This window comes from Pseudomonas cichorii (assembly GCF_015471405.1).
Classification (GTDB): Bacteria; Pseudomonadota; Gammaproteobacteria; order Pseudomonadales; family Pseudomonadaceae; genus Aquipseudomonas; species Aquipseudomonas serbiensis.
Genome location: NZ_BLVZ01000009.1, coordinates 170325 through 227995, shown reverse-complemented (window position 1 = coordinate 227995; position 57671 = coordinate 170325). Strand labels below are relative to the sequence as shown.

The following is a 57671-nucleotide window of genomic DNA, read 5'->3' as shown; positions in this document are numbered from 1 at the left end:
TCGGCCAGGCGCGCAGCAGCTTCGGGCAGATCCGCGAATCGGTGGACGTGATCCGCGACATGAACACCCAGATCGCCACGGCGGCCGAAGAACAGCACCAGGTGGCGGAAGATATCAACCGCCACATCAGCCAGATCCATGGCGACGCGCAACTGATTGCCGAACTATCCGACTCGGCCCGCAGCGACTCGCATAGCCTGGCTTCGCTCTCCAGCGAGCTGGATGCGCTGGTTCGCAAGTTCAAGACCTGACAGGCAGGAGCGGATTTATCCGCGAAGAGTACAAGTTGTCCTGACGCTGAAAATACAAGGGAGCCTCCTGAAACGAGGAGGCTCCCTGTACTCAAAGCGCTGTGCCACCTATGGCCAGAAGCACTCGTGAATGGCTATGCTGCGCCGATGAACACCTTGCCCCCGATCCGCAACCCCTGTCCGCCCGGTGCTTGTATCTGCGAGCGCGAACGGCTGGACGCTCCCGATGCCGATCGGCGCATTCTGCTTCTTACCCGCGAAGAGGAGAAACGCCTGCTTGAGCGTCTGGAGCGTATCGAAAGCCTAGGCGACCTTGAACGCATGCAAGGCAGGATTCATGAGCAACTGGGTATCCGCGTGGAGATCGCGCCGGGCTTCAATGAGGTGCGCACCATGCGTGGGATAAGCATCTTCATTCCCGAAAAGACCGGCCTGTGCCGCAAGACCCGCCAGTCGATTCCAGCGGCGATTCGCCGTGGTCTGGAAAAACGCCCGGAGATTGCCTGGGAACTGCTCAACGCCCATGACTTGTTGCGTGATGCCTGAGCTATGATGCCGGCTCATACCAATAAGGAAGAATTGTTGTGCCCCTCGAAATTCGCCCTGCCCGCCCCGACGACGCCAGCCAGATCCTTGCCTTCATCACTGAACTGGCCATCTATGAACGCGCACGCCATGAAGTGATTGCCACTGTCGAAGACATTCATCGCTCCTTGTTCGCCGAGAATGCACCTGCCAAGGCCCTGATCTGTCTGCATGACGACAAACCGGTAGGTTTTGCCGTCTATTTCTACAGTTACTCCACTTGGCTGGGCCGCAACGGTATCTACCTTGAAGACCTGTACGTGTCGCCGGAAAACCGCAGCATCGGTGCCGGGCGCGCCTTGTTGCGTCATATAGCCCGTGAAGCCGTTGCCAATCAGTGCGGCCGTTTCGAGTGGAGCGTGCTGGACTGGAATGAGCCGGCCATCAAGTTCTACAAGGCATTGGGCGCAGCACCTCAGGACGAGTGGGTGCGCTATCGCATGGAAGGCGACGCGCTGCTGAGCTTTGCCAAGGGTGACGAATAACCTCGTTATCAAGCTGGAACCAGGCCCGACGCAATGTCGGGCTCTTCAATTGAATACCTGCCCGTTTCAGCAAGCGCTAGCAGTTTGTTGCAATCAATGCGGCGAATCGGCATCATTTGATAATAATTTTCATTAACTTTAGTGACATGACACCCTCCTCTCCCGATGCCCGGCGCCTGAGCGTGCGTAACCGTGTTCTGCAACAGTTGTTCGGCGACCATCATGGCTGGTTGCAGGAGCGACTGCGTGCGCGCCTGGGTTGTCATCACGATGCGGCGGACATGGCAGCCGAAACCTTCGCCCAGGTGGTCGCCCTGCCAGAGCCCCAAACCATTCGTGAACCACGGGCGCTGCTGACGACGATTGCCAAACGGCTGATCTTTGCATCCTGGCGACGGCGCGATCTGGAGCGCGCCTATCTGGAAGTATTGGCGCAGCAGCCTCAGGGCTACGAACCTTCTGCCGAAGAACAGGTACAGGCACTGGAAGCATTGAGCACTCTCGATCAGATACTGGATGGCCTGTCGCCCATAGGCCGCAGTGCCTTTCTGTATAGCCAGCTCGACGGCATGACCTATGCCGAAATCGGCCGAACTCTGGGTATCTCCGCGCCACGGGTTCATCAATACGTCGTCAAGGCATTGGGGCTTTGCTACCTGGCGCTGGAGCAACGATGAACAGCCAGCAACTGTCACCTTCTGTCGCCGAAGCCATCGAGTGGCTGGCCCTGCAACGCTCCGGCACTATCAGCAACACCCAACGTCAGCGCTTTCAGCAATGGCTCCAGAGCAGCCAGGAAAACCGCGATGCCTGGGCTCAGCTTGAGCAGCGTGTCGGACAAGCATTCACCGGGCTTCCGCCATTGTCGCGCCAGGTCCTGAACCAGTCCGGGCAAAACCGCCGTCAATGGCTGCGCGGCGCACTGGGGCTGACCGGTTTGGGCATCGGCGGCTGGTGGCTGCAACGCAACGGGCTGCTGCCATGGAGTCGAGGGGATCTCTACACCGGGCTGGCAGAACGTCGTCCTTTCTCTCTGGAGGATGGCAGTCAGGTGCTGCTCAATGCCCGAAGTCGGGTCGACATGGCCTTCGATGACAGGCAGCGCACCCTCACTCTGCATGAAGGCGCACTCAGCATTCAGGTTGCCTCAGACCCGCAACGGCCCTTGGTCATTCGCACCGCCTTTGGCGAAGCCCGAGCATTGGGCACACGCTTCACAGTCAGCCTGTATGAACACGGTGCGCATGTCTGGGTGCAGGAATCCCGCGTGCAACTCACGGTATCGGGCGGCGCGACCCAGGTGCTGGGAGCGGGCCAGGGCGCGCGGCTGCATGGCGGACGCATTCACATTCTGGACCCTGGCCTGGCAAGCGAAAACGCCTGGAAAGATGGCTTGCTGGAAGTTCATGACCAGTCACTGGCCGATGTCATCGAAGCCTTGCGAGACTATCACCCTGGCCTGCTACGCATCGAGCCGGATGCCGCAGCGCTGCGGGTCACCGGCGTCTTCACGCTGGATGACAGTGGCCAGACCTTGCGTTCGTTGCAGGAAGTGCTGCCGGTAAAAGTCGAGAAACGCTTCGGCTGGTGGACGCACATCAGCCTGCGCTGAAAATATTTTTCATACCCCCCTTAATTTCCAGGCCGCTCGCGTCACATAGCTGGCATCGACTACCCAAACGGGAAATGCTGCCATGCACCGACCACTGCGCTTGACTCTGACACCGCTGGCATTTGCCCTGGCGTTCACCACCCTGGACAGCGCGGCCGATGGCTCGGCCCAGCCCTCGACCGCCCGCCAGCAACTCATGGAACTGGACCTGCCCGCCGGCCCTCTGGATGCAACCCTGACCAGCATCGCTCGCCAGAGCGGGCGCAACATTGCCTTCAATGCCACGCTGACTCGCGGCCTGACGGCGAAGCCATTGCGCGGTCGCTACAGCGTCGAGCAGGCCGTTAGCGAAGTGCTGCGCGGTTTGCCCCTGCAATTGAGCATCACGCCCAGCGGCACCTTGAGCATCGAGCCACGCCCCGAGACTTCAGCCATGGAGCTTTCGGACATCAATGTAAGCGCTGCCAGCCATGAGCAGGACGCCTGGGGGCCGGCTCACAGCTGGGTCGCGCAACGCAGCGCGACCGTGAGCAAGACCGACACTTCCCTGATGGAGATTCCCCAGTCGGTTTCGGTGATCACCCGTGAAGAAATGCAAGCGCGCAAGCACGACAGCCTCGCCGACGCACTCAACTACAACACCAGCGTGATCAGCCAGCCGAACGGCTACAGCCGCGTGGCCGACGACTACCGCATGCGTGGTTTCGATATCGGCCCGCGCACGGGTGGCGTGATGCGCGATGGCATGAAAATGCAAAGCACCCAGTTTGAAGGAGGCCAGGAACCTTACGGCCTTGAGCGTGTGGAAGTACTCAAGGGCGCGTCTTCGGTGCTGTACGGGCAACTGGCTCCCGGCGGGCTTATCAACGCCATCAGCAAGCGACCCACGCTCGACCCGCTGCATGAAATCAATCTGGAATATGGCAACCATGACCGGCAGCAACTCTCCACCGATCACGGCGGACGCCTCGATGAAGAAGGCCGTTTCAGCTATCGACTCACAGCCCTGGTGCGCGACAGCGGCACCCAGTACGACGCCATCGACGATGACAAGCACTACATAGCCCCGGCACTGACCTGGCAGATCAACGACGACAGCCGCCTGACACTGCTCGCCAGCCATCAGCGTACCCGGACCAGCCTGACGCCGCCCATGCGCTATGACATAACCACTTTCAGCTCGACCCCAGGTTACAAAGTGCCTTATGACCTGTTTGCGGGCGAGCCGGATTTCGACGACTACGATGGCACCTTGCAGACCTTCGGCTATCTGTTCGAGCAACGCCTGAATGACAACCTGCAACTGCGTCACGCGGCACGCTACTTCGAGTCACGCACCGACTATGACTACATCACCCTGAACAACAGCCGGATCAGCGGTGCCAATCTGTCGAGCCTGTCGCGTACTTACAACTCACGCGAAGACATTGCCACCGGCTGGACCAGTGACAGCAGCCTGCAACTGGATCTGGAAAGCGGGCGCTGGAAACATACCCTGCTGGGCGGCCTGGACTACTACCGCAAGACCTACGACAGCCACCGTTTCAGCGGCAGCGCACCGGCGCTGGACCTTGCCAACCCGGTATACGGCAACCTGCCAAACGTGAACCGCAACATCGACAGCGGCTCGGACCTGCACAGCCATCAGCTCGGCATTTATTTGCAGGAACAACTGAAACTCGATGATCGCTGGCTGCTGATGATCGGCATGCGACAGGACTGGGCCGACAACAGCACCCGCAACTACCGTGACAATTCGCGCAGCACCACTGACGACAGCAAGACTACTGGACGCATCGGGCTGGTCTATCTGGCCGAAAACGGTCTGGCGCCCTATATCAGCTATAGCCAGTCCTTCCTGCCTTCGTCCGGTACCGACGCCAATGGCGATGCCTTCCTGCCGACCGAGGGCGAGCAGTATGAAATCGGTATCCGCTACCAGCCTCCTGGCCGGGAAATGATGATCAGTGCTGCGGTCTACCAGTTGACCCAGAGCAACGTCATCACCTCGATTGCCGGCTCGGACTTCGACGAGCAGACCGGCAAGGAGCGCAGCACCGGTTTTGAAGTGGAAGCCAAGGCCCAGTTGACCCCGCAACTGGCCATGAACGCCGCCTATGCCTACACCGACGCCCATATCATCAAGGATAACGATGAGGTGCTCGAAGGCTCGCGTATCGAAGGTACGCCTTACCATAACGCTTCGTTGTGGCTGGATTATCGTTTCGACTCGATGGGCCTCAATGGCCTGTCGATTGGCAGCGGCGTGCGTTATGTCGGCACCACCCACACCTCGCCCAGCGTCACTGACCGCAAGATCCCGGCCTATACGCTGTTCGATGCCCGAATCAGCTATGACCTGGACGACAACTGGCAAGTCAGCGCCAAGGCACAGAACCTCACCAACGAGAAATACCTGTATTGCGCCAACTCATGCCGCTATGGCGATACCCGTAGTCTGGTGGGGGCTGTCAGTTATCGGTGGTGATCTCTTCGCGAATGAATTCGCTCCTACACGGGCTGCGTAGGAGCGAATTTATTCGCGAACCCCCTCACCGCCAACAAACATCAGTCATTGACGACCTCCAGATTCAATGATCTGATGCGCGCCAGTTTCAGGTGTCCCATGCCGCCGTGCATGGGATTAAACGGGAAGCCGGTGCGTCACTCCCAGTGATCAGTCCGGCGCTGCCCCCGCAACGGTAAGCGAGCGAAGCATTCGACAGACCACTGTGCCAAGGCATGGGAAGGTGAATGCTTCATGACCCTCGCAAGCCCGGAGACCGGCCTGCAACCTTGTTTGGCAAACCCGCGGTGGGCGGGCGCAGGCCGGTCTTCGCGGGCTTTTTGCGCCCGCGATTCCCTATGCGTTGTTCCCTCCGGGATTCATTCATTCCTGATTGGCTGGAATCGCATGTCCCGTTCTTCCCTGCTTCAATCCCTGGCGAATCGTTCGCTACAGATCAGCCTTCTCGCGCTCCCGTCCCATGCGTGGGCTGCTGACGAGCAAACCCTGGCACTGCCCTCGGTCGCAATCACTGGCAGCGCCGATACGCCAGTAACCGATCTGGCAACCCCGACGCCCACCGGTTCGCGCCTGAACCTCACGGCACTGGAAACCCCGGCCAGTACCAGCAGCCTCGACAGCCAGATCATCGAAAGCCGCAATAACCTCACCGTTCAGGATGCGGTCACCCGTTCGCCAGGCATCACCAGCATCGCAACGCCTGGCGATGGCAATACCGCGTTGTCCGCACGTGGTTTTACGGGGCATTCCTCGGTCATGACCCTGTTCGACGGCTCGCGCCTGTATACCGGCGCAGGTACTCAGACCTTCCCGGTTGACCCGTTCATGGTCGAGCGTATCGACGTGATCCGTGGCCCGGCTTCAGTACTTTATGGCGAAGGCGCTACCGGCGCCGTGATCAACGTGGTGCCCAAAAAACCTTTCGAGGGCGAGATCCGCAATCGCCTGCGCCTGGGTTACGGTTCCAATGACCGTCAGCAACTGGGCCTCGACAGCGGCGGTTCGCTGAGCGACACCCTGAGCTATCGCCTTACGCTGAATCAGCAGGAAAGCAATGGCTGGGTCGATAACGGCAATTCCCGCAGCCTGGCCATGAGCGCAGCCCTGCGCTGGCAAGCCACCGACGACCTGAGCTTTACCCTCGCCCATGAACGTGGCGACAGCGAGCCGATGAACTACTTCGGCACACCGCTGATCGATGGGCACTACCGCGACAGCCTGCGCGACAAGAACTACAACCTGCGCAATGCCGTGCAACGCTACAACGATGAATGGACCCGCCTGAACACCGACTGGACCATCAACGATAACGTCAGCGCCAGCAACCAGCTCTACTACATCAAGAGCCGCCGCCACTGGCGCAACGCCGAAGTCTATAGCTGGAGCAGCGCTCAGGGTCAGTTGTTGCGTGGCGACTACCTGGAGATCAAGCACGATCAGGAGCAGATCGGCGACCGCCAGAGTTTCACCTTCAACCATTCGCTGTTCGGCCTGGACAGCCGCACGGTGGTCGGAGCCGAATACAACAGGATTCGTTTCGACGTCGCCAACAATTCGCCTTACACCGATATCGGTGGTGACTTCATCGACCCGTGGAATCCGGCATCCGGTGATTTCCAGAGCCAGTCACCCTTCCTGCCGCTGACCGAAAGCACCACGCGCACCTTTGCCCTGTTTGCCGAAAACCGCCTGCAACTGTCAGACCGCTGGTCCTTGGTGACTGGCATCCGCCGCGACCAGAACCACCTGGACCGCAACGCCCTGCGTACCGATACCCGTAGCGACCGAAGCCTCACCGGCGGTAACTGGCGCGCAGGCCTGGTGTTTGCCGTGACCGATCAACTGTCCCTGTATGGCCAGTACTCCACCAGTGAAGACGGCGTCAGCAACCTCATCAGCATGAACCCGACCCAGCAGCAGATGGACCTGACCGAAGCGAAACAGACCGAGTTCGGCCTCAAGCAACAGTTCTGGGATGGCAGTGGCGAATGGACCCTGGCGGCCTATCACATCGTCAAGAAAAAGCTCCTGGCCATCGACCCGGTGACCCGCCTGACACAACAGGTCGGCCAGCAGTCGTCCGACGGCCTGGAAGCATCTCTGGAACTGGCACTTGCCAATAACTGGCACGTATCGGCCAACGCTGCGCTGGTACGTGCCGAGTACGACGATTTCGACGAAAGCGTTTCCGGGCAGGTCGTGTCCCGCGCCGGGAATCGCCCGACCGACGTCCCGCGCCGAACCGCCAATCTGTGGGTGAGCAAGGCACTGAACGAAGACCTGGATGCCGGCATGGGCCTGCGCTATGTGGATAAACGCTATGCCGACACCGCCAATACCACCTCGATACCGGGCTACACGGTGCTGGATGCCAACCTGGGCTGGAAGGTGCAGCGCGATGTGCGCCTTGGCTTGCAACTGAACAACCTGCTCGACCGACGCTACGCCGCGGCGCAGTACAACAATGGGCAACAATGGCTGATGGGCGAACCTCGCTCCTTCTTCGTCACGGCTGATTACAGCTTCTGATCCAGTTGGCGGCAGGCTTGCAACCTGTCGCCAGCATGCCTGGAAATCGAGCATGTCCACCCTGAATATCCATCGCCTGAACTGGGCACCGCCACATAGTCAGGGCAAACCCTGGCAACTTGAAGGCATCGACCTGCACATCGCACAAGGCGAGTTCGTCGGGCTGATCGGCCCCAATGGCAGCGGCAAGACCAGCCTGTTGCGTTGCGCCTACCGTTTCAACGAACCGGACAGCGGCTCGCTGCACCTCGACGGGCAGGATATCTGGCAACAGAAGCCCCGCTGGAGCGCTCAGCGCATGGCCGTGATGATGCAAGAGTTCCCGCAGGAGTTCGGCCTGACCGTACAGGATGTCGTGGCCATGGGGCGTACACCTCATCAGGGCTGGTTCGACGGCGAAAGCGCCGAAGACCTTGCCCTGATCGACAAGACCTTGAACCAGGTGGGCCTGCATGGGCTCAGCGGGCATTTGTTCGCATCCCTGTCGGGCGGCGAGAAACAGCGCGTATTGCTGGCCCGCGCACTGGTGCAACAACCTGGCCTGCTGATCCTCGACGAGCCCACCAACCATCTCGATCCCCGTTACCAACTGGAACTGCTGCACTATTTGCGGCAACTGAAACTCAGCACACTGGCCAGCTTTCATGACCTGAATCTGGCTGCGGCTTTCTGTGACCGGTTGTATGTCATCGACCAGGGCCGGATCGTTGCCAGTGGTACGCCGAGCGAGGTCCTGACCGAGCAACGGCTGCTGCACATATTCGGTGTCCACGCGCTGGTGGATACTCATCCACTGGCACCTCATCCACGCATTACCTGGATCAGCCCATCATGACCCGAGCCCTGGCCTGCCTGATGCTGCTTGCCGCCCTGCCCCTGGCCGCTGCCGCGGATAACTTCCCCCTGACCGTACAGAGTTGCGGGCGCGAGGTCACTTTCGAGCAACCGCCACAGCGGGCAGTCAGTCACGACATCAATCTGACCGGCATGCTGCTTGCCCTTGGCCTGCGACCACGCATGGTCGGTTACACCGGCATCACCGGCTGGAAAACCCTCGACCCGGCACTGCGCGAGGCTCTGGACGGCCTTCCCGAACTGGCAGAACGCTACCCGTCGGTGGAAAACCTGCTGGATGCCAATGCCGACTTTTTCTTTGCAGGCTGGAGTTACGGTATGCGCGTCGGTGGCCCGGTGACGCCGCAAACCCTGCAACCGCTCGGCATTCCCGTCTACGAGTTGAGCGAATCCTGTTCGCGAATCATGACCCGGCGCGAAGCCAGCCTGGACGATCTGTACCGCGACCTGCACAACCTGGGACGAATCTTCGACGTCAAGGAACGCGCCGATACGCTGATCGAGGCTCTGAAACAACGGGTTGCACAGGTCACGACCAGACTGAGCCAGGTCCGGCAACGCCCCCGTGTGTTCTTGTATGACAGCGGTGAAGACCGGCCCGCCACCTCAGGCAAACTGGGCATGCCCCAGGCCTTGATCGAAGCGGCTGCCGGGCAGAACATCATGGACGATATCGCCGCCAGCTGGACTCAGGTCAACTGGGAGAGCGTGGTGGAACGCAACCCGCAGGTGATCGTGATCGTCGATTACGGCCCGACCTCCTGGCAGCACAAACGCGATTTCCTTTTGCAGAACGCAGCCTTGAGCAGTGTCGAAGCCATCCGCCAGAAACGATTCGTGGTGCTGCCCTATGTCGCCGTAACGCCTTCGGTCGATAACGCTGAGGCCATCGAAAAACTGGCCGAGGCGCTGCATCCCGAGCTGTTTGGCGGGAGCGAACTGTGAAACCGATACGCAGCGTGGCCGGTTATCGCTGGCTGATCGGCACTCTGTTCGTTCTGCTGGCGCTGTCGTGCCTGATATCCCTGGGCTTCGGTCCGGCACGGGTGCCGCTGGCCAAAGTACTGGGCATAGTCCTGCAACAAGCCGGAGTCGATGCCGTAGTGGACTGGAGCAAGGGTCAGACGCAAATCATCTGGCTGATCCGCGCACCACGGGTATTGCTCGGGGCGCTGGTGGGTGCAGGTCTCGCGCTGGTCGGTACGGCTCTGCAAGCGGTGACCCGCAATCCGCTGGCTGATCCGCACCTGTTGGGCGTCAGTTCCGGCGCTGCTCTTGGGGCTGTGGTCGCGGTGTTGTATCTGGGGGAATTCATTGGCGTATTCAGCCTGCCGCTGGCCGCCTTCATCGGCGCACTGGGCAGTATGTTGCTGGTACTGGCCATCGCCAGCCGGCAAGGACGCCTGGAAAGCGAGCGCCTGTTGCTGTCAGGGGTCGCGGTGTCATTCGTGCTGATGGCTCTGGTCAATCTGCTGCTCTACACCGGCGATCAGCATGCCGCCAACTCCGTGATGTTCTGGATGCTCGGCGGTCTGGGACTGGCGCGCTGGGAATTGCTATGGCTGCCGGGTGCCTGCGTACTGAGTGGCTTTGTCGTCCTGATGAGCCTGAGCCGCGCCCTCAATGCCTTGATGAGTGGCGAACAGACTGCCGTGAGCCTGGGTTTCAACACCCGACATGTACGCTGGCAGGTGTTCGTCAGCACCTCATTGCTGACCGGCGTGCTGGTCTCACTCTCCGGTGCCATCGGCTTCGTCGGCCTGATGCTGCCGCACATGGCGCGTCGTCTGGTCGGAGCCGAGCACCGCAGGCTGCTGCCGGTCAGCGCCCTGCTTGGGGCATTGTTCATGATCTGGGTGGACGTCGCGGCCCGCACCCTGATTGCGCCACAGGACCTGCCCATCGGTATCGCCACGGCGGCCATTGGCGGTGTGTTTTTCATATTGCTGATACGCCGATAGGGGTTGAGCAAACGCCCTCTCACCAGATCATGCGTTTCATGCTTCAATAGCCCGACAGCAGAGAACAGGCAGCTACCTCTGTTCAGATTTACTGAACAGAGGCCATGTGGTGTGCATGCGGGATTGTCCGCACAAGGTTGTGACCTTCATGAATACACGATTCGTTGAGACCTTCATCCTGTTGGCCCATGTGGGCAGTGTTCGTCAGGTTGCAAAGCAGATGCATACCACACCGGGCGCTATCTCCATGCGTGTGCGCAAGCTGGAAGCCGAACTGGGTCTTGTGCTCTTCAACTGGGACCACAAGACCCTTCAGATAACGCCTCAAGGCGCCAGCCTGCTACCTCATGCCGAGCGCCTGCTGGAAGCCACGCAGGCCTTTCAGCGTGCGGCCAGCTCTCCAGCAAAAGAGCAGGGCCGGATCCGGATTGCGGTAATCGAGACAGTCGTTCACACATTTCTACCGGACTTCATGAAACTCATGAGCCGGACAATGCCCGATGTCACCATCGACCTGTCCGTTGAACTGACTTCAAACTCGAAAGAGCAGTTGATGCGACGTGAAGTCGACCTGATCATCCGGGTCATTGCCGATGATGGCGATAATCCGTTTGCGATTACCAAACCGATTGCAGAGCTGCCCATTCATTGGGTTGCACGCCCACGTGCTGTGCCGACACGGGATATGGTGCGCAAAGTATTGAGCAAGCAAATGCTGACGCAAATGCGTGGCTCGGCCCCCTATGAGTCCGCAGTTACCATCGCGCAACAGTTGGCATCGGAGCACGGGGTATTGGCCAGTGAGCTGCGAATATCTGGTTCCCCTTCCCTGGCAGCGCTGGTATCGCTGGTGAAAGAAGGTGTCGGCGTAGCAATCATGCCGGGCATTCTGGTCAAGGACAGCCTGGAACATGGCGAACTGCAAGAACTCCCGCTTCCCAGCCCACCCTCGTTCAAGATCGCTACATCCCATATGAAGAATGCGCCTGCGCTGGTATCAGGCGTCGCAGACATCGTGCACAAGGTCTGCCGTACTTACTGTAAACGCCAGGGGGAACACTGGATCATCAGCCATGGATAAAGTATCTGTTCAGTTAAATTGAACAGGCATGGCGATTATTGTTGGATAGACACTGCCTGCAAGCTGCTCAAAGAATGACTCCCCTACTTCGTAATGCTGGAGTCTTCACGATGAGCACGTCCTGGACCAACCCCGCCGAGTTTCGCGCAGCCGTCAGAGCTGGCCGTCATACCGGCCCCACCGCAGACGTCTGCCCCGGCTACACCCAGGGAAACCTGGCCATTCTGCCTCGTGAATACGCAGACGAGTTCTTGCGATTCGCCCGCCTCAACCCGAAGTCCTGCCCGATTATCGGGATGACCGAACCTGGAGACAGCCGGGTTCCTGAACTGGGCGGCGTGGACTTGATGGCCGACGTCCCGGCTTATTGCGTATTCCGCGACGGTGAACAGGTTGATGAAGTTTCGAGCCTGGAAGGGCTATGGAACGATGATCTGGTAGGTTTTGTCATTGGCTGCTCCTTTTCCTTTGAAGGCGCGCTTCTGGATGCAGGCATACCGATTCGCCACATCGAACAGGGCACCAATGTCCCGATGTACGTTTCCAATATTGCCAATGGCAAGGCAGGACGTTTCGGCGGAACCACCGTGGTCAGCATGCGTCCGATGACACCGGCACAGGCCATCCGGGCGGTGCAGGTCACCTCCCGCTTCCCGAGTGTCCATGGAGCGCCCGTTCACCTGGGTGATCCGTCCCAGATCGGCATCCACGATGTCGATGCACCCGACTTCGGCGAACGCTCGATTATCCGCCCAGGCGAAATTCCGGTGTTCTGGGCTTGCGGCGTAACCCCTCAACAAGCGATCCGCAGCGCACGCCCCTCATTCGCCATCACCCACAAGCCGGGGCATATGGTGGTGACCGATATTCTCAATAGTCATCTCGCGGTGTTTTAAGAATGACGTACGTGTAGAAGGCAGCTTGCTGGCGATAGGGCCAGTTGCGGTTTGACAGCACCGCAGTAGAAGTAATGCCGATCACTTAAGGTCCCAGTCACTTGTGGGAGGGGCCTTGGCCGCGACGACCAGCATACAGGCAATACATTTTGAAGCGCCTGTCACACATGCTGTCGCGGCCAAGGCCCCCTCCCCCGGATTGCGAGCCCGGCCACCAGATCTTTGAAATCAGCCTCTTAGGTGTGCCACGAAGTTTTAGAGGATATCCAGCGGATAGGTCACGATCACGCGATGTTCATCGCTGTCACGCTGGGAAGCCACTTCGCTGCGCAGTGAGGCATGTCGCAACTGGACGCCGAGTTTCTTCAGCGGGCCGGATTGCACCACGTAACCCAGGGTCAGGTTGCGTTCCCATTCTTTCTGGTCGCCATTGACCGTGCGAATGTTCGAGCCGCTTTCGTACATGCCCATGAAAGTCAGGCCCGGAACACCCACCTGAGCGAAGTCGTAGCCATAGCGAACCTGCCAGGTACTTTCGCCGGCACGCTGGAATTTGCCGATCATGGATTCGGTCATGAAGTACGCCGTAGAGCCATCGCCCTGGTTAAGCCATACAGCATCACTGTCGCCGCTGACCTGCTGGAAACCGGCCGCAATGGTGTGGCCACTGACCAGATAGGTGAACAGCGCGCTGGACAGGCGGCTGTCCACTTTGCCTTTCACCACACCCCCGCCGTAATAGCCGTTGGTGTAGAACGCCGGATCATTGCCATTGGCACCATCGGACTTGTTGTCGAAATAGCGCAGGTCGGAACGCAAGGTGCCCGGCCCGACAGCAATATCGTATTTCACGCCCAGGAAGTTCTGTTTGTAGAAGTCTTCCAGGTTGCCGTAGTAATACTGCAAGGTCAGGTCTTTAGTGGGTTTGTAATCGACGCCACCGTAATAGAACTTGTTGACGAACTCGCCAGTACGGGCGTTATTCGCGCCGGGAATGGACATGCCCATCTGGTTGCTCGACCCGCGACCTTTTACATGTTCCAGTTGGCCCAATGTAAAGGTGAAGTTATCGATGTCCTTGGACTGAACCTGGCCGCCATTGAAAGTCTGTTGCAACATGCGATCCGTGGACATCACTACCGGCAACATCGGTACCAGCGTGCCGTAACGGAACTCGGTCTTGGAAACCAGTGCCTTGGCGGTCAGGCCAACACTGCCGAATTCATCGACGGCACGGCCATCGCCGTCGGTAGGGAACACGTTGCCGTTGAACGCTGAACTGGTCGGGTTGTAATGGCGGCCCTTGCCGGAGTCCAGACGAAAACCGGCCATGCCCAATGCGTCGACACCGAACCCCACAAGCCCTTGGGTATAACCGGAACGAAAATCGAGAATGAAACCTTGCCCCCACTCCTGGGTGTAGTTCGGGTTGTCCGCGCCGCTGCGGTTATCGGCATTACTGAAGAAGTTACGGGCCAGCACACTGGCCTTGCTGTCTTCTACAAAACCGGCACTGAATGCCTGTTGGGCCATGACCATACCGCAAATACCAGCCACCAGACGGGGCGAGCGATTGATAAGCTCCATCGAAATATCCTTTGCTGTAAGTAAGTGTTGTAAGCAGTCAGGAGTAGGCAGTTAAGTTTTATTGTTTTGAGGAGCAACGAGAGTCGGCGCGGTGACTAACTTGACCGCGGGCAAGCGATACAGGACCAGCAGTGCAATCACCCCAAGGCCTGCGCACATCAGCAGCCCGATCCCCACCGAGCGTGCCAATGCCTCACGGGCCAGTTCCAGCAATTGCCAGGCTTCGCCCGATTCGACTGAGGTCGAGGTCAGCAACACTTGTGGATTGATATAACGGGCAATCGAACTTTCCTGGCCCGCCGCCAGAAACGCCCGGTTCAGATGGGTGACATACAGCAGGTTGACCAACACCCCCATGACCGCAGTGCCCAGCAGGCCGCCGACCAGCCGCAGTGACTGGATCAGGGCCGTGGCAATGCCCAGAAACTGCCGCTCTGCCAGGGTTTGCGTGAATACGGTCAAGTTGAGCAGGATGAACCCAAGCCCTACCCCCGCCAGCAGGATCAGCATCAACAAGGTATTGAATGATGCCGTGCGCCCCGCCAGCGCCAGGCCGGTACAGGCCAGCAGCAAGGCAAGGAAACCGGCCAGCGGCAGCAGGTTCGGGTTGCTCAAGCGGGTCACGATGCGGCTGTTGACGATGGCACCCAAGGTGATGCTCAAGGCCAGTGGTGTAATCAGCAGACCGGCGTCTTTCGGGGAGTAGCCGTAACTGCCTTGCAGCAGCAGCGGCAGATAGAACAGCAGGCTGAACATGATCGCCCCGGCCAGCACTGACAGCAGAAACAGGGTGCGCATGCTCGATACGGCGAACATTGCCGGTGGCAACAGCGCCGACGTGCAGCGCCGCTCCCAGAACCAGAGCGTCGCCCCGCAAATCAGGCAGATCAGGGCCAGGGACGCACTGAGCAAAGTGCTCGAATGCCCCATCCATTCAACACCCAGTTGCAGACTGCCCAGCGTGACCGCAATCAACAACGCGCCGAACCAGTCCAGGCGAATGCCTTGGGTCTGCACAGGCCGGTAATACGGCAGGTAGCGCCAGGCGAAGAACAGCGCGATACAACCCAGCGGCAGATTGAGATAGAACACCGAACGCCAGCCATAAGCCTCCGTCAGCAAACCACCCAGACCAGGGCCAATGGCGTTGACCACACTGAACAGCGCGCTGAGCATCATCTGCCAGCGCAGCCGTTGCCGGGTATCCGGGAACAGTTCGGGAATACAGGCGAATGCCGTACCGATCAGCATCCCTCCTCCGACACCCTGCAACGCCCGACCGATCACCAAAACCAGCATGTCAGTGGCCAGCGCACAGATCAGTGAAGCCAGGGTAAAGACGATAGTTGCCGCAATCACGAAGGGCTTGCGTCCGAAGTAATCGCCCAGCCGACCGAACACTGGAATGGTCACGATCGAGGTCAGCAGATAACCGGTGGCGACCCAGGCATAGAGTTCAAAGCCCTGCAGTTCGGCGACGATGCTGGGCAACGCATTGCCGATCACCGTCTGATCGAGCGCCGAGAGCATCAGCACCAGCGAGATGCCAAGCATCGCCAACAGCGCTTGCCTGAAGCTCAAGGCACTTACCTGAGTCGTCATCGGTGCGCCTCAGACCAATGCTGCAACGGCAGTGGCGATTCGCGAGCAACCCTGCTCAAGGGTTTCCAGCGCCGTGGCGATGGACATGCGAAAGAATGGCGCCAGGCCATAGGCTGTACCGGCAACCACCGCCACGCCCTGGCTTTCCAGGAGGTACATCACCACGTCAGTGTCGGTTTCCAGAAGCTTGCCATCGGGCGCGCGCTTGCCGATCAAGGCCCCGCAGTTCACATAGAGATAGAACGCGCCGTCGGGCTTGAGGCAGCTCAGGCCGTCAATGGCATTGATCAGTTCCAGGCAGCGATCACGACGCTGCTGATAGACCTTTACGCTCTCTTTGACGAAAGACTGATCACCGTTCAAGGCTGCCACCGCAGCCGCCTGGCTGACAGAGCTGGCATTGCTGGTCGACTGCGACTGCAAGGTGGCCATGGCATTGATCACATCGGCAGGCCCGGCCGCATAGCCAATCCGCCAGCCGGTCATGGCGTAGGTCTTGGAGACGCCATTGATGACCAGCACCCGGTCACGCAAGTCAGGCTCGACGCACAGGATGTGCGCGTTATCCGAACCCTCGAAACGAATGTGCTCGTAGATGTCGTCGGTCATCAGCATCACATCGGGGAACTCCAGCAACACGTCAGCCAGCGCACGCAACTCCTGCGCGCTGTAGCTGGCCCCGGTCGGGTTGCTCGGCGAGTTGAGCAACAACCAGCGGGTACGCTCGGTGATCGCGCCACGCAACTGTTCGGCGGTGAGCTTGAAGCCGTTCTCTTCCGGGCAAGCCAGCGTCACCGGCTCGCCTTCACAGGCCAGCACCATGTCCGGGTAAGAGACCCAGTAAGGCGCAGGAATCAATACCTCATCGCCTGCGCCAAGGGTTGCGGCGAAGGCATTGAAGATGGCGCTCTTGGCTCCGCTGGTCACCACGATCTGCGAAGCCGGGTAATCCAGACTGTTTTCCCGGGCGAGTTTGGCGGCAATGGCCTGACGCAGCTCCAGTGTGCCGACGTTCGCCGTGTAGCGGGTTTCACCACGCTCGATGGCAGCGCTGGCAGCCTCGCGGATGTGTTTGGGGGTATCGAAGTCGGGCTCGCCGACGACCAGATTGATGATCGACTTGCCCTGACGACGCAGTTCGTTGGCACGGTCGGAAGCCGCGCTGCTTGGCGAAGGTTTGATGCGTTGCACGCGGGCGGCGATGCGGGAGGCGTTCAAGGTCGTAATCCTCGGAGGTGACATTCGAGGCTCTACGTTACGAGTCGGGATCGTTGAGCGGATAAGACCGTTTCGTTCTGGTTTGATAGGAAGTCCTTATGACCGCTTGCAGACCGGCAACGCACCAAAATGAAACAGCCTCGGGACTGTTGCGCCTCACGCAGGCAGAACCGGCTGCTGATCAGCACGCCATAGCAAAGGCTTATATATAGCGTCCGGCCTGCTGCGCGGCATGGCCTGTCTTTTGCTATGACCCATGGGATGTCAGCCCCAGCATGAGTCCGTCTCTTGAATCTCCGTCGTCTGAAATATTTCGTGAAAATCGTCGACATCGGCAGCCTGACCCAGGCCGCCGATGTCCTGCACATTGCGCAGCCCGCCCTCAGCCAGCAGTTGGCGACCCTGGAAGCCGAGCTGCATCAGCAATTGTTGATCCGCACCAAACGCGGCGTGACGCCCACCGAGGCGGGCAAGGTGTTGTACGGTCATGCGCAGCACATTCTGCGTCAGTGCGAGCAGGCCATCAGTGATGTGAACGACACCGGCCACGCCTTGTCCGGCCAGGTTTCGGTCGGGCTGGCACCGGGCACGGCAGCGTCCACCCTCGCCCTGCCGCTGCTGCGCCGGGTTCGCGAGCGCTATCCGGGGATTCTGCTGTACCTCAATGAAAACTTCGGCACCACCCTCAGCGAACTGATCATGAATGGCCGCATGGACATGGCAGTCTTGTATGGCGGGCGCGAAGTGCATGGCCTGAGCTTCGTCCCCCTGCTGCGGGAAAACCTGTATCTGGTCAGCGCAGACGAACACCTGGACGAACGTGATGAAATAGCCCTGGCAGAACTCGCAACCATGGAGATGCTGCTGCCGCGCCCCTACAACATCATGCGCAAACTGGTAGACGAAGCGTTTCTGGGCATCAGCCTCAGCGCCCGAGTGGTGGCTGAAGTGGAGTCCTCGGCAACCCTGACTGCCGCCGTGGCCGAGCGCTTCGGCTCGACGATTCTTCCCGAGTCGGCCGCCAAGGTGCTCGTTGCCGCCACAGGTGCGCGCATGTTGCGCATTATCGAACCCGGCATTCAGGCACCGTTGGCGTTGTGTCTGTCCGGTCACCTGCCATTGTCGGTGCCTGCTCAGGCAGTGAAAGCCATCCTCCTGGAACTGGTGGCAGAACTGCGTAACCAGACCGAGCCCGGGTCATAAGCGAGCCTTATCACCCCACAGCCAAACCGTCTTGGCGGTCCTGCGCGGCCCTCGTTAGATTGAAATTCATTCAATACGGCAAGCGGCATAGGTAAAGGCAAGGGTATGGATCAAGAACGTATCAAGGCACTGATCGGGTTACTGGCAGAGTCCGACCTGATCGAGCTCAGCCTGACGGAAGGTGACAGCACCCTGCGTCTGTTCAAGGAAGCCACGGGCAATGTCGTTCAGGCACCTTCGATATCCGCCAGGGCGGCAATCGGCAAGACAGCCAGCGTATCGGCACCGGCCATGAAGGCCACCGCTCCTGCGCCCGCCAAAGGCGAGATCAAGGCCAGCCTCTACGGCGTCTTGCACCTGACCCCGGCAGTGGGTGAAGCGCCCTTTGTACAGGTCGGCGATAGCGTGGAAGCAGGACAGACTCTGGCGATCATTGAAGCCATGAAAATGTTCCATCCGCTCAAGGCCAGTCGCTCAGGCATCGTCGAAGCGATTCTGGTGGACGGTGGCACGGAAGTCGAAGCCGGCCAACCCTTGTTCCGTATCGGTTGACCCCGACGCACATTTTTCAGGTATCTCGAATGTTCGATAAAGTGCTGATCGCCAACCGTGGCGAAATTGCCCTGCGTATCCAGCGCGCTTGCCGTGGCCTGGGTCTGAAAACCGTCGCGGTCTACTCCGAAGCCGACCGTCATGCGCAGTACGTCACCCAGGCCGATGAAGCGCTGTGCATCGGCCCTGCCGCGCCCACCCAGAGTTATCTAAATCAGGCGGCCCTGCTCTTCGCCGCCAAGGTCAGTGGCGCACAGGCCATTCATCCCGGTTATGGCTTTCTGTCGGAAAACGCCACCTTTGCCGAACGTATCGAGGCGGCCGGCATGACCTTTATCGGCCCCAGCGCCGAGTGCATTCGCACCATGGGCGACAAGGTTTCCGCCAAGCGGGCCATGCGTGAAGCCGGTGTGCCTTGCGTACCGGGGCCGGACTCAAGCATGTCCAGCGACCCGCAAAGCATTCTCGCCGTCGCCCGGGAAATCGGTTATCCGGTGATCGTCAAAGCCGCTGGCGGTGGCGGCGGTCGTGGCATGCGCGTGGTGCAGCAGGAACCGGAACTGCTGGAAGCGATTGCCCTGACCCGTGAAGAAGCGCGTCTGGCGTTCGGCAATCCCGAACTCTATATCGAGAAGTTCCTCGGCCATCCTCGCCACGTCGAAATTCAGGTGCTGTGCGATGCCTACGGCAATGCCGTGTGGCTCGGCAGCCGCGACTGCTCCTTGCAGCGTCGCCATCAAAAGGTACTTGAAGAAGCCCCGGCGCCCGGCATCGACCCGCAATTGATTGCCCATGTGGGCGAGCGCTGCGTCAAGGCCTGCCAGCAGATCGGCTATCGCGGCGTCGGCACCTTCGAGTTCCTTTATGAAGACGGCCAGTTCTTCTTCATCGAAATGAACACCCGCTTACAAGTCGAGCATCCCGTCACCGAGATGACCACTGGCATCGATATCGTCCAGCAGCAGTTGCGCATGGCCCGAGGTGAGCGCCTGGAGTTGCGTCAGGCCGATATCGTCGCCCAGGGCCATTCACTGGAATGCCGGATCAACGCCGAAGACCCGCTCAGTTTCATGCCCACTCCAGGGCTGGTCACGCGCTGGGAAGTGCCGGGCGGTTTTGGGGTCAGGGTCGATTCCCATGTCACCACCGGCTACCGCGTACCGCCCTACTACGACTCCATGGTCGCCAAGGTCATCAGCCACGGTGCCACTCGGGAAGAAGCCATGGCCCGCATGCGTCTGGCCCTCAGCGAGCTTCATGTGGAAGGCATTTCCACCAATATTCTCCTGCACCGGGAAATCCTCGACGACCCGGCATTCTGCGCAAGTGGCGTCGATATTCATCACCTGGAGCACTGGCTGCAACAACGGAGCCCACAATGAGCATCGCGCACACGGACACAGGTCCGACCATCAGCCTCCTGGGCACCACAGCCCTGTTGTTTGAAGCACCGGGCAGCCTCGATCTTGCCCCGCAACAACGCATCTGGGCCATGGCTCGCGTGACCGCACAGTGGCCGGAAATCAGCGAATCGGTGCCGGGCATGAACAACCTGATGCTGACCTTCAGCACCCCGCCACGGCACTTGAGTGCCCTGACCGAACGCCTGCTGGAAGCCTGGCAAACCTGCGAGCCGCTGCCGTTGGAAGGCCGCATCATTGAATTGCCGGTGACCTACGGCGGCGAACACGGCCCACACATGAGCGACGTGATTGCCCATACCGGGCTGGACATCGAAACCATCGCTCATCTGCACAGCGAACCGCTGTATCCGGTCTATGCCTTGGGCAGCCACCCTGGTTACTGCTATCTGGGCGGCATGGACCCACGCATTGCCACGCCACGGCGCAAGGTTCCGGTGCTCAGCATCGGCGCTGGCGCGGTGTCCATCGGCGGCATACAGACCGGCGTTTCCGCCTCTGCCGGCCCCAGTGGCTGGAACACCATCGGCCGTACCGAAATGTCTTTCTTCGACCCCGAGCAATCGCCACCAGCACTCTTGCAGCCGGGCGACCTGCTGCGCTTTCGCATCGAGAGGATCATTCGATGATCGAGATTCTATCCGCCACTGCCCTGGCCACTGTTCAGGATCTGGGCCGCATCGGCAGCCTGGGTTACGGCGTCGGCACGTCCGGGGCCATGGACACACTAGCCGTGGCGACCGGCAATATTCTGCTGGGCAATGCCGATGACGCAGCGACCATCGAGATTCCGGTGTTCCCTTTCGAGGTCCGCCTGCTGGAAGACTGCGCCTTTGCCGTGACCGGCGCAGCCTGTGCCTTGAGCCTGGACGGCGTCGCCTTCCCGCCGAACTGGGTGATGCAGGGCCATAAGGGCCAGACGCTGCTCATCGACCACCCCACGGCAGGTTGCCGCGCCTATCTGTGTCTGGCTGGCGGCGTCGATGTGCCGGTGGTGCTCAACTCGCGAAGCACTCAACTGCGAGGCGAGTTCGGCGGTTTTCAGGGCCGTGCCTTGCAGCAAGGCGACCGTTTGCATGCCTGCTCGCCGGGCATCAGCACGCGGGCCACGGATTTCGGTGTACTCAACCCTGCCCATGCCTTGCCGTTGAGCGTGGACGGCGTACACGCCATGCGCGTTCTGCCTGCGGCGGAATACCAGGCATTCAAGGCGGATTCCCGAGCGTCATTCTGGAGCGACGACTGGAAGATCACATCCCAGAGCAATCGTTATGGCTATCGCCTTGAGGGCACGCCGGTCTTGCCCGAGCACGCCATGGAAGTGCGCTCCCACGGCATCGTACCGGGCGTGATTCAGGTACCTCACGGCGGCCAGCCGATCATCCAGATGCGTGATGCACAGCCCAGTGGCGGCTACCCGAAGTTCGGCACGGTGATCGAAGCCGATCTGTGGCGTCTGGGCCAGGCAGCCATCGGCAGCCGGATTCGTTTTATCGAATGCAGTTACGACGAGGCCCTGGATGCCCTTGAGCAGAATCAGGCCTATCTCGCCGAAGTGCGACGTCTTGTGACCCTGCATGACCTGGCCCGGCGCTGAGGAAATGAACATGAACATTGAAGAGATTCGTCAACTGGTGGCTGATCTGACACTGGCAGGTTTGTATGGCGCAGAGATCGAGAAGCCGGGGTTCAAGCTGAGCCTCAAGCGCGGCGTTGCCTGTCAAACCTTGCCTTCTTTATCCGTAGAGATCGCGGCAGCAGAGTCGGCTTCCAGCACTCTGGACATCAAGTCCAGCGGCATCGGCCACTTGCTGGATGCCCACCCGGACAACGGCATCGTACTGGCACCGCCTGGCAGTGAAGTGCAGGTTGGCCAACTGGTCGCACTGCTGGCCGTCGGCAATCTGATTCTGCCAGTGCGCAGCCAGCATGCAGGTCAGGTTTGCAGCCTGCTGGTGCCCAGCGGCACAGCGGTCGGTTACGGCCAACCGCTGATACGTCTTTCTCCCAATGCCACAGAAGCGGAGCAACCATGAAGATCGACCTGAATGCAGACATGGGCGAAGGCTTCGGCGCCTGGCGCATGGGCGAAGACGAAGCCCTGATGGAGATCATTTCCTCGGCCAACGTCGCCTGTGGTTTTCATGCCGGTGACCCTCTGATCATGGATAACACGGCGCGACTGGCCAAGGCCCGAAGTATCGATCTGGGAGCCCATGTGGGCTTCCCCGACCTGATGGGTTTTGGTCGTCGCCAGATGAACATCGATATCAATGAACTGAGCACTTACGTGACCTACCAGTTGGGCGCACTGGCAGCGATGGCCAAGGTCGCGGGCCATCGAATGACCCACATGAGCTTTCATGGCGCACTGGGCAATATGGTTGCCGCCGATACGGAGATGGCTGCGCACCTGATTCGCAGCGTGGCGGCGTTCGACCCCGGGATCATCATCAGTTCGTCCAGCAGCCGCGCCATCGAAAGCGCCGCCAGCCAGTGCAACCTGCGGGTGGCGACAACCTTCCTCGCCGACCGCGCTTACGACGATGACTGTCTGCTGGTGCCACGCAAGATCGCCAACTCGGTCATCAAAGACCCCGCGACGGTACTGCAACGGGTTCGACAACTGCTGGAAGACAGCACCGTGACCAGCATCACCGGTAAGGTCATCAAGGTCAGCGCCTGCTCGATATTGCTGCACGGCGATACACCCGGCGCGGTTGAGCTGGCGCGTACGGTGCGCCATGAAATCGAATCGGCGGGCGGGCAGATCGTGCCGATTTCGCAGCTTGTGGCGTAAGCCGTCGCGGCCAAGGCCCCTCCCACATGAGCCGTACAATCCTTGTGTGAGGCTGCATGAAACGAATCATAAGAGACGCTTATAGCCACACAGCCAATCCGTCTTGGTCGCCGGGGTTTGTGCTGGATAGAGTCGATGCATGAGCAACACACAGCATTCAGAGGTAAACGCAATGCCATTTTCCGATTACAAAACCGCGCTGGTCACGGGCGCATCTTCCGGCATCGGTGCCGCTGTGGTTGAGCGTCTGTGCCAGGAAGGTATCGAAGTTCACGCGCTGGCCCGCAGCGCCGACAAGCTGGCCGATCTTTCAGCACGCACCGGCTGCATCGCACACGCAATCGATGTCACCGATCTGGCCGGGCTGACGGCACTGTTCGGGCAATACAACTTCGACATTCTGGTCAACAACGCCGGCGTCGACCGTCCGGGCTCGATCCTAAAGGCTGACGCCGAGGGCATCGACTTCCTGATCGACGTCAACCTGCGTGCCGTGCTGCATCTGGCACGCCTGGCCTTGCCAGGCATGGTCGAACGCGACAGTGGCCATATCATCAATATCAGCTCGATTGCCGCAGCCTATAACTTTGGCGGTAACTCGACCTACCACGCCACCAAGGCGGCGGTGAGCATGCTTTCTCGCCAGTTGCGCATCGATGCCTTCGGCAAGCGTGTGCGGGTCACCGAGATCTGTCCGGGCCGGGTCGCCACCGACATCTTCGCCCACGTCCATGGCGACTCCGAAGAGACCTACAAGCGCTTCGTCGAAGGTTTCGAGCTACCCGTCGCCGCCGATATCGCCAATGCCATCGCCTTCGCGATTGCCGCGCCGGTGTCCATGAACATCGGCCATATGGAAATCACCCCGACGCTGCAAGTGCCTGGCGGCCTGTCCACTGCACGCCCACAGGACTATCAGGGCTGAAAGCGTCACCCCCGAGAACAGAACGGATCAATCCGTCACATGCTCCCTGGCCGGGCCGGACGCCCGGCATTTTTTCTGCCCCTACCCATGCTGATAGGGATTGACCATGAAGCAAGACTTCGATTTAGCCCCGATCCTGCAAGGCGAATACGCCGAGCTGATCCTCAAGGGCATCGAAATGACGCTGCAACTGGCTTTGTTCGCCTGGTGTCTGGCCATGGCCCTCGCGCTTGTGCTGGTGACCGTGCGCCTGACCGGTAACAAATACGCCAATCGTCTGGTAGCGGCCTATGTCTCCTACCACCGCAACGTGCCGACACTGGTGCAGTTGATGCTCTGGTATTTCGGCATCCCGACCCTGCTGTCCAGCTCCACACAAATCTGGCTGGCAGGTTACAACACCGAATACCTGTTCTCGATCATTGCCCTTGGCCTGTGCCAGGCCGCGTATTTCAGCGAAGACATCCGCAGCGGCCTGCGCGCCATTCCTGCCGGACAGACCGAGGCTTCTCGGGCGCTGGGCATGGGCTATGTACGCTCGATGCGTTACGTGATCCTGCCGCAAGGCGTGCGCAACTGCCTGCCATCGCTGATCAACCATACGGTGCTGTTGTTCAAGAACACCAGCCTGGCCATGGCCATCGGTGTCATGGAGCTGACTTACGCAACGCGGGAAGTCGAGAACTACACCTTCCGCACCTTTGAAGCCTTTCTGGTGGCTTCGGTGGTGTACCTGGCCTTTTCGCTGCTGCTGATGGCCCTCGGTGCCCTGCTGGCCAAGCGATTCAACAAAGCTTTGGCGAGGTAAGCGACCATGTTCGATATCTTCACGATTCTCCAGCAGAACTGGACGCTGTTCCTGATCGGCCAATACCCTCACGGCCCTTTGGGCGGCCTGGCGAGCACCCTGATCCTGGCGATTCTGGCGCTGCTGTTCGCCTTCCCCCTCGGCCTGTTGCTGGCACTGGCAAGGACGTCGCCCTGGAAAGCACTGCGCTGGTTCTCTACCGTCTGGGTCTATGTGCTGCGCGGCATTCCGCTGCTGATGGTGATCTTCTGGACCTACTTCCTGGTGCCCTTGATCATCGGCCACAACATCACCGGCTTCACCACCATGCTCTGCACCCTGGTCATCTACCAGAGTGCCTATCTGTGCGAAATCATTCGCGGCAGCATCCAGGCGTTGCCGAACGGCCAGTACGAGGCTTCCCGTGCTCTGGGCATGGGCTACATGCGTACCACGGTCTGGGTGATCCTGCCTCAGGCGCTTTATAACGCGCTGCCCAGCCTGCTCAGCCAGTTCATTTCCATCATCAAGGAAACCTCGCTGGGCTATGTGATCAACGTTCAGGAAATAACCTTCGCCGCCAATCAGGTGAACAACCAGTTACTGACCAAGCCCTTCCAGGTGTTCTTCATTCTGGCGGTCATTTACTACCTGCTCTGTTTTGGCCTGACCCATCTGGCCGACTGGCTGGAGCGTCGCATCGCCCGCAAGCGCCAGGGCACCACCGTTGCTGCCGTTACCGACAGCCCTTTGCCTACCCCTATCAATTGAAGAGGGCTGACTCATGCGTCCAATGATCATGTTTTCCAACGTCAACAAGTGGTACGGCGAGTACCAGGCCCTGACCAATCTCACCGCCCAGGTGAATACCGGTGAAGTCGTGGTGCTGTGCGGCCCTTCCGGCTCGGGCAAGTCGACGCTGATTCGCACCGTCAACCGCCTGGAAGACATTCAGGAAGGCCAGATCCTGTTCGACGGACAGGACGTGAACGGCACCGACGCCAACGTGAACCGGCTGCGCAGCCGGGTGGGCTTCGTATTCCAGAGCTTCAACCTGTTTCCGCATTTGTCGGTGCTGGACAACATCATCCTGTCGCCCACCAAGACTCTCGGCCTCAAGGGCTCGGCGGCAAAACAACGCGCAATGCAACTGCTGGAGCGTGTCGGCCTGGCGCACAAGGCCGGCGCCTATCCCGCGCAATTGTCCGGCGGCCAACAGCAGCGCGTGGCGATTGCCCGTGCGCTGGCCATGGAGCCACCGGTCATGTTGTTCGACGAACCCACCAGTGCCCTGGACCCGGAAATGGTCGGCGAAGTGTTGAGCGTGATGAAGGGCCTGGCAAAGGACGGCATGACCATGATGTGCGTGACCCACGAAATGAACTTCGCCCGCGAAGTCGCTGACACCATCTGGTTCATGGATGCCGGACAGATTCTGGAAAAAAGCGACCCGGAAAGCTTTTTCAGCCAGCCCCGACACCCGCGCGCACAGCGTTTCATCGCTGACTTGCGTGCCCATTGATTGGCAAGAACGATTTGCAAGAGCTGCCGCTGGACCGATTACTGATCCTTAATCTTCTGGAGTTCCCCATGCGTATGAAGCATCTGTTCGCCGCTGTAGCGTTGAGTCCCTTGGCAGTAACCCTGGCCCATGCCGATCAATTGAGCGACATCATGGCCAGACAATCCATGAGCTGCGGCGTGTATGCCGACGTTCCGCCCTTCTCCGCACCGGACCCGAAAACCCGTGAGCTGGTGGGCATGGATGTCGATCTGTGTACCGCGCTGGCGAAAAAACTGGGCGTGAAGCTGGAGCTCAAGCCGATGTCGGTGGAAGCACGGGTTCCGGAAGTGAAAATGGGCCGCGTCGATGTGCTGTTCGCCAACCTGGCCTACACCCAGACCCGCGCCGATCAGATCCAGTTCAGCGACCCCTACTACATCGCCAAGGAAACACTGGTAGTGCATGCCGTCAACGCTGACAAGGACAAGGCCTTCTTCAAGGGCAAGCGCATCAGCTCCACCAAAGGCTCCACCTCCGAGCAATCGATCCGCATCGCTGGCGCAGTGCCGGTGACCTTCCAGGACACAGGTTCTGCTTACATGGCCCTGCAACAGAACAAGGTTCTGGGCCTGGTCACCAACACCATGACCGCCATCAAGCTGGTCAACCAGGCCAAGGCCTCAGGGGTGGAGCTGGCAATCGTCAAAGAACCGATGGCGCTGGAGCCGATTGGTGCCGGTATGCGCAAAGGTGAGCCCGCTTTCCTGGCCAAGGTCAACGAGTCCCTGAAAGCCATGGACGACGCAGGCGAAATCGACGCCATCTGGGACCGCTGGATTGGCCCGAACACCGAATACAAGATGGTGCGCGAAGACAAGGTACAAAGCCTGAGCAGCCTGAAGTTCGATCCATTGCCTTGATCGACGCATAAGTCCCAAACGCCCTGCTTTTGCAGGGCGTTTCTTTTTCGGGTTCTGTTATGAAACAAGAGCCTGTAGCATCCGGTTGCATGTAAAACCGGAGACAGACAAAGATGGCACATTCGCTTCAATATCAAGTGTCAGACTCCATTCGCGGTATCGAGACCGAAGTCGGCCGACTGCTTGATCTGGTGCCCATGCTCAAAGACGCAGGCAATGACGAACTGGCCGCAAAGGTCAGCCTGCAGGCGCACAGACTGCTTGAGGTGGCAGTGGCGTTGAGGATGGCTTTGGCGGGGTGAGTCATACGAGGTTAACCACCGCAATAACAGCCAAAAACACCGTATCGCTGCACACTTCCTCCCCCCGGCAATACGCCGTCTACCCGCCAAAACTGCCCGAAAAGACCCGCTGATGATTTTTCATCACGGCCCGGAAACCTTTTGTATAAAAATTGACGTAAACATCACTTTGCCATTACTGTTGCGCCTTGCGGCAGCATCATTGCTTCGCCAACGGATTGAATTACAAGGGAATGTAAAGCATGCAGGCTGCGCTGCTTCGTACGGGCAAAAGTGACGAATTCATCGCTGTAGGCGAAACCGGGCAATCCGTTTACAAAGCCGCCCTGCAGTTAATCGCAGCCCTCACCCGCAAAGATCCCTCTCTGGCCAGATTCCTTGCCGTGCCCAAAAGCAACGAGCAAGGCAGCGTGATCGACTGGTACAGCCCGGTCCCCGGCGACGTGGTGCCCTGGAGTTCGGCAAGCGAAGACGAGCGCGACGACGCCAGGGCACAACTGCTCCGATTCAAGGACGCCGTCGCAGGCATGAGCAAAGCCTTGGTTCAGGCCGCAAACAAGGATGAGCAAAGAGACCAGATCATCTTTGGAAAATTGCTGGGGCTGATTCCTCATGCACCTGCCGAAGACTACCTGTATCTGGTCCAGACAACTCGCACTGAAACCAACGGCGGCAACGAACCCTGCATACAGCCGGTGCTGACTTTCTGGGGTTTCGTAAAGAGCGAAGCCGACCGCTATCATGACCCGCTATATTTTCTGGCCCAGAGTCCAATCGTCCCAGACATCTCCTCCTCACCAAGTCCGGCATCTGCTGCAGATGTGACGAAACCGCAGATTACAACCACCTCCGTTACATCTGGCCAGCCTAATCCATTGCTTCGTACGGGCAAAAGTGACGAACTCATAGCAATGGGTGAAACCGGGCAGGCGGTATACAAATCTGCCTTGCAGCTCATTTCAGCACTCGCTCGTAAAGATCCCTCCCTGTCCAGATTCCTTGCCGTGCCCAAAAGCAACGAACAGGGCAGTGTGATCGACTGGTATAGCCCGGTTCCAGGCGATGTAGTGCCCTGGAGTTCGGCCAACGAAGACGAGCGCAACGCAGCACGGGCCCAACTGTCCCGTTTCAAGGAAAACATCGCTGCGATGAGTCAGGCGCTTGTGCAGGCGGGTAAAAAGGATGGGCAAAGCGACCAGGCCATATTTGGCAAATTGCTGGGGCTGGTTTCGCATGCACCAGACGAAAGCTATGTGTATCTGGTCCAGACAACACGTACCAATGCCAACGGCGATAACGAGTCCTACCTGCAGCCGGTGCTGACTTTCTGGGGTTTCGTAAAAACTGAAACAGATCGTAATCGTGAACCACTGTACTTTTTGACACAACAGCCAAAGGCCCATGCCCCATCACCCGACTCGACACCGTCTGCAAGTCCAGCTACGCCCCAGATGACAGCAACTCCTGTTGTTCTGCGCCCTTGGTGGCGTCGCTTCTGGTGGTTATGGCCACTGCTGCTCTTGTTGCTGGCCTTACTGTTGTTCGGCCTGCTTCGCGGTTGCTTGCCAACGGCAACGTTGCCTGTGGGCGGCCTTTCAATACCACCGACAGGTATCTCCACAAACACAAACACCATCAGTGCAAGTAGCCATCCAGTAGATGGCATAGCGCTCAATGGTTCGACACTGCCAACCAGCAGGGCCACTGTGAGCACCACTCAGCCTCAGACACAGACGACCGATCCAGCATCGATAGCGCCTGAGCCGACAGCACAGCCTCAAGCCAGCGAAACCGCTGCAGCCGAATCCGAAGCTGCACCTGAACTCCCAGCAGAACAACCGACAGCCGGAGCCCAGACACCGCAATCCGGAACGCCTGGCGAACCGTTAAGCATTCCACAGGACACAGCCGAAGGCCCGGCCTCCTTCCTCAACGGCAACTACCGTGCAGGTGCAGGCATAATGGATGCCAAGACTTCAAGACCCTTGCGCCTCCAGTATGCATTCGAGAAAGGCAAGGGCAACGTCACTATCCGCCGTCCTGACGGTGTGTCCTGTACAGGTGCGGTCAATGCCGCCATGAATGGCGGAAGCCTGGGCATCAACAGCCAGGATCAAGCCAACTGCACCGACGGCAGTCGCTATGACATGCCACAAGTGTCCTGCAAACCAGGTGCCCAAAGCATCGCGGATTGCCAGGGCAACTACGGCAACACTCAATTCCCCATGTCCATGCGGCGCGAATAAAGGCTGGACCCATGCTGCCAGAACTGACTCAATTTGAAGAAACCGTCCACCTGATCAATGACAGCGGGCTCCAGTTCATGGACTTCGCGGTCAAGCTTGATCTGCGTAACGAACCCGCCGGGCGCTTTGCCAGGATGGGCAACACCTTGATCGCACGCCTGTTGCAGAATCAGGAAAGCAAACAGTACTTCCACTTCGGCCCGGTGGGCACGGCCAGCCAATCCGGCGAAAGGCTGGCACAGTCACAGGCTCAGGAACGCCTGATCAGTGAAGTCGACGACGAAGATCTGACTCTGAGCATGCAGACCAGCCTCAGGCTGCTCGATGGATTGTGGCTGCCCGTCCCCTTCTTTCGTTTCCTGCCGCCAGAGCGTTATGACGAAGGCCCGACCAACTGGGCAAGAGCGCGCCTGGTCGAGCTTGAGCAAGCCGATGTAGACGGCAACACTCACCGCCTGACCCTGGCGTTCGACACTCGTGCCATGGCCTCGGCAGCAGGCATGCAGTATCTGGCACCTACCCGCGACGACATCAATGCCGGTTCATCTTTCCGTCTGGCGTGCCATGCACGTCAGAGCCGCTGGTTTCTGGACCAGAAATGGGTGCAGGACTGGCTGGCGGAAATCTATCGCGAAAGCAACAAGCATCGTCCCAGCGAAGACATCGACGAAGAACTGATCGAGCAGCGCCACATTGGTCACTACCTGAACCTGCTGAGCCTGATGGCCCGGCCAATTCCCGAGCAGCGTACCAGCGAGCCCGCACGCATCGAGGTGCCGGAGGTCAAGCTCACCGCCAACGGCGTCGACTCCATCGACCCGCCCATTCCAGTGGATCTGGTGCTGGACGTCGGCAACTCACGCACCTGCGGCATCCTGATCGAGAATCACGGGCAATCCGGCGATGGGATGAAGCACAACTACATCCTGCAGATACGTGACCTAGTACGTTCAGAGCGGGTTTACAACCAACCCTTTGAAAGCAGGATCGAGTTTTCCCAGGCAGCCTTCGGCAAGGAAAACTTTTCGGTACAAAGCGGTCGCCATGACGCTTTCCAGTGGCCGACCATCGCCCGCGTCGGGGTCGAAGCAGGACGTTTGTCCGCACGCCGCCGTGGCACAGAGGGCTCGACCGGTCTATCGAGCCCCAAGCGTTATCTCTGGGATGAAAACGCCTACACCCACGGTTGGCGCTTCAACAATTCCTACGTGCAGACCGACAACGAGCCCAAAGCCACTGCTGCGCCCTTCTCACACAAGATCACCAAACTCGGCCAGGCGTTCTACAAGCTCAAGAACGAGGACGATCGCCTGCCCGCGTTCTCCCCACAGTACTCACGCAGCGCGCTGATGACGTTCATGCTCGCCGAGGTGCTGACCCAGGCTCTGTCGCAGATCAACAGCCCGGCGCAGCGGACCCGCATGGGCCACACCCAGCGGCCACGCCAGTTGTCCAGCATCACCCTGACCGTGCCGCCGGGCATGCCGCAAGTCGAGCGCAGCCTGCTCAATGACCGTCTGCTACAAGCCCTGGCGCTGGTCTGGAAATGCATGGGCTGGCACGAAGGCGACCTCGACCCGAGCAAGGCCAAGGGCCTGAATTCAACGGTACCGGCGCCACGGGTCCCATTGCCAAGGGTAAAAGTGGAATGGGATGAAGCTACCTGTGGCCAACTGGTTTACCTGTACACCGAAATCCGCGAAAACTTTGCCGGTCATGCCCAGGAGTTCTTCGACACCCTCGCACGCCCGGACAAGTCCAATCGGGAACAGATCACCCTTGCCAGCATCGATATCGGTGGCGGCACCACCGATCTGGTCATCACCGATTACGCGCTGGAGCGTGGTGCCGAGCATGCAAGCGGCAGTAACGTATCGATCATCCCCGAGCAGCGCTTTCGGGACAGCTTCAAGGTCGCCGGTGATGACATCCTGCTGGATATCATTCAGCGTTTCGTACTGCCGCCGCTGGAACAGGCACTCAAGGACTTCGGCGTGGTATCGCCACGCTCGCTGCTTTCGCGGTTGTGCGGCGATGAAAGTACCAGTGCTCAGGACGCCATTCTGCGCCAGCAACTGAACCTGCAAGTGTTTGTTCCTCTGGGCCTGCGCCTGCTCAAGGACTACGAGGCATACGACCCGGAATTGCCAAGCCCGGTCCATGACTACAGCTTCGCCGAACTGCTGGAAAAAGACGCGATCAGCGAACGTATCCATGAATACGTGGCCGGTGGCGTACGCCGTATCGATGGTGGCCGTGACGGCTTCGACCTAAGCAAGGTCGTGCTGCGCATCGACTTGCCTGCCATTCATCAGGCCTTCCTCAAAGGCCAGATCAACCTGAGCAAGATTCTCGATGCCCTGTGCGAAGTGGTGTTCCAGTACCCTTGCGACGCGCTGCTGCTGACCGGTCGGCCATCGCGCTTGCCGGGCGTGCAGGCTTACATACGCCGAAAGGTGCCACTGCCTCCGGGACGCATCGTGCCTATGAACGGTTATCGCACTGGCGGCTGGTACCCGTTCCACCGCAATGGCCAGATCGACGACCCAAAGAGCACGGCAGCCGTTGGTGCCATGCTGTGCCTGCTCAGCGAGCAGCGCAAAGTGTCGAACTTCTATTTCAGCGTTGGCCGCCTCAAGCCGTACTCGACCATGCGCCATATCGGAAAGCTGGACGAAAACAATCTGGTCATCGACCACGACATGCTCTACCGGGACGTGATCAAGAGCGACGCCCTGGGCAATGAGTTCCTGCAACTGCACGAACCACAACTGGAAGGTCCACAACTGCGGGTACTGGGCAAGACGCGCCTGGGTTATCGCCAGTTGAATGCAGAACGCTGGGTCGCGGCACCGCTGTACCTGATCGAACTCACTGAGCGCGGCACTCGCAAACTGGTGGGAAAACCAACAACCGACGGTAAAGAAGCCTGCCTGCTGTTGCGCTTTCGCGTAGAGAGCGCCGACGCAGACCGCAGCGACGCCGACATTATCGCCGAGACACTGGTGATCGACGACAACATCGAAAGCAACGTCCTGGATCAATCCTTCGACCGTAAGGACGTGAGGCTGCAGCTCTACACCATGTTGAGCGCTGAAGGCGGTGCCTCCAACTATTGGCTCGACAGCGGGAGCGTGAGTCCGAAATGACTACTCTGACCACCGAACAGATTCAACTCGCACACGCATGGACATCAGTACACAAGGGCGCTGGCCTGGCCCTGGACTGGGTGGAAGAAGTGGCGGGCAAAGTCGAGGAAGTAGCGGCCAAGGCCGTCCCGCTCAATCGCGACCTGCACCGCGCCCGCAATCTGGCACGCAGCCTGGGTCGCGTCTCCACAACGCCCATGGGCATAGGTTTCTTCGGTTTGTCCCAGGCAGGCAAGAGCTACCTGATTTCCGCCCTGGCTGCCGACAGCAAGGGCCAGCTTCTGACCCAGTTCGGCACCCAGTCACTGGATTTCATCAAGCATGTAAATCCAGTGGGTGGCGGCAAGGAGGCTACCGGTCTGGTCACCCGCTTTACCCGCCGTGCCGAGCCCGGCAAGGACCCTCAGTATCCGGTGGAGTTGCGTCTGTTCCGCGAGATCGAGATCGCCATTATTCTGGCCAATGCATGGTTCGAGGACTTCGATCATCAGCGCCTGAACAGCCAGATCACCGACTCACACATCGACGCTTTGCTGCAACGCTTTGAAGATCATGCAGCGACCGAACCGACGCCGGGGGTCAACAGCGATGACGTCGTGCTGCTCTGGGACTATCTGGAACACAACTACCCCAACGCCGTACGCCCACTGAATGCCCGCTACTGGCCACGGGTGGTCAAGCTGGCTCCAAGGCTGTCGGTTCGCGAACGCGCTCAGTTGTTCTCCCTGTTGTGGGGCGGCATCAACAAGATGACCGAAACCTATGAGCAACTGGCAGCCGCCCTGCACCGCCTTGGTCTGGCCGAAACGGTCTTCGCACCGATCACAGCACTGGTCAGCGAGCGTGACGGCCAGATGATCCAGACCAACAGCATCATCAACGTGGACATCCTCAGCCGCCTGGGCGGTAGCGGTGACAGCGCACTGGAAGTCCGTCCGGCCCATGAAAGCAACCTGCGTACGCCTGTATCGGTAAGCAGGGCCGAACTGGCGGCACTTACCAACGAGCTGATTTTCCGTCTGGACAACGAACCGGCCAACTCCATCGTCAACAGCGTCGATCTGCTGGACTTCCCCGGCTATCGCAGCCGCCAGAAACTGATGAGCATCGACGAAGCCAGCGAAGTGGACAGCAGTGGCGCAACCAACAACCCGGTTGCAAAGCTGCTGCTGCGCGGCAAGGTAGCCTACCTGTTCGAGCGCTACACCAATGAGCAGGAAATGAACGCGCTGGTCATGTGCACCAGCAGCTTCAAGCAGAGCGAAGTGGTCAGCGTGGGGCCAGTGCTCAAGAGCTGGATCGACAAGACCCAGGGCACCAGCGCCCAACAGCGGGATGGTCGTGCCAGCGGGTTGATCTGGGCCTTGACCATGTGTGACGGCTTCATCGGCGGCGCGCTGAATGGCGAGACCGTGCAGTTTCCCGAGTCCTGCGACAACATGCTCAAGCTGACCATGATCGAGCGCTTCGGCAACGAAGAGTGGATGAAACAGTGGGGTAACACACCGTTCAAGAACACCTATCTGGTACGCAAGCCACGCTTCAAGACGAGCTTCATCGACCTGGCGACAAGTGGTGAAGAACTCGGCTTCAATGAATCATCCAAGGCCGCCTTGCAGGCCTTGCAGGAAGCATTCAGCAACAACGAACTGGTCAAGCGCCACGTCGCCGAACCGCTGGATGCCTGGCAGGCGATGCTCAAGATCAATGATGGCGGTATGAGCCGCTTCAGTACCGCCTTCACGCCAGTGGCCGACATCAACTTCAAGTTGCAGCGTATCGAAGAGCAACTGGATGACTTGATGGTGAAATTGCTGCCACGCCTTGAGGAGTACTACGAAGCCGGTGGCGAGGATGAACGCGCCAAGAAAAAAGCCATCGCCAACCTGATCGTCCGCCCCTTCGCCACCACCAAGCACGGTAAATACGTACTGGGTGAACTACTTGCCTACATGGCGGTGCCGGAAGACCAGTTGCGTGACCTCTATCTGAACGGTGACTTCGACAACCCGGCTACCGAAACCACCGAAGCGGCCCCCGCCAACAGCGCCCCGGAAGTGGAATACGACATTTTCGGTGATGCGGTTACCCCGGCAGCCGAAGCGCCGCCTGTCGCAGTGGCCGCGCCGCAATACCAGAGCCATGAACACCGCTTTGCCCGCGCCGCATTCAACCTGTGGGCAACGCACTTGCGTGGCCTCAGCCGTCGCCAGCATTTGCTGGACCTGCTGGAGTTGCCGTCCGAAGCCATTGCCTTGCTGGTCAAGGAGCTGGTGGTCTGCGCCGAACGCCTGGACCTGCCCTTGCAGCTCAGCCAGGCCCTGCTCAAGCGCGCGCAGAGCGGTGTGCGCAGGGAAAATCTGGTTCAGCGACAGGTGCTGACGGCACAACTGCTGCTCAACGACTTTGCCGCCTGGTTCGGTCATACCGCACAGCCAGCCAGTCAGCGGCCTGCAGGCCTTCTGGGCGCAAAGCAGCCGCTGTTCTCCTTCTATCAGAAGGAAATGCCGGGGCGTTTCCCGCTTCTGGCACCGCAAGCCGACGACCAAAGCGTGATCTTTGCCGATGACTGGATTTCCGGCATTGCCATTCATACCCAGAACAATGTGGGCCATCGCAAGGGCAAAGAAATCACGCCTGAGCAGAACGAGGCCCTGGGCCGGGTCATCCAGGCCTTCAAAACGAGATAATTCATGTCCATCACGATCAAGCTCACTCCCTTGGCAACCCCCGCTCCAGGGCGCGCCTTTCTTCAAGTACGTGGCTGGGAACATGATGCTGGCAACCTGGAGTTCGCCATTCAGCGCAACCAGGATGACTACTACCTGCAACACGACCAGCAATGGGGCAATGCACCCTGCTGGTTCGCTCAGCATTTCGTGGAAGATGCCGATGGCGACTCGATCAGCTATCAGGCTGGCCCGGAAATCGTCGACCCGTTACTGCTGAGTTCAGCCACTGGTGTATTCAATTTTCGCCTGCGCAGCCCGGATGGCAGCACCGAAGATGAAAACCCTATGCGCCTTGCTCCCGGCTTGAACTCATCTCTTGCAGTGAGTGCAACCGGTGTCGGTGCAGCGCAAACCACTGTCAGCCTTGCGCAGCCCCAGGCAATACCACAACCGGTTCTCGAACCAGAGGCAGAACAGCCAGAGGAAGTACAACCGCCGCCGGAGCCCATCGCTGAACCAACACCACCGGCACCGTCAGCAGCACCACAACCGACCAAAAGCCGCCTGCCCCTGTTGCTGATCGGCCTTCTGGTCTTGTTGGCTATCGCGGCAGGTCTGTGGTTCTGGCTCAAACAGCCAGTTGCTCCCGAGCCCGTCGTAGTTCCGACTACCCCAGCGGTCATCGCAGAACCTGCGCCTGCCCCGGCAGTGGCCGCGGTGCCCTGCAGCGTCGAAGCATTGAGCAGCGAAACTGAACTGAACTTTGTCCAGGGCTGCATAAAGCAGGCACCGGACAGCGCGGCACTGCTCAAGGTCATCGAGCTGGCAAAGACCAACAAGCAATGCGGTGTCGCGCAGCGGCTGTACGCCAATCGCGCCCAGGCTGGAAATGTCGAAGTGGCTCAAGCCTATGCCCGCGAGTACGACCCCAAGTACCTGCAACCCAGCGCCTGCTTCGCCACCCCGGACAATGCCACTGCCGCTTACTGGTACGAGACCATCCTCAGCTATCAGGCCGACAACGCCGAAGCTGCACAACGTCTGAAGGAACTCAAGCCGTGAGCCTGCGCAATGCTTCCCTGACTCTCGCCGCCTGCCTGTGTTTGAGCAGCGGCTATGCCTTGGCCGCCGACAAACCGCTGCTGCAGGAAGGCAAGAAAACCCTTTTCCAGCGCGTACTCACCACGCCCGGATGCCACTTGAGCACAGCCGCCGGTGGCGCTCCCGGCGCGGAGCAACCGGCGTTCAGCCGCTTCTATGTCTATGAGCATGCCACCACTGGTAATGCTGAATGGCTGAAGGTCGGCCCGGACAGTTTCGGCAAGACCAGCGGCTGGTTGCCTGCAGCCTGCACTGTGGACTGGAAGATGCAGTTGACCTTGGCCTTCACCAACCCGGCCAACCGCGACCGGTTGATGTTCTTCAAGGAGCGCAAGACCCTTGAAGGCATCCTCGATGCGCCGGACCCGGTAAGCCATGTTGCCCCGCTGCGGGCCAAGCTCAAGCAAAACACCCTTGCGCCGGGTGTACTGGCCCAGGAGCCTGAATACTTCATCGACATGCAAAAGCAGTTCTACCTGCTGCCGGTCCTCAGTGGCGAAGAAGTCATGACCGAGGCAGGCTTTCGCACCCGCATTCTCAATGTCGCCTCGGTCAGCAAGGCTGATTCGGCAAATGTCGGACAAGCAGGCCAGACCGGTGCAGCACAGGGTCAGGGGCAGCCGCCTGTAGACGCCGCCAGCCAGCTCAGGGAGTTCAGCGCCGCAGTAGTGTTCGTGATCGATTCGACCATATCCATGGACCCTTACATCGAGCGTACTCGCGAAGCCATCAGCAAGGTCTATGCACAGATTGCCAAGGAAAACCTTGGCCGCCAGGTGAAGTTCGGTCTGGTCGCGTTCCGCTCCAGCACCCAGGCAGTACCAGGCCTGGAATATGTCACCAAGATGTACGCCGACCCCAATACCGTGAAAGACGGTGATGACTTCCTGGCCAAGGCCGCCGATCTCAAGCAGGCGAAAGTATCGAGCAAAAGCTTCGACGAAGACTCGTATGCCGGCGTCATGCAGGCAATTGAGCAGGTGGACTGGAGCCCCTTCGGCGCTCGCTATGTAGTTCTGATTACCGATGCTGGCGCTCTGGAGGGAGACGACAAACTGTCCAAGACAGGGCTGAATGCCGAGCAGGTGCGCATCGAAGCCAGTAACCCTGGCGTGGCCATCTACACCCTGCACTTGAAAACCGCTGCCGGCGTCAAGGATCACGCCAAGGCCGAGGCCCAGTATCAGGCGCTGTCCACCTACAGCGGCACCAACACTTCGTTGTACTACCCGGTGGATGCCGGCGACCTGAATACCTTTGGCAGCAAGGTCGATACCCTGGCCAGCGCCATTACCAGCCAGGTGAAAGCCGCCTACATGGGCGACGATGCCATTGGCAGTGCCATGAACGCCAAGGCCACCCCCGCCGAACAGAAGATGCTCGACGATGCGGCGCTGATCGGTCATGCCATGCGCCTGGCCTATCTGGGTGAGAAAACCGGCACTCAGGCACCGCCGGTCTTCCAGGCATGGATCGCTGACCGTGACCCGATCAAACAGAACGTCCCGACCACTGATGTGCGGGTGCTGCTGACCAAGGCACAACTCAGTGACCTCAGCGACGTGCTGAAAAAAATCCTCGATGCCGCCAACGAAGGCCTGATTTCCCCGAGCGAAATGTTCGACCGCCTGCGTTCGGTTGCCGCCACCATGGGCACCGACCCCAACCAGCTCAAGCAGAACGGCACCGCCAAACTGTCGGAGCTCGGCGTGCTGGGAGAGTACCTGGAAGACCTGCCCTACCACAGTGAAGTATTGAACCTGGATGAAGAAACCTGGAAAAGCTGGGATGGCCTGGCTCAGGAGAAATTCATCCGCACCCTGTCGACCAAACTGCGCCATTACCAGGTGTACAACGCCGATGTGGACCGCTGGGTATCACTGGCAGAAGGTAGCGACGCCCGTGACAACGTCTACCCCGTGCCGCTGGAAATGATGCCCTGACATGCTCCGGATCAAGGGACTGAAGATACAGCGAGGAGTCGGCGCAAGTGCGCACCGGGTTCATGTGCCAGAGTTGAATCTGGCACGCGGCGCAGTGCTGGCGATTACTGGTGAGAGCGGTTGCGGCAAAAGCACATTGCTCGAAACGCTGGGGCTACTGCTGGCTCCCGACGCACTTGGACAGTATCAGTTGGGCAGTCAGGACATTGCTGCCCTGCTGGCCGCCGACGATCAAGTGGCACTGGCCGATGTGCGCGCCCGTTCACTGGGTTTTGTGCTGCAAAGCGGCGGGCTGCTGCCTTTCCTCAAGGTCCGGGACAATATCAACCTGCCCAGGCGCCTGCTGGGGCTGAGCAACAAAAGCGATCATGTAGAACGGGCCATCGCGGCTCTGCATCTGGAACCCTTGCTGGAAAAACTGCCTCAGGCGCTGTCCATCGGTGAGCGGCAACGGGTTGCCTGCGTGCGCGCCATTGCCCATCAACCGCAACTCCTGCTGGCTGACGAACCCACAGCGGCACTCGACCCCCACAATGCACGACAACTGTTCGAGTTGCTGCTCGGGCTGGTGGACGAACTGGGCCTCAGCGCGCTGGTGGTTTCCCATGACTGGGGGCTGGTGGACAGCTTCGGTCTGCCGCGCCTGAGTGCAGTCAACCTGCCGGGGGAAACGCGCTTTGAAACGGTCCATTGAGCGCCTCTGCCTGTTGGCAGGCCTGGCTCTGGCCGACCTCTGGCATGACCGAAAGGTGTCCTTGTGCATAGCGGCCTCGCTGGTGGCAGTGATTGCTCCCCTGCTGTTGTTGTTCGGACTCAAGCATGGCGTGGTCAGCCAGTTGCAGGGTGAGTTACTTCGCGACCCACGCAATCTGGAAATCAAGCTATTGAGCAGCGGCAACTATGACCAGCAATGGCTGAGCGCACTGCAACAGCGGCCGGAAACCGGTTTTGCCCTTGGTATGACCCGCTCGCTCAATACCCAAGCCGACCTGATCGGCAGCAAAGGCCGTTTTGTCGACAACGCCGAAATCATTCCCACCGCTGTCGCAGACCCGTTATTGAACATGCCTGCCAGCGCACTTCTGCCTGACCAGGTGATTCTCAGCTCTGCAGCTGCCGAACGTCTTTCCCTGATAACCGGCGATACTCTGCGCCTGCGTGTGCAGCGACGTCTGGACGGAGCCCTTGAAAGAGGCGAAACCTCCCTGACCCTGGTTGCCACCCTGCCCGCTGCGGGCTTTTCGCGTCCGGCGGCATTCGTCCATCCCGAACTGCTGCTGCAACTGGAGCGCTTTCGCGATGGCTATGCGGTCGATGCCCTTGGCGCCACAAGCGGCCAGCCATCAGAACGCCTGACGCCCCGCTATGCTCGCGCCCGCCTGTATGCACGAGACATCGAAAGTGTCGCGCCGCTGGAGCGCTGGCTGAACGCACAGCACATTGAAACCGGTAGTCGACTGGCCGATATCGAGAATGTCAAAGCGATAAACCATGTGCTGGGTGTGATCTTCGGAGTCATTGCCGGTGCAGCCTTGCTGGGCTGTATCGCTTCGTTGGTGGGCGCCTTTCTCGCCAATATCGATCGCAAGCGCCGCAGCCTGGCTTTGTTGCGACTTCTGGGTTTTACCGGCCCGGCCGTTGCAGGCTACGTGGTCTTGCAAGCCGTAGTGCTCGCATTGGCAGGCTACCTCGGCGGCCTGTGTTTCTACCTTGCCGGAAGCCAGGCCTTTAACCAACTACTGGGTGGACAACGCATCACCGGCAGTTTCGTTTGCCACATCACCCCTTTGCACGGCCTGGCAGCGCTGGCGCTCGCCCTTGCAGTCGCGGCGCTGGTCGCACTGGTCGGTGCCACACGGGCTATCAGAATCCAACCTGCGGAGAGTCTTCGTGAACTCTAGACACTGGCGCCACTTGCTGTTTGTGCCACTAGCCCTGGCCAGCCTTCAGGCTTCGGCTGCCTGGGAAGAGAAACTCTACAACCCAATGCCCGCTGCAGAAGATGTGGTATTGCCCATGCCTTGCGACGGCGCCATGGTGTTTCGCAAAGTATTCATTCCCCTGGCAGGCCCGCTGGACGACTACCCCATCAATATAGGTGGCGACAACAGCGAATGGGGCTATGTGGAACAGACTCACCCGGCATTCATAGCGGGCAGCTTCACCGCCGAGAAAACCGCCAAATCGCGTTACTACCTGCTGGCCAAATACGAGATGACGGACCTGCAATACCGCGCCCTGACGCAGGCAGAATGTCCGACGCCCTCGAACAAGCAACGCTTTCCAGCAGTCTCCCTGAGCTGGATGCAGGCCATGAAAGCCGCCGACAAATACAACCTGTGGTTGCGCCAGAACGCAGCCGACAAGTTGCCTAAGGAAGATGGAGTGGCCGGTTTTGTGCGTTTGCCGACCGAAGTGGAATGGGAGTTTGCAGCTCGCGGCGGGCTGAATGTCAGCACTGCCGAGTTCCGGGATCTGCGCTATCCGATGCCAGACGGACTGAACGCTTATGAATGGTTCGCCGGTGCCCAGTCTTCCAACGGCCAATTGCAACTGGCGGGCCTGCTCAAGCCCAACCCCCTGGGCCTGCACGATATGCTCGGCAACATCGATGAGATGATGTTCGAGCCGTTCCGCCTGAACAAGCTCGACCGCCAGCACGGTCAGGCCGGTGGCTATGTGGTGCGCGGTGGCGACTACCGCACGGCCCAGGGTGAATTGCGTAGCGCTTTGCGCAAGGAGCGCAATTACTACGAAGACAAGACCGCCGCTACCAGCAAGACTACAGGTCTGCGTCTGGCACTGGTGTCCAGCACTCTCACCTCCCGCGAGCGGGTCAGCAGTATTGAAAGCAGCTGGAAAAAACTTGGCACCGGCAGTGGCGAAGCAGCTCAAGGTAACGACAAGAATGCCGTGCAGGCGCTTGGCACTCTGGCTTCGGGGGTTGCCGACGAAGCCTTGAAGGAACAGCTCAAGACCCTGGAAAACCAGCTGCGCGCCAGCAACCAGCAGCAGGAAGAAACCCGTGACCAGGCCATACGCGCCAGCCTCAATCTGGGTGCGTTCCTGTGCACCAAGATGCTCGACGACGGCAAGTACCTGGACTTCCTGCAGAAGAACTACGAGCTCAACTGCTCGGCAAGCGAGCAGGACAGCAGTTGCCCGATGCGCAAAAGCAAACTCGACGAACAGAAAGATCGTCTGCACAAGCTAAGCCGCTACTACGCCAGCAGTCTGGTGGATTCCGGCACCCTTTATGGCGAACCGCTGTTGGCCCGACAAGTACCGGTCATGGGTGAAATCGTCGCCCGCAACGAACAGCTCAAAGAGCTCAAGCCGTATCTGCAGACCCACTGGGTCAATCAGCAGGCCTTTCTCAAAACCCAGAAAATCGACACCGATGCCTGGCTTGGCCGCTGCAAGGCCGTCAGTCAGTAATTCGATGCACCGTTTACCACCAGGAGCTGTAGCATGAAACAAGTATGTGATTATCTTCCCAAGGCCATGCTGGGCCTGTTTCTGTCCGTCAGTCTGGTACTGGGCGGTTGCGCTCACACAGGCAGCAATATGCTTGGCGAGACCGGCACGGCACCCGACCCTCGCCTGACCCAGAGCGCCGACGCCAAGTTCTTCTCCTCCTCGGGCCTGACAGCCTGTGCCGGCGCTGCAGGAGTGGGCATTCTGGCGTGCGCAGTGGCCAACCCCAACGACAAGGTCAAATGCATGGTGGTAGCCGGTATCGCCGCATGCGGCGTGGCCATGGGTGCCAACTATTACTACGACTATCGCCGCAGCCAGTACTCCAACACGACCCAGCGTCTGCAGTTGATGAATGACGAAGTCAAAGCCGATACCGATAAAGTCGCCTTGCGTACCGCCACCCTGCAGCAGGTGATCAACGACGACAAAGGACGTATCGCCGATATACAGAAGTCAATCCAGAACAAGACCGTGGACAAGGCCAAGGCCCAGCAGGAAATCGCCAGCGTCGACAGTAACATCACGCAAATGCGCAAGGACCTGGACGGCATGCGCAACAAAGTGACCGAATACCAGAAAACCGCGCAACTCGAGCGTACCAACGGCGGCGGCAAGCAAGTTACCGAAATCGAAGGTGAAATTGCCAAAATGAACACCAAGGTCGCGTCCCTGCAAAAGGAAGTCGACGGCCTTTATAGCCAGCGCTCGGCTATCACTCTGGGTTGAGGTGGACATGATCATTCGCGCATTGCTGGTCAGTTCAGGGCTGTTGCTGTTGGGTGGCTGTGCCACTCAACCTGGTAGCTGCGACTCAAACAATACCGAGGCCAGCCTGATCACCAAGATGAACTGCGATCATTCGGGTGGCTACAGCGACCAGATCCGCCAGCGTGAGCAGGCATTGGCGGCGGCACGCAACGAAAACGCCGCCTTCCACGAGGTCTACGACAATCTGGTGGCCCAACAGCAAGCCACCAGCAAAAACCTGGCCGAACAACAACGCCAACAGGCCGTGCTGGACACGTCCATGAGCAAACTGCTGGGTCAGCTCAAGACCCGTCATGCCAACAAGTCCCAGGTTCAACAGCAGATCGCCGACCTGGAAAAACAGATGGCCGCTCAGAAAAAACTCACCGCCAGCACAGATCCGTCAGTAATCGAAGCCCGCAAGCTGGAGCTCAAAACCCTGCAGCAGAAGGTTTCAAGGCTGCAACTCAGCCTCGGCTACGAATGACCCTTTCTTGAGGCCCTGCGGGGCCTCTTCCTGTTCTGGACCCGCACCATGCAACGCATCACCCGCGACGCCACATCCCATCCTCCAGAACTGCTGCGTAGCCTGGAAAGCAAGGTCGAACTGCTGCACCGTCACTTTCCGCCCAGTGTTGCCAGCCTTTATGCCATCCCGCGAGCCGGAACCCAGGACACGCTGCAATGGTGGTCGGAACTCGGAGGCCAGCCGCTGACCTATGAAAGCCTTGGCCCCACAGCACGGCAAGCGCTTCTGGCTCGCTACGAACAACGCCAGCAGGCCATCCGGCAATTGGCGGATGAGCTGAAAGCCCGCGGCAAGACCGAGGATTCTCAGGCACTGAACACCCTGATCGGTGCGCCGGATCTGAACAATCTCTACAGCCTGAACGATGAACCGGTAGTGGTTCGCTGGGGCCTGAAACCCAAATTGCCACCCGTTGTACCACCCGTTTCCAGTCCCGCGCCTTCACCCGGAGTGACGTCAAATCGCTGGTGGCTGCGCATTCCCCTGTGGTTGCTATTGTTGCCTTTGCTGCTTCTGTTGCTGTGGCTGCTCTGGACCTGGCGAGGCAGCTTGTGGAACCTGATTTATCCAACGCCCATAGAAAGTTATGCCTGCACCGCGAACGCGCCCAAACCGGATTTCGTGGTGGTGCTGGACACCTCCGGCTCGATGAACATCAACATCAATGCAACGGCCGCAGACGAAGAATGGCTTTCTCAGGTAGGTCAGAGCCTGCCTGAAACCAACCCTAGAAAAGCCCGCCTGCTGGCAGAACCCACCCGCATGACAGTGGCCAAGCAATCCTTTGCGGCCATGATCGATCAACTGCACCCGGACATCGATACCCGCCTGATTACCTTCAGGGGCTGCGCCAATACGGTGGATCAGGGCTTGTTCGGCCGCAACGCACGGCCACAGCTGATTGCCGGCGTCAACCAGCTTCAGGCAGATGACGGCACACCTTTGGCAGACAGTCTTGCCAAGGCAGCCAGCAAGGTCGACGGGCGCTTCAAGGATGCGGTCGTGGTGATGTTTGTCGACGGAGAAGATGGTTGTGAGCAGAACGCTTGCGAGGTGTCGGCACGTATCGCCAGCCAGCAGCCACGGCTGCGAGTGAACGTGGTCAATATCAGTGACAGCGCCCTGTCCAACTGCATCGCCGAAAACACGGGAGGCCGGGTCTATGCGGCAAACAATGCCGTAGAGGTGCAGCGCATGCTGCGTGAAGCCATGGATGAGGTATCGGACAAACCGAACTGCTCGGGCGAGCAGAGGCCATAACGATCCGGAGAATGGCCTGAAGCGGCTCACGCCGCTTCAGGTTGTTACTTGCCGGAATGGCTTCAGACGTCGAAGCGATCCAGGTTCATCACTTTGGTCCAGGCTGCAACGAAGTCGCTGACAAACTTCTCCTGGGCGTCAGCACTTGCATAGACTTCGGAGATTGCCCGCAGTTGAGCGTGGGAGCCGAAGACCAGATCGACGCGGGTACCGGTCCATTTCACCTGACCAGTCTTGCGATCACGTCCCTGAAAGCTGTCGTTGGCGCCTGAAGTCGCATTCCACGCTGTCCCCATATCGAGCAGGTTGACGAAGAAGTCGTTGGTCAGCGCCTCTGGCCGCTTGGTAAACACGCCATGCTGGCTGCTGTCGGCATTGATATTCAGGACCCGCAGGCCTGCCAGCAACACGGTCAGCTCAGGTGCGGTCAGGGTCAGCAGTTGCGCCTTGTCCACCAGCAGCGCTTCGGCTGATACCTTGTAGTTGCCTTTCAGGTAGTTACGGAAGCCATCGGCGATGGGTTCAAGGAAACCGAAGGATTCCACGTCGGTCTGCTCCTGCGAAGCATCGGTGCGGCCCGGTGTGAATGGGACCTTGACGCTCTGCCCGGCATTGCTGGCTGCTTTTTCGATGCCTGCGCTACCCGCCAGGACGATCAGGTCGGCCAGGGAAATCTTCTTGCCCCCAGCCTGTGCGCTGTTGAATTCGGCCTGAATCCCTTCAAGTGTTTTCAGTACTTTCGCCAGTTGTTCAGGCTGGTTGACCGGCCAGTCTTTCTGCGGAGCCAGACGGATACGCGCACCATTGGCACCGCCGCGCTTGTCGGAACCACGGAAGGTCGACGCCGATGCCCATGCGGTGGACACCAGTTGCGAAACAGACAGGCCCGAAGCCAGGATCTTGCTCTTGAGGGCTGTAACGTCGCTGTCATCCACAAGGGCATGGTCGAGTGCTGGAAGCGGGTCTTGCCAGAGCAGTTCTTCGGTGGGGTTTTCCGGCCCGAGATAACGTGCCAGCGGCCCCATGTCGCGGTGGGTCAGCTTGAACCAGGCGCGGGCAAAGGCGTCGGCCAGTTGATCCGGGTTGGCGAGGAAGCGACGGGAAATCGGCTCATAGATCGGGTCGAAACGCAGCGCCAGGTCGGAGGTCAGCATGCTCGGCGCATGGCGTCTGGAAGGGTCGTGGGCATCAGGCACAGTACCGGCGCCCTCGCCGTTCTTCGGTGTCCACTGATGGGCGCCTGCCGGGCTTTTGGTCAGTTCCCAATCGAAGCGGAACATGTTTTCCAGGTACTCGTTGCTCCACCTGGTTGGCGTGGAAGTCCAGGTCACTTCCAGACCGCTGGTGATGGTGTCAGCGCCCTTGCCGGTGCCAAAGCTGTTTTTCCAGCCAAAGCCCTGCTCTTCCAGACCAGCGGCTTCAGGCTCGGCGCCTACATGGCTTGCCGGACCTGCACCGTGGGTCTTGCCGAAGGCGTGACCGCCCGCGATCAAGGCAACGGTTTCTTCGTCGTTCATGGCCATGCGACCGAAGGTTTCGCGAATGTCCTTGGCGGACTCGACAGGGTCCGGGTTGCCTTCAGGGCCTTCCGGGTTTACGTAGATCAGGCCCATCTGCACGGCGGCCAGCGGGTTTTCCAGGTTGCGCCCTTCACTGTCGGTGCGCTTTTCTTCGCTGCCATGCAGTTCAGGCTCGGCCACCAGAACGCCCTCGCCCGGTGGCTGCGCGTCCTTGCCATAGCGGGTTTCACCGCCCAGCCAGGTGGTTTCAGAACCCCAGTACACGTCTTCTTCTGGTTCCCACACGTCAGGGCGACCGCCGGAGAAGCCGAAGGTCTTGAAGCCCATGGACTCCAGCGCCACGTTGCCGGTGAGGATGATCAGGTCGGCCCAGGAGATCTTGCGGCCGTATTTCTGCTTGATTGGCCAGATCAGGCGACGCGCCTTGTCCAGGCTGACGTTATCCGGCCAACTGTTGAGCGGCGCAAAACGCTGCTGACCCGCACCGGCACCGCCACGCCCATCGGCTGTACGGTAAGTGCCAGCACTGTGCCAGGCCATGCGCACGAACAGCGGACCGTAATGGCCGAAGTCGGCTGGCCACCAGTCCTGGGAATCGGTCATCAGGGCATGCAGGTCTTTCTTTACGGCCTCCAGGTCGAGGCTTTTGAACGCTTCTGCGTAATCGAATGCCTCACCCAGAGGATCGGACAAGGATGAGTGCTGATGCAGGATCTTCAGATTGAGTTGCTCTGGCCACCAGTCTCGGTTCGTTGTACCACCACCTGCTGCATGGTTGAACGGACATTTTGATTCGGTTGACATTTACGGCTACCTCTTGGTCTGCATCCTGCTATCCGGCCAGGCCTGAAGCCCGGGCCGCGACAGATGATGTCTATGGCATATACAGGGCCCACGCTTGTATGGGCTCCGTTCTCACGGCGGTGCTCGTTATCGACCATCAAGTAACTGTCTCAGGGCTTGGGTCGGCATCGATTAGCCTAGACGAGTCCATGATGCAGAGCTAGAGAGGAATCTGACAGGCAACAAAAAAACCGCGGCCACCCTGAGCGGGCGACAGCGGGTTTCGGATGTTGCGCAGCTTACTTGCTGTCAGGCAGCGCGTAAGCGATCACATAATCGCCACGATCAGGGGACTGACGGGCACCACCGGCAGTGATGACGATGTACTGCTTGCCGGTCTTGGGCGAGACATAGGTCATCGGGCCACCCTGGCTGCCAACCGGCAGACGGGCTTTCCAGGCTTCTTCGCCGTTGGCGGAGTTGAAGGCGCGCAGGTAGTAATCCTGAGTACCGGCGATAAACACCAGACCGCCCTGAGTGGACAGCGTACCGCCCAGAGTCGGCATGCCGATCGGCAACGGCAGGTGCATCTTGACACCCATGGGGCCTGTGTCTTCAACAGTGCCAACCGGCACTTGCCAGGCGACTTTCTGGGTCTTCATGTCGATGGCGGTCAAGGTGCCGAAAGGTGGCGCCTGACAAGGAATACCGGCCACCGACAGGAAGCGGTTCTTGTTCACGGCGTACGGTGTGCCCTTGAGCGGTACTGCGCCCATGCCAGTGTTCAGTGCTTCGCCACCGGAAGATGCCTTGGCATCTTTTTCCTGGGGAACCATCTGGATCCACAGGCCCAGACGCATGTCGTTGACGAAGATGAAGCCATGCACCGGATCCGTCGAAATGCTGCCCCAGTTCAAGCCACCCAGAGAACCCGGGAAGCTCAGCGAGACGTCAGTGCCCGGCGCGGTGTACAGGCCTTCATAACGCATTTTCTTGAACGAGATACGGCACAGCATCTGATCGAATGGAGTCGCACCCCACATGTCCGACTCCGTCAGGTGTGGCGCACCGATCTGTGGCATGCCCACCGAAAGAGGCTCGGTCCTGGAGTAAGGCTCGTTGGGAATGTTGGACGGCTTGACCGGGATCTCGTCAACCTGGGTCAGTGGCTGACCAGTGGCACGATCCAGCACGAAGATCTGACCGGCCTTGGTCCCGATCACCACTGCCGGCACCTTGCTGCCATCTGCTTTGGTGAAATCGATCAGGCTCGGCTGCATCGGCAGGTCAAAATCCCACAGGTCGTTATGAACGGTCTGGTAGACCCACTTCTCTTCGCCCGTGGTGGCATTCAATGCCAGCACGGAAGCGCCGTACTTGTGATCCAGCGCAGTACGTTCCACACCATAGATGTCGGTGGACGAGCTGCCCATGGGCAAGAACACGGTATTCATCGCCGGGTCGTAAGACATCGGTGCCCAGCTATTGGGCGTACTGCGCACATACGTGCGGCCTTCAGCCGGTGCTTTCTTGTCTTCAGGGTTGCCTGGGTCGAACGCCCAGCGCATTTCACCGGTCACCACATCGAAACCACGGATGACGCCACCGGGCATGTCGGCCTGAACGTTGTCAGCGACACGACCGCCGACAACCACTGTTGTACCGGCCATCAAGGGTGCCGACGACAGTTGGTAGTAAGCATCCGGGACCTTGCCCAGACCGGTTTTCAGATCGATCTGGCCATTATTGCCGAAGCCCTGGCAGAACTCGCCGGTATCGGCATCCACGGCAATCAGGCGCGCATCAATGGTGTTGGTCAACAAACGACGCTGGCAATTGGCACCCGCCGGTACAGAAACGGCCTTGGCTGGCGTGCTGCCGTCGGTTGGTTGAGCAACGGCTGCGGTGGCGTCAAAGTAAGCCAGGCCACGGCAACGCTGCCAGACCGCCGACTGAGCGTTGATCTCGTTCTTCCACAGCTTTTTGCCGGTGTCGGCGTCCAGCGCGATGATGTTGTTGTGCGGGGTACAGATAAACACCTTGTCGCCCACCTGCAACGGAGTGGTCTGGTCTTCAGCACCATTACCATTGCTGATTGCGATGTCGCCGGTGTTGTAAGTCCAGGCCGGTACCAGCTTCGAGACGTTGCTGCGGTTGATCTGATCCAGCGCCGCGAAACGGCTACCGCCTTCATCGTTACCGTAGTGCTGCCAGTCTTTCTGTGCCTTTGCCGGGTCGACGCCAGTCAGGCCCGGGCCGTTTCCGGTAGGCGAAACCGAAGCGTGAGGCACGAACATTCCCGCACCCGCCGCAACAATCGCGATGGCCAGAACACCACCCAGGGCATAACCGGAACGACCCGCTTCCCGGCCATTCGCCTTACGCAAGGCCGGGTAGATCAGCGCCACCAACAGGCTCAAGACACCCAGAGCGAACAGCCGCGAAATCAGCGGCCAGAAGTTCAGCCCGGCATCGGCCAGCGCCCAGATCAGCGTCAGCACCATCACTGCTGCGAACAGCCAGGCACCCGCCAGGCGTTGTTTGAAGAGCAGGACACCTGATGCGATCAGGCCAAGACCGGCCAGCAGGAAATACCAACTGCCGCCCAGGGTGACGAGATAGCCGCCGCCTGCGGCGAAAAGCAATCCAAATACCAGCACACCCAGAGCGACAACCCGGATGGGCCAGCGACTGAAGGATGCCGAAGGTTGAGACTTAGTCATGTTGCATGATCCCGCTGATGCATGAACGTTACGAAGGAAAGAGTCTTTCGAGCAGCTTGAAACAGAAGCCGCTGAAGGGTTTTTCAGGGGCTGGGCATCCTTTCTGATGCCAGCAAAAATTATTAACTAAACGGTTAATATTGGTAACGATACCAAAAAAATCTTTATCCGCGTCAATTTGTCACTCTCACAAAATGAGAATAACTATTACATAAACAGTAACAATCAACTCGTCTGGAAAGGAATGAAAGTGCCGATGGGAATCTTCAGCGACATTGGTCAGAATACGGATCAAGGAATCGTTCTCATCCGCAGGTGTTTCTCATGCAACTCCACCACCCCGCTGGCGCACGTGCTCATATTCTGGCCATAGAAGATGATCCACTGCTGGCAGCTCATCTTCAGAGCCACCTCAGCGAACGCGGTTTTACGGTGACCCTGCGCCATGACGGCGACGAGATTCTGGAACTGGTACGTTCGCAGGACTTCGACCTGATCCTGATGGACATCATGTTGCCCGACAGCAACGGCCTGGAAATCCTGGCCCGGCTGCGCCAACGCCAACGCTTGCCGGTGATCCTGATGTCGGCACTGGGCGCCGAGCAGGATCGTATCGTCGGCTTCAGCCAGGGCGCGGATGATTACTTGCCCAAGCCCTTCAGCATGCTGGAGATGGATGTGCGTATCGACGCCATTCTGCGCCGCGTGGCGTACGAGCATGAAGCACAGACAAGGATCGTCAGTAATGAATCGCAGTTGACCTTCGACGAGCAGCGCGCCGACGTCTGCCTGAATGACCAGTGGGCCGATCTGAGCACCACCGAATACCGGATTCTGGAAACGCTGGTACGACACATGGGTGAAGTGCTGGGCAAGGCTTTCCTCTATCAGCAGGCCATGCACCGGGCGTACTCGCAGCATGACCGCAGCCTGGACATGCATGTCAGCCGCATCCGCCGTAAATTGCAGGCCATCGGTTATAACGACAAGCGCCTTGAGACGGTGCGGGGCATGGGTTACGTGCTGACCCGGTTGACGCCATGAAGCTGCCCAATCGCCACTCACTGCTGTGGAAACTCATCGGTGGCCTTGCCCTGCTCTGCCTGCTGATGGCCAGCCTGCAAACCGACCTGAACCGCAGACTCAACGAGGCGACAGAGCGGTTATCCGAACCGACCAAGCGTGCCCTTAACGACTACGCACGACGGGCCGAAGCCGCCTGGCAGAAGCGCGGCGCCAGCGGAGTCGACGAGGTGCTTCGCGAGTTGCGCAGCCGGGAAAAGGTCTGGGCCGTGGTCGTGGACAGACAACAGAACTCGCTGTCTTCACAGCCTTTGACGGAGCCGGAACTGGAAAGGCTGCATTTCGTGCGCAGGCTCGATGGCATGGTGGGACGCCCCGGCGGTGTACCCACTTTTTACATCCCGTTCAAAGACACTGAAGCACGCCTGGTAATGGATCTGCCCGGCCACTTTCATCCTCGCCAGCACAACGAGCTGTGGGACCTGCTGCTGCAAAAAGTGCTTCCTGCCAGCCTGGCACTGCTGCTGGCCGCTCTGCTGTACCGCATTCTGATCTCGCCCATCGTAATCCTTCACCGCCAGGCCAATGCCTTGAGCACCGGAGATCTGGCGGCGCGAGTAGAGCCACAGGTAGCAGAGCGCCGGGACGAACTGGGCGAGCTGGCACGAGCCTTCAATCAGATGGCCGGGCGTCTGGAGAACACCGTGGTCTTTCAGCGCCGCCTGCTGCGCACACTGTCCCATGAATTACGCACACCGCTCAGCCGCTTGCGGGCAGCCGGCGAGCGTGAACTGGATATCGACACCATGCGTCAGCGCCAGGAACGCGAAGTGCAGATCATGGAAAAGCTCATCAGCGACACCCTGGAACTCGTGTGGCTGGATACCGAACGCCCTGCTCTGCCACTGGAAACCGTAGAAGTGAAAGAGCTGTGGAACCTGTTGTGCGAGGACGTGTGCTTCGAGACCAACTGGCCCATGGAGCGGCTGCCATGCGACTTGCCGTCCGACTGCTACGTCAGCGGCAACCTGAATGGTCTGGCGCAGGCGTTGGAAAACATCCTGCGCAACGCCATTCGCCACTCTCCGGATGACGGCGTGGTCCGCCTGACCGGTTGCCGCGAAGGTGGCTACTGGCACCTGTGGATCGAAGATCAGGGGCCAGGTATCGAGCCCGAAAAACTGGAGCATGTCTTCCAGCCGTTCACCCGCCTCAACGCTGAACGCCCGGGAGGTGAAGGCTTCGGCCTTGGGCTTTCCATCGCCCGCAGCATCGTTGAATTGCAGAACGGACAAATCTGGGCAGAGAACGCCACACCGGGGCTGCGCCTGCATCTACGTTTGAGAAGTGTATAAAGTGTAAAAAAGATTTACTCACATATGAGAATAAATACCATCTGCATCCAGTCCGGCAGCAGAGAGAGCCCACGCCTCTCTGCACGCCATGAATGTCACAGGAGTGTTGCAGATGCATCCGCGATTCAAGCTCAGCCACCTTTGCCTGGCCCTGCTGGCCGCCTGCCCGTCAGTGGCGATGGCCGAAACGCCAGAGTCCATCCGATCCGAAAAGACCGATGACTCCGTCCAGTTGGCCGACACCCATGTGGTGGCCACTGCCGAGCAAGAGCTGAAACAGGCATCGGGTGTGTCGCTGATCAGCGCCGATGACATCAAGAAACGCCCTCCGGTCAATGACCTCTCCGATATCGTGCGCAAGATGCCGGGCGTCAACCTGACCGGCAACAGCGCCAGCGGCGCACGTGGCAACAATCGCCAGATCGACCTGCGCGGCATGGGGCCGGAGAACACCCTGATCCTGATCGATGGCAAACCCGTCACATCGCGTAACTCCGTACGCTACACCCGCTCCGGCGAGCGTGATACCCGCGGCGACAGCAATTGGGTACCCGCCAGCGAAGTCGAAAGCATCGAAGTACTACGCGGCCCGGCTGCGGCCCGTTATGGCTCGGGCTCCATGGGTGGTGTAGTGAACATCATCACCAAACGACCGACCGAATCCCTCACAGGCTCGGTCACCGCCTACACCAACCTGCCGGAAGACGATGCAGAGGGCATGACCAAACGCACCACGTTCAGCCTCGCCGGCCCGTTGACCGATGCCCTCACCTTCCGTGTCTACGGCAACCTCAACAAGACCGATGCGGACGATGCCGACATCAACCAGGCACATACCGATACAGCCTCCGGGGCATCGCTGGCGGCAGGTCGCGAAGGTGTACGCAACAAGGATATAAACGGGCTGTTGAGCTGGGCGCTGGACACCAACCAGACCCTCGACTTTGAAGCCAGTTACAGCCGTCAGGGCAATATCTATGCAGGTGATGTCGGCACTGGCGGCACAGACGCACTGGTCAACGGCAGTACCGTCAACAACTGGCTGGGCCGGGAAACCAACACGATGTATCGCCAGAACTTCTCGGTCACCCATAACGGTGACTGGGCGTTCGGCACTTCACGCCTGCTGGCGCAGTATGAGAAGACCCGCAACAACAGGTTGCTGGAAGGACAGACCGGTAGCGTCGATGGCGATATCAGTGCCAATGCGGACAAGAGCACCAGCACCTATGACAGCTACCTGCTGCAAGGACAACTGGATATCCCGCTGGAATTCCTGCGCCCGCAGACACTGACTGTCGGCGCCGAGTGGAACCGTCAGGAGCTGGATGATCCCAGCACCATGGACCGCGACATCGGCACCACGCTGCCCAACTCGGCAGCCGGGTCGCGTCCGACCGACATGGACGCCACCATCATGGCTGTGTTCCTCGAAAACAATATCGAGCTGACGCCAAAATGGTTCCTGACTCCGGGCGTACGTCTCGACCATCACGATCAGTTCGGCGCCAACTGGAGCCCAAGCCTCAACTCCTCCTACAAGCTGACCGATGACATCACACTGAAAGGCGGTATTGCCAGGGCCTTCAAGGCACCGAATCTGTACCAGTCCAACCCGAACTACCTGTACCGCAGCAACGGCAATGGCTGCGCACCGAGCCTGAACTCAACCGGTTGCTATGTGCTGGGTAACGAAAACCTCGACCCGGAAATCAGCATCAACAAGGAATTGGGCATCAGTTTTGTCAGAGATGGCTGGAGCGCCGGGCTCACCTATTTCCGTAACGACTACGAGAACAAGATCGTCTCGTCCAACGACCTGACCGGACGGACGGCGAACAACGAGGCCATCCTGCGTTGGGACAATGCCGAGGATGCCGTGGTCAAGGGCTGGGAAGGCAATATCGGCGTCCCGCTGCTGGGCCAGAACGGCGACATCCTGAGCTGGAACACCAACCTCACCTACATGCAATCCAACGAGGATGATGACGGCAACCCGCTGTCGGTAGTGCCCGAATACACGGTCAACACCATGCTCGACTGGCAGGCTACCGAAGCGCTGTCCCTGAGCCTTACAGGCACCTACTACGGCAAGCAGGAACCACGAGTCACCAACCCGCTTCGGGGTGTCGCCGTCACGGCAGAGAACGAGATGAGAACCCTCGATCCTTACCATGTCTGGGGTATTGGCGGGACTTACGAGATCAACAAGAACCTGTCGATCGGTGCCGGCCTCAACAATATGTTCGACAAGCGTATCTATCGCGAAGGCGCGGGCACCAGCGCGGGTGCCAGCACTTACAACGAGCCGGGACGATCGGTCTATGCGTCCATCACCACGTCGTTCTGAAGCTGACCTGACGCTTGTAATGCAGGCCCGACCGGGAAACCGGTCGGGCCTTCATGCGCACGCGGCCTGATGAGTATCACCCATGAAAACACGATCCTTTTCCTGGTCCACCGTCTCCCGGATTGTCGCCGCGCTGCCGGGTGGATATCTGTTCACCTATGCCTTTACCGCAGCACTGGCGCGCCTGTTGCCGCTGGACAAGGTTGATGCGCTGGTGGTCTCCACTTTGCTGTCCTTTGTGGTTTACACCCTCGTCATCCTCTGGGCCTTCAGTTGCCGCAGCGCCTGGCGGGCCTGGAGCGGTCTGACATTGGCGTTGCCCTTGGCGGCCATCGGCTTCTGGCCGCAATTGCTGGAGCAACTGGCATGAAACACAAGACCCTCACTCAATCGCTGGCCTGGCTGCACACCTGGAGCGGCCTGGTCTTTGGCTGGTTGCTGTTTTCGATCTTTCTTACCGGCACACTGGCGGTCTTCGACAAAGAGATCGATGGCTGGATGCGACCGGAAATACCGGCGCATTCGTTTGATCAGGCGCAAGTGACGCAGCGCGCACTCGACTACCTGCAAGCCCATCACCCCAAGGCCAGCGCCTGGAACATCGGCCTGCCCAATGAGCGCTCGCCCAATCTGGTGGTGTCCGCCGGAGAACAGCGACGCGGCGGCGGCACCTATCTGGACCCTTATACCAGCGAACCTCTGGATGTACGCGCGACGGCAGGTGGCGGGTTCTTTTTCCTCTTTCACTTCACCCTCAACCTGCCGCGCAATATCGGCATCTGGATCGTAGGCCTGGCCGCCATGGTCATGCTGGCGGCACTGGTCAGCGGTATCGTGATTCACAAGAAGTTCTTCAAGGAATTCTTCACATTTCGTCCGGCCAAGGGCCAGCGCTCCTGGCTGGACGCCCATAACGCCACAGCCGTGCTGGTGCTGCCGTTTCACCTGATGATCACTTACACGGGGCTGGTGATTTTCTACCTGATCTACATGCCAGCGGCGACAGATGCTCTGTTCGACGGCAACCGCGATGCCCTGAGTCGTGCAATCCGTGGCGGGCCGACAACCGAGCAACAGGGTCAACGGCCAGAACAATCGGCAAGGCGTGGCGAGGCAACGAGCACAGCAACGCTGACACCGTTAGGTCCGCTGCTGGCTGAGGCCGAGCGATTGATGGGGCCGGTGGCCGGGTTCTCTATCCAGAACCCTGGCAGCAGCGCTGCCAGAATCGAAGTGCGGCCCGTGCTGGGCAACCGTATCGAACTGACCAAGGGCCAGAGCATGCTGTTCGATGGCGTGACCGGCAAGATCCTGCGCCAACCTCCAGAAAGTCGCCCAAGCCTGCTGACCCAGAAAGTCATGGCCGGCCTGCACTTCGCCCAGTTCGGCGGCTACCCGATGCGCTGGCTGTACTTCATCTGCGGCCTGGCCAGTTGCGCGATGATCGCCACCGGCATGGTGCTGTTTACTGTCAAACGACGCCGACGCCACGACAATGAAGGTGCCATCGGCGCGGCGCTCTACCACAGCGCCGAACGCCTGAACGTCACCGTAATCGCGGGTTTGATGCTGGCCTGCGTCGCGTTCCTGTGGGCTAACCGCCTGCTGCCGACAGAACTGGCCCAGCGCGGTCAGTGGGAGATCCGCGTGTTCTTTATCGTCTGGCTGTTGAGCCTCGGCCATGCCATTGTCCGACCATGGCTGGCCGCCTGGCGCGAACAACTGGCCCTCACCGCCCTGCTCTGCATCAGCCTGCCGCTATTGGCACTGACCACCCCAAATCGCGGCGAACATTTCGTTCTGGAAGCCACGACCGTAGTCCTCGGCATCCTGCTGGGCTGGACCTGCTGGAAAATCGGCCAACCCGCCAGGGAACGCCCCGCAAAACACCCCTCCACCGCCACAGCGCAGGTCAACTGAATGAGCATCGCATTGATCACCAGCCTGCTCCTGGCCTACAGCGGCATGCTGGGTTTGTGTCTGGGGCTGGAGCGGCATTACAAACAGCTGTCGCAACGCCCGCCGTCCAAAGCATTACGCCACACCCTGCGCAGTGCCGGCTGGCTGGCATTGGCGGGCAGTTTCCTCAGCAGCGTTCAGGTCTGGGGCTGGGCCATGGGACCAGTGGGCTGGCTGGGGCTGGTTTCAATGACAGGCCTGGCGCTGGTCTTGTTGCTACCGTATGCCATACGACTGGCCGTGGGAGTGAGTGGCGCCGGTTGGATACTGCTCGGGGTGTTCACCCTCTCGGCATAGGAGCGAACTCATTCGCGAATGACGATTTTTCGCGAATGAATTCGCTCCCGGGTTTTACCCGAGGGACGGCTCTTCATCTTCGTCTATCGGCGGGTTTACCGGCAGATCAGGATCGTCGCTCTGGTCATTGATGAGATCATCAAGCGCTGGATCGGCCTCGGGCAGGGAGTCCGGTTCATACCCTGTTTCGTTATCTGTCGGTCTGGTAGCGGGGCTTTGCGAAACATTGCCCGGTGCATTCTCATCAATTTCCATGACCACTCTCCGCGTGAAGCGCAGGATATCCGCGCCTTATAGTAAGAAACGCGATAGATCCGGGAGTGCAAGGGAAACGATGAGTGGCGGATTATCAGCCCGGATAACGAGTCTCCATGACCACAGACAAGGCATCCGGCCTCCAGAACTCCTGATCGAACTCTACGGGCTGGTCCTGTTCACCAAAATTCAAGCGCTCCAGATACAAACTGCTCGACCCCACTGTCAGCTGCAATAACTCGGCCTGATGCTCATCCACGATGCTGTTGTGCATGGTCAGTTCGCAGCGGGACTGAACCCGCCTGAAGCGTTCCCTCAGCACTTGGGTCAGGGAAGTATTCAAATCGGCTTCCAGCAATCCCGGACACCAACTGGCAACCAATGCGTTGTACTCCAGCAGCACCGGACGACGATCAACCCAGCGGCGACGTTGCAGATGAAAGACCGGCTCATCGGCAGACCTCAGCCCCATTCGCCTGGCCAGCCAACTGCCCGCTGCACGAAGTTCGGCACTTAAACATTCGGTCACTGGAGTTCGGCCCTGTGCGGCGACGTACTCCATGAAACCGGTAATGCGGGTCGGATCGTAGCGAATGCGTTGCGGGCTGACGTACCAGCCTCGCCGGTTTTCCCGATACACCTGGCCTTCGGCCTCCAGTTGCTGCAAGGCCTGGCG

At 59.5% G+C, this 57671-nt stretch carries 49 protein-coding genes, 1 pseudogene and 1 riboswitch (2 of these 51 cut by a window edge); of the genes and pseudogenes, 43 read left to right on the top strand and 7 right to left on the bottom strand.

Annotation, left to right across the window (positions count from 1 at the left end; genetic code table 11):
• The 12 genes from JL015_RS28115 to JL015_RS16300 form a co-directional block, all read left to right on the top strand.
• Positions 1–251 carry the 3' end of a methyl-accepting chemotaxis protein gene (locus JL015_RS28115; RefSeq protein WP_374063433.1) on the top strand. 517 nt of this gene lie to the left of the window's left edge, so the window shows 251 of its 768 coding nt (coding positions 518–768); its start codon lies beyond the left edge, outside the window; its stop codon occupies positions 249–251.
• Between the two features lie 147 nt (positions 252–398).
• A complete protein-coding gene (locus JL015_RS16350; protein WP_201019232.1) occupies positions 399–797 on the top strand; it encodes a hypothetical protein in 399 nt (132 codons plus the stop codon).
• Between the two features lie 38 nt (positions 798–835).
• The gene (locus tag JL015_RS16345; RefSeq protein WP_201005271.1) at positions 836–1321 is read left to right on the top strand and encodes a GNAT family N-acetyltransferase; all 486 of its coding nucleotides are present in this window, start codon (positions 836–838) and stop codon (positions 1319–1321) included.
• 146 nt (positions 1322–1467) lie between these two features.
• On the top strand, positions 1468–1998 hold the full coding sequence (locus tag JL015_RS16340) for a sigma-70 family RNA polymerase sigma factor (protein ID WP_201005272.1): 531 nt from the start codon (positions 1468–1470) through the stop codon (positions 1996–1998).
• Entirely contained in the window at positions 1995–2933 is a 939-nt protein-coding gene (locus JL015_RS16335) for a FecR family protein (RefSeq protein WP_201019186.1), read from the top strand. Before JL015_RS16340 ends, JL015_RS16335 begins: the two co-directional genes overlap by 4 nt.
• An 82-nt stretch (positions 2934–3015) precedes the next feature.
• On the top strand, positions 3016–5421 hold the full coding sequence (locus JL015_RS16330; RefSeq protein ID WP_201019185.1) for a TonB-dependent siderophore receptor: 2406 nt from the start codon (positions 3016–3018) through the stop codon (positions 5419–5421).
• A 112-nt stretch (positions 5422–5533) separates the two neighbouring features.
• Positions 5534–5739, top strand: a riboswitch (cobalamin riboswitch).
• A 108-nt stretch (positions 5740–5847) separates the two neighbouring features.
• Positions 5848–7989 (top strand): TonB-dependent receptor, encoded by a 2142-nt coding sequence (locus JL015_RS16325; RefSeq protein ID WP_201019184.1) that lies wholly within the window; start codon positions 5848–5850, stop codon positions 7987–7989.
• 52 nt (positions 7990–8041) lie between these two features.
• Positions 8042–8824, top strand: coding sequence for an ABC transporter ATP-binding protein (locus tag JL015_RS16320; protein ID WP_201019183.1), 783 nt, complete (start codon positions 8042–8044; stop codon positions 8822–8824).
• Positions 8818–9789, top strand: coding sequence for an ABC transporter substrate-binding protein (locus tag JL015_RS16315; RefSeq protein ID WP_201019231.1), 972 nt, complete (start codon positions 8818–8820; stop codon positions 9787–9789). The genes JL015_RS16320 and JL015_RS16315 overlap by 7 nt, the downstream gene beginning before the upstream one ends.
• A 14-nt stretch (positions 9790–9803) precedes the next feature.
• Positions 9804–10805, top strand: a complete 1002-nt coding sequence (locus tag JL015_RS16310) for a FecCD family ABC transporter permease (RefSeq protein WP_201019230.1) — start codon at positions 9804–9806, stop codon at positions 10803–10805.
• Between the two features lie 148 nt (positions 10806–10953).
• Entirely contained in the window at positions 10954–11886 is a 933-nt protein-coding gene (locus tag JL015_RS16305; RefSeq protein ID WP_201019182.1) for a LysR family transcriptional regulator, read from the top strand.
• 110 nt (positions 11887–11996) lie between these two features.
• Entirely contained in the window at positions 11997–12782 is a 786-nt protein-coding gene (locus tag JL015_RS16300; protein ID WP_201005281.1) for a putative hydro-lyase, read from the top strand.
• Between the two features lie 255 nt (positions 12783–13037).
• On the opposite strand, the gene JL015_RS16295 is transcribed toward JL015_RS16300, so the two are convergent.
• Genes JL015_RS16295 through JL015_RS16285 form a run of 3 tightly spaced genes read right to left on the bottom strand, consistent with a single transcriptional unit; the run spans position 13038 to position 17189 of the window.
• Positions 13038–14369: an OprD family porin gene (locus JL015_RS16295; RefSeq protein WP_201019181.1), complete on the bottom strand. Its 1332-nt coding sequence runs from the start codon at positions 14367–14369 to the stop codon at positions 13038–13040.
• Between the two features lie 51 nt (positions 14370–14420).
• On the bottom strand, positions 14421–15971 hold the full coding sequence (locus JL015_RS16290; protein ID WP_201019180.1) for an MFS transporter: 1551 nt from the start codon (positions 15969–15971) through the stop codon (positions 14421–14423).
• Positions 15972–15980: 9 nt separating this feature from the next.
• On the bottom strand, positions 15981–17189 hold the full coding sequence (locus tag JL015_RS16285; protein ID WP_201019179.1) for an aspartate transaminase: 1209 nt from the start codon (positions 17187–17189) through the stop codon (positions 15981–15983).
• 288 nt (positions 17190–17477) lie between these two features.
• Here JL015_RS16285 and nac point away from each other — a divergent pair, with 288 nt between their 5' ends.
• The 25 genes and pseudogenes from nac to JL015_RS16160 all read left to right on the top strand — a co-directional run bounded on the left by nac (position 17478) and on the right by JL015_RS16160 (position 44730).
• On the top strand, positions 17478–18392 hold the full coding sequence (gene nac / locus JL015_RS16280) for a nitrogen assimilation transcriptional regulator NAC (protein WP_201019178.1): 915 nt from the start codon (positions 17478–17480) through the stop codon (positions 18390–18392).
• A gap of 105 nt (positions 18393–18497) precedes the next feature.
• Entirely contained in the window at positions 18498–18944 is a 447-nt protein-coding gene (locus tag JL015_RS16275) for an acetyl-CoA carboxylase biotin carboxyl carrier protein (RefSeq protein WP_201019177.1), read from the top strand.
• Between the two features lie 29 nt (positions 18945–18973).
• The gene (accC, locus tag JL015_RS16270; RefSeq protein ID WP_201019176.1) at positions 18974–20326 is read left to right on the top strand and encodes an acetyl-CoA carboxylase biotin carboxylase subunit; all 1353 of its coding nucleotides are present in this window, start codon (positions 18974–18976) and stop codon (positions 20324–20326) included.
• A complete protein-coding gene (gene pxpB / locus JL015_RS16265; RefSeq protein WP_201019175.1) occupies positions 20323–20994 on the top strand; it encodes a 5-oxoprolinase subunit PxpB in 672 nt (223 codons plus the stop codon). The genes accC and pxpB overlap by 4 nt, the downstream gene beginning before the upstream one ends.
• Positions 20991–21962, top strand: coding sequence for a 5-oxoprolinase subunit C family protein (locus JL015_RS16260; protein WP_201019174.1), 972 nt, complete (start codon positions 20991–20993; stop codon positions 21960–21962). The genes pxpB and JL015_RS16260 overlap by 4 nt, the downstream gene beginning before the upstream one ends.
• Before the next feature lie 10 nt (positions 21963–21972).
• Positions 21973–22401 (top strand): acetyl-CoA carboxylase biotin carboxyl carrier protein, encoded by a 429-nt coding sequence (locus tag JL015_RS16255; RefSeq protein ID WP_201019173.1) that lies wholly within the window; start codon positions 21973–21975, stop codon positions 22399–22401.
• Positions 22398–23165 (top strand): LamB/YcsF family protein, encoded by a 768-nt coding sequence (locus JL015_RS16250; RefSeq protein WP_201019172.1) that lies wholly within the window; start codon positions 22398–22400, stop codon positions 23163–23165. The genes JL015_RS16255 and JL015_RS16250 overlap by 4 nt, the downstream gene beginning before the upstream one ends.
• Before the next feature lie 172 nt (positions 23166–23337).
• On the top strand, positions 23338–24090 hold the full coding sequence (locus tag JL015_RS16245; RefSeq protein WP_095067017.1) for an SDR family oxidoreductase: 753 nt from the start codon (positions 23338–23340) through the stop codon (positions 24088–24090).
• Positions 24091–24196: 106 nt separating this feature from the next.
• The gene (locus JL015_RS16240) at positions 24197–24898 is read left to right on the top strand and encodes an amino acid ABC transporter permease (RefSeq protein ID WP_095066991.1); all 702 of its coding nucleotides are present in this window, start codon (positions 24197–24199) and stop codon (positions 24896–24898) included.
• 6 nt (positions 24899–24904) lie between these two features.
• Positions 24905–25648: an amino acid ABC transporter permease gene (locus JL015_RS16235; protein ID WP_201019171.1), complete on the top strand. Its 744-nt coding sequence runs from the start codon at positions 24905–24907 to the stop codon at positions 25646–25648.
• A 22-nt stretch (positions 25649–25670) separates the two neighbouring features.
• The gene (locus JL015_RS16230; RefSeq protein WP_177434620.1) at positions 25671–26399 is read left to right on the top strand and encodes an amino acid ABC transporter ATP-binding protein; all 729 of its coding nucleotides are present in this window, start codon (positions 25671–25673) and stop codon (positions 26397–26399) included.
• A gap of 68 nt (positions 26400–26467) precedes the next feature.
• Positions 26468–27301: an ABC transporter substrate-binding protein gene (locus JL015_RS16225; RefSeq protein ID WP_025260428.1), complete on the top strand. Its 834-nt coding sequence runs from the start codon at positions 26468–26470 to the stop codon at positions 27299–27301.
• A 113-nt stretch (positions 27302–27414) separates the two neighbouring features.
• A complete protein-coding gene (locus JL015_RS16220; RefSeq protein WP_201019170.1) occupies positions 27415–27603 on the top strand; it encodes a hypothetical protein in 189 nt (62 codons plus the stop codon).
• A 242-nt stretch (positions 27604–27845) separates the two neighbouring features.
• Positions 27846–28436: pseudogene (locus tag JL015_RS16215) on the top strand (SrfA family protein); the annotation flags it as partial.
• A 78-nt stretch (positions 28437–28514) separates the two neighbouring features.
• Positions 28515–29849 (top strand): SrfA family protein, encoded by a 1335-nt coding sequence (locus JL015_RS16210; RefSeq protein WP_201019229.1) that lies wholly within the window; start codon positions 28515–28517, stop codon positions 29847–29849.
• An 11-nt stretch (positions 29850–29860) separates the two neighbouring features.
• Positions 29861–32998 (top strand): virulence factor SrfB, encoded by a 3138-nt coding sequence (locus JL015_RS16205; RefSeq protein ID WP_201019169.1) that lies wholly within the window; start codon positions 29861–29863, stop codon positions 32996–32998.
• Positions 32995–35688 carry a putative virulence factor gene (locus tag JL015_RS16200; protein ID WP_201019168.1) on the top strand — a complete coding sequence of 898 codons (2694 nt, stop codon included), beginning with the start codon at positions 32995–32997 and terminating at the stop codon, positions 35686–35688. Before JL015_RS16205 ends, JL015_RS16200 begins: the two co-directional genes overlap by 4 nt.
• Positions 35689–35691: 3 nt before the next feature.
• Entirely contained in the window at positions 35692–36732 is a 1041-nt protein-coding gene (locus JL015_RS16195) for a hypothetical protein (RefSeq protein ID WP_201019167.1), read from the top strand.
• A 2-nt stretch (positions 36733–36734) separates the two neighbouring features.
• Complete coding sequence (locus JL015_RS16190; RefSeq protein ID WP_374063432.1) at positions 36735–38714, top strand: vWA domain-containing protein; 1980 nt, start codon at positions 36735–36737, stop codon at positions 38712–38714.
• A 1-nt stretch (position 38715) separates the two neighbouring features.
• Positions 38716–39408: an ABC transporter ATP-binding protein gene (locus JL015_RS16185; RefSeq protein ID WP_122321365.1), complete on the top strand. Its 693-nt coding sequence runs from the start codon at positions 38716–38718 to the stop codon at positions 39406–39408.
• Positions 39392–40615: an FtsX-like permease family protein gene (locus tag JL015_RS16180; protein WP_201019165.1), complete on the top strand. Its 1224-nt coding sequence runs from the start codon at positions 39392–39394 to the stop codon at positions 40613–40615. The genes JL015_RS16185 and JL015_RS16180 overlap by 17 nt, the downstream gene beginning before the upstream one ends.
• Before the next feature lie 85 nt (positions 40616–40700).
• Entirely contained in the window at positions 40701–42152 is a 1452-nt protein-coding gene (locus JL015_RS16175) for a formylglycine-generating enzyme family protein (RefSeq protein ID WP_236250231.1), read from the top strand.
• A gap of 33 nt (positions 42153–42185) precedes the next feature.
• Positions 42186–42920, top strand: coding sequence for a hypothetical protein (locus tag JL015_RS16170; protein ID WP_201019163.1), 735 nt, complete (start codon positions 42186–42188; stop codon positions 42918–42920).
• Between the two features lie 7 nt (positions 42921–42927).
• Complete coding sequence (locus tag JL015_RS16165; protein WP_025260439.1) at positions 42928–43428, top strand: hypothetical protein; 501 nt, start codon at positions 42928–42930, stop codon at positions 43426–43428.
• 48 nt (positions 43429–43476) lie between these two features.
• On the top strand, positions 43477–44730 hold the full coding sequence (locus JL015_RS16160) for a vWA domain-containing protein (protein ID WP_201019162.1): 1254 nt from the start codon (positions 43477–43479) through the stop codon (positions 44728–44730).
• A gap of 62 nt (positions 44731–44792) precedes the next feature.
• Here the strand turns inward: JL015_RS16160 and katG are convergent, their stop codons facing one another.
• Together katG and JL015_RS16150 are read right to left on the bottom strand one after the other, a co-directional pair.
• Positions 44793–47054 (bottom strand): catalase/peroxidase HPI, encoded by a 2262-nt coding sequence (gene katG / locus JL015_RS16155; RefSeq protein WP_201019161.1) that lies wholly within the window; start codon positions 47052–47054, stop codon positions 44793–44795.
• Positions 47055–47332: 278 nt separating this feature from the next.
• The gene (locus JL015_RS16150; RefSeq protein WP_201019160.1) at positions 47333–49756 is read right to left on the bottom strand and encodes a glucose/quinate/shikimate family membrane-bound PQQ-dependent dehydrogenase; all 2424 of its coding nucleotides are present in this window, start codon (positions 49754–49756) and stop codon (positions 47333–47335) included.
• Between the two features lie 324 nt (positions 49757–50080).
• Between JL015_RS16150 and JL015_RS16145 the strand changes: the two genes are divergently transcribed.
• The 6 genes from JL015_RS16145 to JL015_RS16120 all read left to right on the top strand — a co-directional run bounded on the left by JL015_RS16145 (position 50081) and on the right by JL015_RS16120 (position 56740).
• Positions 50081–50800 (top strand): response regulator transcription factor, encoded by a 720-nt coding sequence (locus JL015_RS16145; protein ID WP_201019159.1) that lies wholly within the window; start codon positions 50081–50083, stop codon positions 50798–50800.
• Positions 50797–52134, top strand: coding sequence for a sensor histidine kinase (locus JL015_RS16140; RefSeq protein WP_201019158.1), 1338 nt, complete (start codon positions 50797–50799; stop codon positions 52132–52134). The genes JL015_RS16145 and JL015_RS16140 overlap by 4 nt, the downstream gene beginning before the upstream one ends.
• A 112-nt stretch (positions 52135–52246) precedes the next feature.
• Positions 52247–54484, top strand: a complete 2238-nt coding sequence (locus tag JL015_RS16135) for a FepA family TonB-dependent siderophore receptor (RefSeq protein WP_201019157.1) — start codon at positions 52247–52249, stop codon at positions 54482–54484.
• A gap of 82 nt (positions 54485–54566) precedes the next feature.
• On the top strand, positions 54567–54854 hold the full coding sequence (locus JL015_RS16130; RefSeq protein WP_201019156.1) for a DUF3649 domain-containing protein: 288 nt from the start codon (positions 54567–54569) through the stop codon (positions 54852–54854).
• Positions 54851–56404: a PepSY-associated TM helix domain-containing protein gene (locus tag JL015_RS16125; protein WP_201019155.1), complete on the top strand. Its 1554-nt coding sequence runs from the start codon at positions 54851–54853 to the stop codon at positions 56402–56404. The genes JL015_RS16130 and JL015_RS16125 overlap by 4 nt, the downstream gene beginning before the upstream one ends.
• A complete protein-coding gene (locus JL015_RS16120) occupies positions 56405–56740 on the top strand; it encodes a DUF3325 domain-containing protein (RefSeq protein ID WP_201019154.1) in 336 nt (111 codons plus the stop codon).
• 54 nt (positions 56741–56794) lie between these two features.
• On the opposite strand, the gene JL015_RS16115 is transcribed toward JL015_RS16120, so the two are convergent.
• Together JL015_RS16115 and JL015_RS16110 are read right to left on the bottom strand one after the other, a co-directional pair.
• Positions 56795–56995, bottom strand: a complete 201-nt coding sequence (locus JL015_RS16115; protein ID WP_201005312.1) for a hypothetical protein — start codon at positions 56993–56995, stop codon at positions 56795–56797.
• A 94-nt stretch (positions 56996–57089) separates the two neighbouring features.
• A protein-coding gene (locus JL015_RS16110) for a GntR family transcriptional regulator (protein ID WP_201019153.1) crosses the window boundary here: on the bottom strand, positions 57090–57671 show its 3' portion. Its footprint extends 147 nt past the window's final position; 582 of the gene's 729 nt are visible here — the last part of the coding sequence; the start codon falls outside the window, past its right edge — the gene reads right to left on this strand; its stop codon occupies positions 57090–57092.

What these genes read in the sequence shown, in the direction of transcription:
- JL015_RS16320 (WP_201019183.1), top strand. Translation starts at nt 8,042, where the DNA reads ATGTCCACCCTGAATATCCATCGCCTGAACTGGGCACCGCCACATAGT.
- JL015_RS16165 (WP_025260439.1), top strand. Translation starts at nt 42,928, where the DNA reads ATGATCATTCGCGCATTGCTGGTCAGTTCAGGGCTGTTGCTGTTGGGT.
- JL015_RS16240 (WP_095066991.1), top strand. Translation starts at nt 24,197, where the DNA reads ATGAAGCAAGACTTCGATTTAGCCCCGATCCTGCAAGGCGAATACGCC.
- JL015_RS16325 (WP_201019184.1), top strand. Translation starts at nt 5,848, where the DNA reads ATGTCCCGTTCTTCCCTGCTTCAATCCCTGGCGAATCGTTCGCTACAG.
- JL015_RS16185 (WP_122321365.1), top strand. Translation starts at nt 38,716, where the DNA reads ATGCTCCGGATCAAGGGACTGAAGATACAGCGAGGAGTCGGCGCAAGT.
- JL015_RS16255 (WP_201019173.1), top strand. Translation starts at nt 21,973, where the DNA reads ATGAACATTGAAGAGATTCGTCAACTGGTGGCTGATCTGACACTGGCA.
- JL015_RS16350 (WP_201019232.1), top strand. Translation starts at nt 399, where the DNA reads ATGAACACCTTGCCCCCGATCCGCAACCCCTGTCCGCCCGGTGCTTGT.
- JL015_RS16225 (WP_025260428.1), top strand. Translation starts at nt 26,468, where the DNA reads ATGCGTATGAAGCATCTGTTCGCCGCTGTAGCGTTGAGTCCCTTGGCA.
- accC (WP_201019176.1), top strand. Translation starts at nt 18,974, where the DNA reads ATGTTCGATAAAGTGCTGATCGCCAACCGTGGCGAAATTGCCCTGCGT.
- JL015_RS16145 (WP_201019159.1), top strand. Translation starts at nt 50,081, where the DNA reads ATGCAACTCCACCACCCCGCTGGCGCACGTGCTCATATTCTGGCCATA.
- JL015_RS16200 (WP_201019168.1), top strand. Translation starts at nt 32,995, where the DNA reads ATGACTACTCTGACCACCGAACAGATTCAACTCGCACACGCATGGACA.
- JL015_RS16160 (WP_201019162.1), top strand. Translation starts at nt 43,477, where the DNA reads ATGCAACGCATCACCCGCGACGCCACATCCCATCCTCCAGAACTGCTG.
- JL015_RS16220 (WP_201019170.1), top strand. Translation starts at nt 27,415, where the DNA reads ATGGCACATTCGCTTCAATATCAAGTGTCAGACTCCATTCGCGGTATC.
- JL015_RS16230 (WP_177434620.1), top strand. Translation starts at nt 25,671, where the DNA reads ATGATCATGTTTTCCAACGTCAACAAGTGGTACGGCGAGTACCAGGCC.
- JL015_RS16235 (WP_201019171.1), top strand. Translation starts at nt 24,905, where the DNA reads ATGTTCGATATCTTCACGATTCTCCAGCAGAACTGGACGCTGTTCCTG.
- JL015_RS16205 (WP_201019169.1), top strand. Translation starts at nt 29,861, where the DNA reads ATGCTGCCAGAACTGACTCAATTTGAAGAAACCGTCCACCTGATCAAT.
- JL015_RS16130 (WP_201019156.1), top strand. Translation starts at nt 54,567, where the DNA reads ATGAAAACACGATCCTTTTCCTGGTCCACCGTCTCCCGGATTGTCGCC.
- JL015_RS16290 (WP_201019180.1), bottom strand. Translation starts at nt 15,971, where the DNA reads ATGACGACTCAGGTAAGTGCCTTGAGCTTCAGGCAAGCGCTGTTGGCG.
- JL015_RS16150 (WP_201019160.1), bottom strand. Translation starts at nt 49,756, where the DNA reads ATGACTAAGTCTCAACCTTCGGCATCCTTCAGTCGCTGGCCCATCCGG.
- pxpB (WP_201019175.1), top strand. Translation starts at nt 20,323, where the DNA reads ATGAGCATCGCGCACACGGACACAGGTCCGACCATCAGCCTCCTGGGC.
- JL015_RS16260 (WP_201019174.1), top strand. Translation starts at nt 20,991, where the DNA reads ATGATCGAGATTCTATCCGCCACTGCCCTGGCCACTGTTCAGGATCTG.
- JL015_RS16335 (WP_201019186.1), top strand. Translation starts at nt 1,995, where the DNA reads ATGAACAGCCAGCAACTGTCACCTTCTGTCGCCGAAGCCATCGAGTGG.
- JL015_RS16140 (WP_201019158.1), top strand. Translation starts at nt 50,797, where the DNA reads ATGAAGCTGCCCAATCGCCACTCACTGCTGTGGAAACTCATCGGTGGC.
- JL015_RS16195 (WP_201019167.1), top strand. Translation starts at nt 35,692, where the DNA reads ATGTCCATCACGATCAAGCTCACTCCCTTGGCAACCCCCGCTCCAGGG.
- JL015_RS16295 (WP_201019181.1), bottom strand. Translation starts at nt 14,369, where the DNA reads ATGGAGCTTATCAATCGCTCGCCCCGTCTGGTGGCTGGTATTTGCGGT.
- JL015_RS16300 (WP_201005281.1), top strand. Translation starts at nt 11,997, where the DNA reads ATGAGCACGTCCTGGACCAACCCCGCCGAGTTTCGCGCAGCCGTCAGA.
- JL015_RS16330 (WP_201019185.1), top strand. Translation starts at nt 3,016, where the DNA reads ATGCACCGACCACTGCGCTTGACTCTGACACCGCTGGCATTTGCCCTG.
- JL015_RS16120 (WP_201019154.1), top strand. Translation starts at nt 56,405, where the DNA reads ATGAGCATCGCATTGATCACCAGCCTGCTCCTGGCCTACAGCGGCATG.
- JL015_RS16135 (WP_201019157.1), top strand. Translation starts at nt 52,247, where the DNA reads ATGCATCCGCGATTCAAGCTCAGCCACCTTTGCCTGGCCCTGCTGGCC.
- JL015_RS16245 (WP_095067017.1), top strand. Translation starts at nt 23,338, where the DNA reads ATGCCATTTTCCGATTACAAAACCGCGCTGGTCACGGGCGCATCTTCC.
- JL015_RS16125 (WP_201019155.1), top strand. Translation starts at nt 54,851, where the DNA reads ATGAAACACAAGACCCTCACTCAATCGCTGGCCTGGCTGCACACCTGG.
- JL015_RS16305 (WP_201019182.1), top strand. Translation starts at nt 10,954, where the DNA reads ATGAATACACGATTCGTTGAGACCTTCATCCTGTTGGCCCATGTGGGC.
- JL015_RS16115 (WP_201005312.1), bottom strand. Translation starts at nt 56,995, where the DNA reads ATGGAAATTGATGAGAATGCACCGGGCAATGTTTCGCAAAGCCCCGCT.
- JL015_RS16275 (WP_201019177.1), top strand. Translation starts at nt 18,498, where the DNA reads ATGGATCAAGAACGTATCAAGGCACTGATCGGGTTACTGGCAGAGTCC.
- JL015_RS16170 (WP_201019163.1), top strand. Translation starts at nt 42,186, where the DNA reads ATGAAACAAGTATGTGATTATCTTCCCAAGGCCATGCTGGGCCTGTTT.
- katG (WP_201019161.1), bottom strand. Translation starts at nt 47,054, where the DNA reads ATGTCAACCGAATCAAAATGTCCGTTCAACCATGCAGCAGGTGGTGGT.
- JL015_RS16250 (WP_201019172.1), top strand. Translation starts at nt 22,398, where the DNA reads ATGAAGATCGACCTGAATGCAGACATGGGCGAAGGCTTCGGCGCCTGG.
- JL015_RS16175 (WP_236250231.1), top strand. Translation starts at nt 40,701, where the DNA reads ATGCCCGCTGCAGAAGATGTGGTATTGCCCATGCCTTGCGACGGCGCC.
- JL015_RS16210 (WP_201019229.1), top strand. Translation starts at nt 28,515, where the DNA reads ATGGGTGAAACCGGGCAGGCGGTATACAAATCTGCCTTGCAGCTCATT.
- JL015_RS16340 (WP_201005272.1), top strand. Translation starts at nt 1,468, where the DNA reads ATGACACCCTCCTCTCCCGATGCCCGGCGCCTGAGCGTGCGTAACCGT.